This window comes from Vibrio sp. 2092 (genome assembly GCF_033339635.1).
GTDB classification, from domain to species: domain Bacteria; phylum Pseudomonadota; class Gammaproteobacteria; order Enterobacterales; family Vibrionaceae; genus Vibrio; species Vibrio alginolyticus.
Genome location: NZ_JAWOUY010000025.1, coordinates 1 through 56,995, shown reverse-complemented (window position 1 = coordinate 56,995; position 56,995 = coordinate 1). Strand labels below are relative to the sequence as shown.

Here is a 56,995-nt window from a genome sequence, read left to right as displayed (position 1 = left end):
TGCTAAACCACTGGTCGAATCGGTGAATGCATTTTCACGAATACGTTGACGTAATGCAGGAAGAGGAAGTTGTGATACTGACGCTGTCATAATGTCATCCATTGGTAATTAATATGTTAACGCCAAATAACAATACTGCTTATTTAGATAATGTCTATTTGTGATTTTTTGCGTATATTGATAAAAATAATTTATATAGTCATAAATTCATGACTGCTGATACCTTAAAGGAATAAGAGAAGTGTCTGGGATGTTAAACTTAAAGCAGCTTGAAACTTTTGTCTGGATTGCCAACTTAGGTAGCTTTCGCCAAGCTGCTGAGCATTTATGTACAACCCAGCCCGCCATTTCAACCCGTATTACCAACCTAGAGCACACACTTAATACAACGCTGTTTAATCGAGAAAAAGGCGGCGTCACATTGACGGCAAAGGGACGAGAGTTACTCCCTTTGGCGGAAAATATCCTCAATAGTACAGCGCAACTTTGTTATAAAGCCGACGCAGCCAGCGCCCTCTCTGGATTACTCCGCATTGGTGTATCAGAAACACTGATACACACTTGGCTACCTGAATTTCTAACAAGTCTTAATGAAAAATACCCTGATGTTGAAATTGAGTTGATTGTTGATGCAACAGTGAACTTAAGCAAAGAACTGATGGCGCATAATATTGATATCGCCATTCTCCTTGGCCCCATTTCTGAGCCGTCAGTGATCAATAAAGTAATATGTGAGTATCCTCTCTATTGGGTTGCGAGCCCCTCACTTGGTTTAAATGGACCGGCAGAAACACATACCTTTACCCGCTGGCCGATTATCACCTATGCCAGAAATACAGTCCCGTTCCACGAAATAGACCGTCACTTCACAGCCCAAAAAGTCCATCCCGTCCGCTTCTATTCGGCAAGCTCATTATCTGCGAGTGTAAGGCTGGCAGAGAGTGGCGTCGGGGTCGCAACCCTCCCTAAAGAAGTGATCAAAGAGCAGCTTAAAGAGGGGCGACTATCAATCATCGAGACGAATTGGACACCACAGCCACTGACATTTACGGTGTCATACATTACAACCCCCAATAGCTTATTGATCGAAGAAATCGTCAAGCTCGCCTTTGAATGGCTTTGTTGAATCGCTATACTCAACAAATTCGCTATTATAGTAGGCCTATTGAAATAGGTTGGGCAGCCCAACTATTCCAATTATAACCAAGTGATCCGCATCAATCAGACTGGACAGTTAGCCAAGAAATCACAGCTTCAGAATTCTTTGCTGCGCGAATCAACTTCTTCTCGGATCAAACTAAAATTAGATTGTGTCGTATATAATTGACGCATTCTTCCTTAGAGTGGGTTGTTGCTATTGATGATGATTAAGGCCAAATGATTTGTTGGCATCACGTAATCTGTAGTTGGGCAAATTCAGCTAGCCCATGAACGCAACATTTTTGACGAGGCTGATAATGGGACAAAGGTGAGTTTGTCAAAGGAAGCTCAGGCATAGCCCTGGACTTAAGTGGGCATGTATTAGTCTCCTAACTAAGAACGTAGGCTTAGCCTTCAGGCTTTATATCAAAACTCGCAAAATAAAGCCTTAGATACCCACTACAACCCTAATTCACTTTCATTAATGGCTGCACTTACGCCTTTGCTGTGTATCGTAACTGATTTTTTTATCTACGTTCTTTAGTTGCACCCCTACCTTATTAAACGCCTTTTGGATAGTTGTTGAGACATGCTGGCGGCCTTCTCCAACTAAAAAGTTTGCTCTATCTTGATTCGTTTCGAATACGCAGACTATTTCTAAGCTTTGTGGAAAAGAAGAGAATTTGACCGTATGAGTCACCCAAAGAAAACCATCGTAGCCTTTTAACGTATCTTCACAGACTTCGGTTAACACGTCTCTAATTAGATTATCGACCTTCTTATCTGATTTGCGCATGAAGCAAACTTCCTATTTAACACTTTTAAAAAGGCTTCAGTATATATTGTCTTAAACGCTATTGGGCAGTGGAATATAGTCAACAGTCTGTTGACCATATTATTTTTATGAAGTTTTACTGTGTTCTAAACACATTTAGGGGCAGAAGTGCTTCATAGTGATTTTTGCAACAGGCTGTTGCAAAATTGGGGTTGGAGTTTGTCCAACAGCCTGTTGGACATTCGATGAAGCAGGCGATTTCCTAATTGTGCAGCAGCTTGCTGCACAAATAAATCTCATGTTGGTTTCATGCGCTCTAAACACGTCTTGGGGCAAATGTTAGTTTCAATCTTTGTCTTTCGAGACTTGCTCAATAGTATCAATTCAGGAAAACAGTAAAGGTTGTGATATCACAACAGAATGAGGGCCTTTATTCTATCGATAGTGCTCCTGAAAATCAGGCGAGCGACCACTTGGTTTAGAATGAAAAGATTTAAGCAGGATGGACTAAAATATGAGCTTGATTCGATTTAGCATTCCACTCTTTCATCTCAGCGATGAATAGACCATGAGCGTTGATTGCGTTAATCAGTTCTGGGGCTTGTTCTGACTGCATCATTTATTATAACTCGGCCTTACTATCCAATCTGATTGAGAAGTTTGAGCAAGAAGGTAATCAGGACGTGGTGAATCTGATAGCGGGTTTATCTCCAGTCGCATGGCGTCATATCCAACTTGCTGGTAATTACACCTTTAGTATTCAGAAAGAAAATATTGTTCTAGAGAAACTGCTTGAGAACTTAGAGCCTTGGAGAGAGGATAGCATGATCGAACTGGTGGCTTAAGAGAAGTATTTAAAAACAAGCTATATCTGCTAGCCCTTATAAATAAAGGGCTAGCAGCTTACATTGAACTTTTCGCTGAAATGGGCACAAACCCCCTAACAGGGTGTCCAATTTGAACACCCTGATTGCTTTCTTGGTCAGCTTAAAGAGGCACTACAGGAAACTCCCCTGGCTGGTATTTAGACATATCTATCGAGGTCTGAATCAATCCATCGGCTGCGTCTGCTAGTTCGTCATTGGATATTTCTGCCGCTTCGTCAATGATGCCGCGAATTTTTTGCGTTGTGCTAGAGCATCAGACCTATTGTTGCGAGTTGCAGCCATGCTTTCCAAATCATCCAAACTCCCTCATTACTCGGTGATGATTGCCGAATGGTCTTCGACCATTTCTTGTGCTGTTTTTAGTCGTTGACCAAGTTTGATGTAAAGCGCCTCTGCTGCATCGAAAGACAGTTCAAGTTTATGCGTGTGCAAATTTTTAAACTCTGTCTCTGTGTGAGATATAAGCTTGTCGCTGACAATCTCAAGTTCAACGCCTTTAATGTGCTCAACTACATGAGATTCAGTTAATAGCAACACTTCAACTTCTTCTCTAAATGCCATGCTCATTTCCCCGTAATTTCCGTTACTTAGTGTTGTATGCGTTAAACCAGCCGCTAACTGTCTCAAACTCGCTTTCTGTTAGCGCGATGTTCCCACTGCCATTTAAAAACTCAATGCGTTGATTGGTTAGTTCAAACTCATTTTCATTTAGCGTTATTGTGATGCCATTTACGCCAGTGGTGACAACAATATGAAATCGGCTATCAATTGGCTCACGAACTGCCATCAAACTAATTAAAACTTTTCCAGCCGTACAAAGCTGCTCAATCATTGTATTTTTAGCCATAGCTTCGATTTTCCCTCTATTGCTGGCTTGCATTTGATTTATGCATGTGCATTTTCCTTGTATCGAGAAAAAACACACATCACGGATTTTTACCGTGTTGTTTAGCATACCATAAGCACAATGGGAGTTTAGGGGAAACGAGTATGGCACTTATTGGGGTCACTCGACGATTCGGAAAATATTGTACGCTAAGAGTGTAACTCCATATTCCTCTCAAAGATCTTTGGAAATCATTTGTATGTAATAAGTTATTAGCTTATTACATACAAATGGACATTAGCATGAAGATCCAGTCGGAATATAAGAAGGCTTTCGATTTAATTGAAAAGTGGCGCTACCGTTATGATGTGAGCAAGGCGGTACAATTGTTTGTGGCACAGTGGGCGTATGAATGCACTGGACTGTATCAACCTACGGAACGCGAAGTGCAAGAGGATGAGTTTATTGAGGTAGCAAAACCACTTAGTCACATCCTCGCTAACCTTATGTACAGTGGTGTAAGTGATCCGCTGGCGTTCATTCTTTCAGAATTCTGCAAAGGAGATGCGAAACACCAAGGCTACTATCCTACGCCTCCTGAAGTCGGTTATCTCATATCTAGATTACTTCAAAGCGACCAGGATAAACCACATAAAGACGCTTCATTCTCTAAACCTGGCAACCTGAAAATATACGAACCATGCTGCGGTTCGGCAGGGGTCATCATGGAAAAGCTAGAGCAAGTGTTTTACCAAAACATTGAGCTAGATGAACCTCTTGGACATGTTGAGTTAACGGTAGAAGACATCAGCTCTACAGCTCTACATGCGTTCTGCATTCAGGTCATATTCAAGATCAAGTACCTCTCTTTGGTCAGCGGTAAGAAAGCTGAACCCTTCCAGATAGACATAAATCAGATCGATGTACTTCGCAGAAGTCAGGGGAGAACAAGGTATTTGTTTACACGCTGAACCTGCCCTACAGGTGAAATAGCTAAACTTTGTTAAGTGTATTTAGGAAATAGTTGAACGTAAGATACAGTCGAATCAGATACATAAACAACGGAAAAACAGCATGACAGGGATAATGCCGGACAATCATTATAACTACGCTGCTATCTGCGTCGAAAACCTTGGTCAATCTGGCGTTCTTGTAACATGCCAACCACTCGATTTAGAGAGGTTTGGTGCCGAAGGGTATGTTCTGATTCTTTGCTCGAATAAGACTGCCGCTATTAAATGCGTTCAAATAGAACTTCTGCAAAGAAGCCAATGTGAGTGTGCTTTGTTACATTTCGACCACGCCACGAGAACGTGTGATTATGAATTAGCAAAGCTTCTTGAAAACTATGATGCTGTCGCTGATATCAAGGCTGATATTAGGACAATCGAACGCCGAATAAAGGACATAAAACGGGTTAGGGTGATGGATGTACAAGAGTTGGCACTAACTGACCTTCTTCCAATGGAAGAAATATCATTCGAAATGACCAAATCCCTCATAAAAACACCTGTGTATTAATCTGTGATGGCTCTAATCCCGATGGTGCCTTGAGCTGTCTCAGGCATCAATCTGATAAGATTCCCTAATCCCGCCTTTTTTATTAGTGCACCTAACCCTCCGTAACGAACACTCGAAACCCCAAATCAACCGGCATCTCAACCTGTCTCGCGGTCAACTCAAGTTTATCAGCCCGTTTCTTTCTCGGCGGCGTAGCATATATTGAAGGACAATCATCAGGATGAACCACGATTAAACCAAATTTAGACCGGACCGCCTTGCTTTCGCCGCTATCAAAGCTAATTCGGCAAGTGTACTGTGAGCCGGTAAAATGTCTTACATGAACGCGACTATCATCGGAACACTCTAAATACTGCCGTAACTCATCAATAGCAACACGAATAATCATTAGTTCCCCAAATTTGTCATAGGTCGTTTCAACCGAATTAAACCCATGAGCTTTAAATGCAGAATGGACATCTTCATTCAACTCCGCATCCACACTGCCAGAGTACAAGGTAAATTGCCCTTCATCGGGTAGAATCCTGGCACTATACGCATCGTCTTGGCTGTGGTTTATTTGCGCCACACGCTCATAGAACACAGGGAAACGATTAGGGTATCGTGGCTTTTTGCTATCCTCATTCATGAAAGACACCGCTTTATCATAAAGTTCCGTTAGAACGTTGTGCCTCTCTTTGCATTCGTCAAATAGCTCAAGCGCCCTAAACGTTATTATTTTTCTGATAAATCTCGGTGGACGGTAACGAATGCCAACCTTCATAATCTGCATTGAATATCCAAAAGGAACGGGTTGACCTTCAACATCGTACATATCTGAACTTGCGTTGATATCGAGCAGAGTTATTGCGTTCTTACACAGCCAAGCATAAAACTGCTTTTCATCTTCATAAAACGCACTCCACAATTTACTTCTCTGCTTTCGTATGGTGACGGCGTCACTTTTTTGATCCTGTTTCTTCGAATCAAGTAGGTCATTCTCTATTTGGTCAGTCATTTTGGATGTGCGTTTCATAGGTTAATATCTTATTATTCTAGATGAGCAATTAGACGATGTCATACTTAATGTTTCACTAAAACTTTGAAACTTGTGTGCGAAGGGGTAGCAAGGTGAGCCAACCAAAGCGTATTAATCAAAGAATTGATATATCCAGCGACAATTTAGGGCTAACGGTGCAAGGCACTAAAAAGCGTCGAAAGGAGCCAACGAAGCCGCCAAAGAGTGCAGATGAAGCAAGAGCACTTATTGAGGAACTGTATGAACGCAGCCCACTGCTAAGTCTTACCGCCTCAATGAGTGCGCTTACAGGACTGCGATACAGTGATGCTTCTTGGCTAGAGTTTTCGGACTTCTTTGATGAATTTGGTCAGTGGAAAAAACATTTCGATCTGTGCCAACAAAAAGCTTTCAACATGAGGATTGCTCGTGAAGGAACGGATAGAGCCACCGCTTACAATGCCTCACTTGTGCGCGTGTACATCAATGATGGTATCAAAGAGATCGTAGAAGAATGCCGCTACCTAAGTTGTTCTGACGAACTTCTATTCGCCAATTCAAGAAGCAGCTTAAAGCAACCCGATGGCACTATCATTCCTCGCCCTATGTCAGTACAAAGTGCGAACTGGCATCACGCAAAAGTAAAAGAAAAGTTTAAGCTCGGCTATGCGTTTGGTACTCACTCGTGGCGAAAATACTTTGCTAAGAAAATGATTGAAAAGGGCGTAACTGTCGAGAAAATAAGAGACTTTTTAGGTCAATCTAGCCTGAACAGCACCAACCATTACCTAAGCACGTTTGATGAGCAGCTAGCTCCAATTATCAGTGAAATGAGTCTTTTTGAATAAATCACGTTTAGGAAATTTTAACTGTCCTCATATACTCGATATTAGAGAGAAACAAGGGGGCAGTCCTAAATGACAACACTAGATAAAAATAACAAATTCAATGATTTGAACAATCAAATTGGCGAAATCCTAAAGTATTCTAACGAACTAAATATCCCGCTATCTATTGCTTTTGAGTTGAATGACAACGTTGAACTAGTTTCAAACGATCAGTGTTCAGGCAAAGAGCAATTCGAAAACATAAAAACCCTTCACGAATCAAAAGGCGATGTGACTGATTTCTTACTCAGCTTATGCAAGCTACCTGCACAGTCAGATCCGCTTAACAATGTTAAGTCACACAATAATCAAGCTGACTTTACAATGACCAATTCCCAAGTTTTGTCTACCAAGCACTAATCGATCAGGAGCAATATTTAATGGAACAGAAGAAAATCAACCTCGGACTAGGTGGTGTATGCCTAGCATTAATAATTTCGAATGTAACTTTGTACAACTCGCTACAAGAAAAAAGTGAAGTTATAACAAAGCTGTCCGATGCAATGATCAATGTTGAAACCAATATGCTTCAGGCTCCTTCCTCGTTCGCTGCTGAAGACGTTAAAAACTATATTATGGACAACCCTGATGTCGTAGTGAAATCCCTTGCTAAGTATCGCTTTGAGCAAGAGCAAGCAACTAAAGCCCAAGAAGCTAAAAAGGTTGAAACCTCTATGGATGCTTTATACAACGACAAGAACGATCCATTTATTGGCAATCCAAATGGTAAGCATGTAGTGGTTGAGTTTGTTGACTATAACTGTGGGTACTGTAAGCGTTTGGCTCCAACGCTAAAAGAATTTGTTGCTATTGATCCTGAAGCCAAGGTGATCGTGAAGGAATATCCTATCTTCACCAATCAGCCAACATCTGCATATTCCGCGATGGTGGCAACGGCTGTATTCTACTACAAGCCGGAAGTGTATGGAGACATTCACCATGCATTTATGGGCAGCAAACTAACTCGTGAAGGTATTGACCAAATCTTAGTAAACTACGGTATCGACAAAGACAAGCTTCAACCGCACATGGAAACAGCTAGAAAGCAGATTGAGAAGGTCAGAGGCTTGGGTGCACAATTACAAGTGACTGGTACACCAACCGTGTTTATAGGAGCTGAACGTGCTCATGGCGGGTGGTCTGCACAGCAATTAAAAGCCAAGTTTACTAACTAAAGGATCGCGCAATGACGAAATTTGGTTCAACAGTATACCTAACAGCAATTATGATTCTATCTGTGGGGTTCAAGGCGAACGCTTCTGAGTCATACGATATGAAGCTGCAAGCTCTACAATCCTCTTGTCCGAGCTGCGCTGAAATTTCCGAAAGAGCTATGACAATTCGACACGAATCTTGCGGCGAACCAGTGAGTAAAGAGAACTTAGAAAAGCTGATGACAGAATCAAAGATCTACCCATTCATGCTCTCTGTTTACGGTATGCAGACTGAACCTGAAGCTCTAGATGTGTACTGGCGTGGGTTACAAGAATCGGCTAATTGTGAAGATGAGACAGCATGGATAGAAGACTTCAAAGAGCTAATTCTGTCTGAAAAATACTTCAACTTACTTTCTTCTAAAGTCCAATGAATTGATAATTTGGACAAATTTAGCAAGAACAGTAGCGCACCTTTGAGTGCGCTTTTTTTATTTGGAAATTTTTTACTCTATGATATTGTTAACTCAGTTTTAGCCGAGAGTCCTATTTGGACTTTCACTAAATGCTCCAACTTGGAGCAAAACTAAGTCCTCTTTATGAGGCAAAAAAGTGGTTGCCGGTAACGGTACGATGTCGGACGAGAATCGTCATAGATCGCGCAAGCGGCGAAAGCAGCGACACCACAAAATCTGCTTTTAAGACATAACCTAATAGTTCCGCTTAACGTGGAATCCTATCAAACCCCAAGGGTAATCTTTTACCCAAAGTGGGGCATAGATTTACCCTTTTTTATTTAAAATTGGAGTAAATCATGAACTCAACTCAACAAACGCTAACATCTGTACTTGTATGTGCATTCATTATTGCAATGTATAAAGTTTCAGATTCAGCAGCTCAATTCGTAGCAATGGCAATTTTTGTTTTAGTTCCCGTAACTATTGCATATGCCGCTATTCGAATTGGCAAACTGCTCCTTAACCGTTCTTCATCTCAAATCAAACGTAACGTTCGTATGACTAAAGACGAAGTAGAACAGCGGATCGCAAATGCTAACCAGGCAAAAGCAATCTCTGGCGCAGAACTAATGAATATCCCTGCTTACGCTCGTAAACAGAAAGGTATCCATTACCCAATGACAACAGACGTTCTAAATGGTCACGTTGTCGTAGCACGAGGCTAATTTTTGGTTAGCTTTCTTTAAATCAAACCCGATGGGGCTATGTCCCTATGGGTGTAGCTCCGTCTTTGGAGTTACAAATGACACATCCTCAAACAAGTAATCAAACTCAAAGTACACAAAAGGAAGATGCTAACAAAAAGAAGTTGGTCGGGAAAATTGCTGAGAAGTTTGGTGTAGATCCAAGAGGTTTTTGGGACACACTGAAATCTACAGCCTTTAAGCAACGCAACGGCGATGCACCTACCAATGAACAAATGATGGCTCTTTTGATTGTGGCAGACCAATACGGTTTGAACCCTTTCACTAAAGAGATCTACGCTTTCCCCGACCAAAACAATGGAATAATTCCAATTGTTGGTGTTGATGGATGGTCACGGATCATAAACACTCATCCTCAGTTTGATGGGTTAGAATTTAGGTTTTCATCTGAAAAGGTGTCAATGCCTAATGCCAAAGAGTGTCCTGAGTGGTGTGAATGCATCGTTTACCGCAAGGATAGAACTCGTCCAACGATAGTGCGGGAATACCTCGATGAAGTATTCCGAAGCTTAAACTATAACAACCCTTGGAAAAGCCATACAAAGCGCATGTTGCGCCATAAGGCAATGATCCAAACTGCTCGTATAGCATTAGGTTACGTGGGTATTTATGACGAAGACGAAGCAAGTCGAATCATAGAGAGCCAAAGCCAAGCAACCACAAAGCAGTCCATCGAGTTCGAAGAACAAACTCAGCCTTTACCAAAACCTCAAGCACAATCAGAACTGATGAGTGACTTGAATCAAGCTGATTTTGATACCTTTGAAGATGCTCAATACGTCCCTGTTGATGAAGAAAACACACCGACTCAACAAGCCAATGCAACTAGCCATTTTCAATCTAGTGAAGATGACATTGTAAAAACACAATTTGGCATGTTGGCATCTAAGGATGTCAATATGATTGACCAGATGGTGTCATTTACTGTGGATACCGGCGCATGGGACACAACAAAAGATAGTTTCAAAGAACGCTATGATGGCGCAACGTTAGAGTATGCATTAAGCACTCTTAACGAAGCGTTCAACAAAGAGTTTGCTGAATAAATTTATCCAACCCAATAAGGGCGTATCCTGCCCTTATAGGCGTGATGCACCCTTATATTTTTAAAATTTAAGGAGGGCATTATGCCTGTAGTAGATATCGTTCAACGTAGTGAAAAGTGGTTTGAGTGGCGGAAGCAAGGCATTACAGCCTCAATGATTCCGGTGATCATGGGGTTATCTCCATATCAAACACCTTACCAACTTTGGGCAGAATTGGTCGGCTTGAAAGAGCCGGATGATTTGTCCAAAAACTACCATGTGCAAAGGGGTGTAGAACAAGAACCCGAAGCGCGTGAAGCCGTTGAAAACGAATATGGTAAGCCTTACATGCCAGTGTGTGTTGAAGCTGACCATGAGCACCTTTTCCGAGCATCTTTAGATGGCCTATACATACTAGGCTCAGATAAAGAAGTATTGGAAATCAAATGTCCTTGCGAAAAAATCTACAACGAGATTTTAGCAATGCAAGGACAAGCACCAACGTTTCAAATGTACGCTGCGCAAGTGCAGTGGCAATTGAACTGTTCGGGAGCTGACATTGGTAGATTGTACTTCTACTTGCGGGGTAAACGCCCTATTTCAACTCGCATTCGTCGCAATGACGCTTTTATTAAAAAAGCAGAAAAAGCAGCGATTGATTTCTGGAAACGAGTTCAGTCGAACACACCTCCAGAGATGATCGAGGGTCGAGATAAGGTTGTCTATGACACTCCAATTTCTAATCAGGATAACTCTTGGCAAGAAAGAGTAGAACAGTACAAAGAAAAGTCAGCGCGTCATGCTGAACTCGTTCGTCAATGCGATGCGGTAAAAGCTGATCTTAAACAGCTTGAATCGTATTTCACCGAACAAATACCAAGTGACGTTCAAACCTTCAATAAAGATGGTATTCGCGCAACCCGTGTCGATAAGACCGGTAATGTGAACTACCAAAACTTGCTAGCGGAAATTGAAGATACGATGAATGTGGTTATTCCATCTTCACTTATCGAAAAACACCGTAACAAAGGCTCTACTTACTTCCGTGTGACCATTCAAGAAGAATCAAGCAATCAAGCTGACGTTCCAATTGAACAATATCAACCGAAAGTTGAAGCAGAACAGCCGAAGCAAGAAGCAACACCACTTTCAGTGACTCCGGCAGAACAAGCTGTTCCGTCCTCGCTTGTAAGTGACGTTGAAACTCATACCGAACCTGAAGAACCTACACCTATAACAGCACCAATTAAGCCGCTGGCACCAGGTAACTTCTTCGAAAAATCAGCTCAAAACCACTACTTCTAAGGAGGGTGTATGTTTAACTTCGGTGAAACATATCTTGCCGTTGATCGGCTTATTGATAGCGTTTGGACAGTAAAATTCGAGTTCCAACCTGACGGTGTAAAAATTCTCTCGTTTTCGAGTGACACCCCTGATGGTTACAAACTAGAACAAACTCTGCCAAAGGTTCGCATTATCGAAAACGACAAACGCATTGTACATGCCATAAAGGTTTATAACCCTGACATGCCATCGTTTGAACGTGACCAAGATAATTACTTGATTGGAGAGTACAAGGTTGCTAATCCGCAATACGTTTTCAGCTACACAGAAAGCGAGGTGGAATAATGGCGATCAAAGTACCTTTCAAACCCAAAGTACCTCAAATCACACTAGATTTGCGGGGTGAACAAGGAAATGTTTTTCAACTAATAAGTCTTGCTAGAAAGCTATCAGCTCAGCTTGGTTTAGATGGAGAAAAAATTCAAAAACGTATGATGACTGGTGACTATTATTGTGCAGTTAACATCTTCGATGCTTACTTTGGTGATTATGTCACTTTGTTAGTATCAGAAGAAATCAGAGAAGAGCTATCAGTCGAGAAATATCTGATGTCTTAATCTGACATTATCCAACCCAATACGGGCAACACAGCCCGTAGGGGAGCTGTAGTTGCCCTTTTTATTATTTGAAGGAAAGCAGCTATGGCTAAATTAATTGAAAAAACTTACCCACTCGAAATTTTTGGTTTTCAAGGTACAGGTATGGACGTTAAAGGTTTTGAACCATGTAACCACCCTAATGTACCGATGCTAAAAAAAGAGTATGTGTTTCGTCGGGAAACGTTAAGAGATGTCGTGAACTTTATTGATTGTTCTTTTGGTGATGGGTTACTGATTGTCGGTCCAACCGGCTGCGGCAAAACATCATTGGCAGAACAAGTTTGCGCTCGGCTACATTACCCTGTTCAAAACTACACTTGTGGTGGCTCAACCGAATTTATGGATTTGGTAGGGCAATGGACACTTCAAAATGGTTCAACCGTCTGGATGGATGGTGTGTTAACCAAAGCGATGCGTGAAGGTCACATTCTCATTCTTAATGAAATTGACCTTGTCGATCCGGCTGAATTAGCAAACCTAAATGGAGTGCTAGAAGGTTCACCATTAGTGTTATCGCAAAAGAACGGCGAAATAGTGTATCCACACGAAAATTTCCGTTTGATTGCTACTTCAAATTCAAATGGCTCAGGTAGCGATGGGATGTATGCTGGCGTCCAGCGTCAGAATCTCGCGTTCCTAGACCGATTTATCGTTATTGAAGTTGACTATGCAGATGCAGATGTTGAGAAGGATATCTTGGGCAAAATTGCTCCGAATATCCCGAACACCATTCGTGAACGTATGGTCGCATTAGCGAATAAAGTAAGAACCGTGTTTAAAGGAGAGGAAGATACTAGCATTGAGCTAAGTGTCACTTTTTCCACTCGAACACTAATTCGTTGGGCTATTCAAATCCAACGAAACATGGGAGCACCTTGCGCTTTAAGCTATGCACTTGATCGTGCATTACTGAATCGTTGCTCTAACGCTGAAGAAAAGGAAGCTATTAATACTTGGGCGATTGCCCTATTTGGTAGCAGCTTTGATCCTGAAGCGTAATTAAATCAATCCCAACGGGGTATGTGTCCCGTTGGTACATATGCCTCTTGTTGGTACAAAAAACTTAAAGAGGTATAAATGTTTGATTTTTATTTAATCTATTACTTGTTTATCAAGTATCTAAAAGCTGTTGTGCACTTCGCACATAAGCGGAAAAAAGAGGTAGCTGTTCAACTAAAACTGCTTGGCACTGCATCCTATACTGCTGCATTCGTGTACGCTATCGAGAAAGGTTTAGACTTCAACGTGTTGAAGCTAACTGTAATCGGTGTACTCGTTGTAGCATTAGCAGAAAAGCTTAATCGGTAGTAACATAAACTTAGGTTCACTTAATCAAGGAGAACTGCAATGACAGCTATCTACATAATTAGTGGTATTGCTATCGCTATTGGGTTGCTAACAATGTATGCACCCAATATCGAGAAATGGTGCGATAAGCAGCTAGCAAAAAAGCACTAAGAAACAACGATAAGAAGTAGCGTAAGCACTCTTATCTAAATTTGAAAACCGCCAAAGGGCATATCAATTAGCCCTGTGGCGAATGGTATGTCCTTTTTTTATACATAAAATTGGAGATACCATTATGACTACACAACCTACCTCTGTTCTGAATGACATTGTTGCTGTTCAACTGAACGTTAACCAATGGACAGGACGGAAAAAACTGGCAGAAAATGACCTCTCACTACAAGGTGAAGCTCCACCAAAAGAGATCATTAACCTCGGCAGTAAACACACTACAGATCCCAAGGCTCTAAAAGTATTCAATACTTTGAAACGTCAAATGGAACGAGCTTGCCTGACCATCGGCATCCCGTTCCTTGGTGGATATGCAGTACCTTCAGATAAGGCAGATGAACTAGCCAAACGACTAACAAAAATCGTTGGTCAGTTTGAGCTAGAGAAAACTGCTTATCTTCAAAAGCATGAGTCAATTCAACAAGACTGGATCAAGAATTTCCCTCAATACGAGCGTATTCTTGTGAAAGCGTTGACTCCTACTTCAGATGTTGAGAAACGTATTAATGCCTCTTTCTCAATGTTTAAAGTTCAATCCGCACAGTCTGCCGTCACTGTCGATGCTGGACTATCAAATCAAGTTGATAGTTTGGGAGAGACATTGGATGCAGACATCTTGAAAAGCTCCAATAAGCTACTTGATAGCTTAACGGGTGCAATTCAACCGAACCAAACCAATGTAGCTTCATTGCGGAAACTCCGCGAGAAAGTACAAGGTTTGGCTTTCCTTAATGGTCGCTTTTTGAAGCTAGTCAATAAGATTAAGCAAGTAGAAAGTGCCATGCCTATTACTGGTAAGCTCAACACTGATGAAGTACATAGACTGTCTGGTTTACTGTATCAAATGAGTGATGAAGATAGGTTGCAAGCGTTAATGAGCAACTTAGAAAACGAACCAGTACCGGTTGCCGCTACTCAACTAGCCGTTGAGCAGCCACAACCTGCAAGCTTAGAGTCAACCTTAGAACCTGCAAGTGTCGATTTTGAATCAGACGATGTGTTTGGGTTGGGTGATGCAGACTTTAGTTTCGGTGAACCTGATTCTGATGAGTCAGATTTGGGACTAAGCGAGGCAGATTTTAGTTTTGAGTTCAGCGATATTTCAACGTCGAGCACACAACAATCTGCAACGAAAGCTACATTCTTCTAAGTTCAAAACAAACCCTAGACGGGAGCAATTCCCGTCAGGGGGTTGCTCCATTTTTAATATATGGAGTTCTACTATGTTTCATCAAATCACTTTCGAATCTCGATCCCCGTATCGCTACGTTGCTCATTTCAGAAAGCCATCCTCTAACCTTCATGATATGGACTCTTACTTCTCCGTTGAAGTCCACGTATCTCAGAAGGAATGGGGAACGTTAATGGATGAGAATATTCGATATTCAATTGAAATTTGTAAGATAGAACGTCCTGATATCATGGCATTTTATACGTACAAATCACGTAGATTCACTGTCTCCGGCGACCAATTTGTTACTGATATTGGTAAGCTTTTAGTTAAGTACGGTGTTGTAGCTGAAGGAGTACCTTTTCAGGTCAACATTGAACTAAACAGAAAGGTCCATTCGTTCATGCAAATGAACGCCGGATGCGTATACGCAAAAGAATCTACACATTTACAAACAGTACAAGATCTGTTTTCAGAGTTCGCGGATATACCTGTAAACAATGAAGATCAGATCGAGCAAAGCTGGGCGCATTTTGATAAAGGAAATGACCGCTTTGAAGTTTTGAAGTGGTTTGAAGAATCATTCGGTTATCCGGTGGACTTCTTACTCACTCTAGAACAATGCTCATAGTTTGGAGGGAGATTGCATGTCTTGCCCTGCTTGTACTGCTAACCAAATAACCTACGAATATTTCTGTGTTTTAGCGTCACACTCATGGAGTCGGCACAAAGTACAGCGAGTTCTCAGGCAAAATGGTTCACATAGCTACTTCACTTACCATTTAGTAGCTTAACAATCCCTGTATAGACGACAGAGAGCGTCAAATACAGATTTAACCCCTATGGGCGTACTTTGCCCAACAGGGGGCATAGTGCGCTTCATACTTTCATTTGGAGTTTCAACTATGTTATTTCGTTATAACCCTCAAGCTAGATCAATCGTATTTTGGTCAGTGCTTACTCTTGGTGTTCTAATTGTGCTGTTTCCGGTAATTACCGCATTCACGTATGAGTGGAAATCATTCTTCGAAGAACCGAGCGCGTTTGTACAGGATGTAAGGCAATTCATTGTCTTACTTGGATATTGCCTACTAGGTAGTTCCCCGTTCCTAGCGATGGCGCTTGCGATGAAAAAAGAATGGTTCTAACACCGATAACTGAGGCTTGATTTAGCCTCTATCAAAACTACCCCAAAGGGCGTACTTTGCCCGTAGGGGCATAGTGCGCCTTTTCTGATTAAGGAAGCACTATGAATCCTAGAGATGTTAGCTTTCAAGAATACAAGTCACAATGGACTCTTACCTATGAGCACGAAGACTTTTTTCTTGATGTCGAACAGTACGGTTGTCACGAAACCACTTTTGAACGCTGGCTGAAGCGCCAACGCATGTTCATTAAGCGGTACGGTGAGAATTGCACTATCAAACTATGTGACCTCGAATTACCAGAACGAACTTGGCAGTTTTTTACTCGCCATTTTGAGCGTGTAACTCGAACACAATATCTTGTAGATAAATACCCCGATGGCTTTTTTGAAGCGATAACTGAAGATGGGCAAGTGGCAGCGTTCTTACCGGATACGTATGGCAAGAAACCCTATCGGTTGTCCTTCTATGGAGAAAACGGGGCGCGTTATCATGAAACCTATGACTCAAGATCAGAAGCACTCACCGTCCTTGCTCACAGAAAATATTCTGCGAAAGAAGGGGTGTTAGATGCTCTGGTTGGTACTGATTCATGGAATCGAGGGGTCTATATCTGCAATTGGATAGCAGAGGGAATATTGCCCCATGACGGTCTAAAACGCGATAAACACATACCCGAAGTCGCTCAGCTCTTTGCTGAAAGACTTCAAGCGGCTTAATAAGCCATTCAATTAAACCCAATGGGGCTATTTCCCCATTGGGAGTAGTCCCTTCGTTTTAGGAGACTACTTATGTCTGAAGTAAAAAAACTCACTCACGTTGTTTCGTTCTCAGGTGGACGCACAAGTGCCTACTTGGTGTATTTAATGGAACGCGCACGTAGAGAGTTCAATTGGGATGTACGATACATTTTCTGTGACACTGGTGTTGAAGCACCCGCCACATATAAATTTATACGCGACATCATCAAATTTTGGGGTATTGACCTCATTATCTTACGCGCAAAAGTTAGTCCTAAATTGGGCGTAGGCAACACATATGAAGTCTTCGAACCTACAGACCTCATGAATACTGTAAAAATGCCTCCATTCGAGCCAATGATGTCCATGATGGTGAAATATGGGACTCCTACCGCAATGGGAGCTTATTGCAGTGAGAGAATGAAGAAAGACGTAGCGGAACGATACTGCAAAGATCACTTTGGTAAAAACAACTATGTGACTTGGCTTGGTATCCGTGTCGATGAGCCGAAACGTCTAAAGCCTAAACCTGGTATTAAGTATCTTGCTGACCTTGTACCAATGGTTGATAAACAAGACATATTGGAGTGGTGGTCACACCAACCATTTGACCTTGAACTTAATGGGGAGCATGAAGGTAATTGTCTGTTTTGCTGTAAAAAAAGCACCTCAAAACTTGCACTTGCCATCAAGCAAAACCCACATTTCTATCGGATGTGGAAATACCACCTTGAAAGTAAAAAAATCCGAGTCAAAGAGAGCTACGATCCTTTAATAATGTATCGTGGTCATCTTTCTCTCACTGGCATCGCAGAGATGTATGCCGATTCTACTGAAGAAGAAATTCGCTCAACGATGCGTAGCCAGAAACGTTATGAATCTGGTAACTGCACCGAGTCGTGTGAAGCCTTTAAAGCTGAAGACGAAGTGAATTTTGAAGTTGTGGAAACAAAGATCTACAAACAATTCGAACTTCAACTAGGTCAACTGCAACTAGCATTTGCTTAATCAACCCCTATGGGCGTACCAATCCCATAGAGGGTACGTGCGCCTCTCTTTTTGGAATATGCACCTAATGAATACAAAAAATGCTGTAAAAGCCACTTATCACTTTTACCTAACTCAAGCAGTGTTGAATAACATCACTGAGTCTGGTCAAAGTGTCGGAGATATTTTCGGTATAGGCGAAGATACATTCGTTACTGCGCTTTATCCGTATTCAAACTTACTGTATCGCTGTGTATCCGAGCATGAAGCTAACCCCGATTGTAACTGGAAAGAAAGCGATATCTTTGAAACTGTAAATGAACTAGCTGAACTATTCATGGCGATTGTGGAGCGCGACACTGCTTCACCATTAGAGGCACATATGCCTGATATAGTCGAGTTCGAGTTGGACATTAAACGCATTCTATAAGTCATTATGACAAAGCTATGGTGATCCTATACATCGAGTGATCATCAAATATTAAACCCAACGGGGCTACTTCCCGTTGGGAGTAGTCCCTCTTTAGGAAACTACTCATGACAAAACTAAAAAGTGAACAATTTTATCAGTTACACGCAATCTTCTCAGAAAGCCTTGACCAACTCGCAAGTATGGGGTCACTGCCGATTGAGTTGGGACGGATAAAAATCGTGCACAAATCGGGGCGAGACTACCTTCTGGACACCCAAGCATACTTTTGGAGTGATCATAAGGTCGTGGCATGGTTCAAGACGTTTGAAGAAACGTTCAGCAACCAACCTTACGAGTTCCATTACAACATCACTGAAGAAGACATCATCAATGGTGATGTGATTGTTGAAGTGTACACCGGCGAAAACAACGAGGTGATACAGCCCAAGTCGTTACAGTTAGATATCGCTATCGACGGAAAGCTATACACACTTGATGCTAAGCCGAGTTCAAACAATATTGACTATTTTAAGACAATTAAAGTAGTCGAAAGTGATGACCAGGGGGAGTTTGTAAAGCTCCATTTTTGGACAGTCACAGACATCATCAAACACATCAACGCTGATCGAAATGAGGATTGGCAAGATTACGATGAGTTTGATTGGCATGAAGGCTGGAAAGAGTGGTGCGCTCACCAAGAGAACTTTAAGATTGCCGATGGCAACTTAAACGCATCATATTTCCAAAAGATATAGAGATATAAACACATAAACCCTTAACGGGCGCAACATCCCGTTAAGGGGATAGTTGCGCCTTTTTTTTATTAAAAGGAAAACCAAATGGCAACTATTGTAAATACAAAAATCGGTGTAAATCGTGGGCGCAAGCGCGTCTTCCTCGAAGGTAGAAAGCTCTCTTGCGCTGGTTATAAACCTGGCATGATGTACAACTTGAGCGTCACTGACAATCAACTGCACATCGAGCTTTCTGAAGCCGGTAAATACAAAATTAGTCGGCGCAAAAATCGAACAAGTGGTGACGAACTGCCAGTAATTGATATTACTGCTAACGCTCTAGCTGAACTGTTCGAAGAAAGCGAAACTGTCAGAGTTCTGATTAAACAGGGAAAGATTGTTGTTTCAAAACATCACTTAACTGAGAACGCGAACAGGCGTGAACAGAGGCTTTTGGACAAATTAGAGTCTGGTAAGCCACTAGATGTTTGTTCGGTGTTTCATGGTGGGGGAATCTTAGATGCCGCGATGCATCATGGATTTAAACGCAACAATGTAAAAACCAAAGTGGCTATCGCAGTAGAACGTGAAAGCCGTTATTTGGAAAGCTCATTACGAAACAACCCTGAGCTATGGAATAGCGATTCAATTGTTATTGAATCACCAATAGAACTGATAAACGTACAACGCAGTAAACAAGCGCACGAATGCGATTTTCTTTACGCTTCAACTCCTTGTACCGGCGCATCGTTAAGTGGTCGTACTAAGAACAAACTCAAGCAAGCTGAAGATCACTCGGAAGCTGGCAGTATGTTCTTTTACACTCTAGAAATGATTGTGCAGTTGAATCCTAGTGCAGTTCTAATTGAAAACGTACCCCAATACTCTTCCAGCGCATCTATGTCTGTAATTCGTAGCGTACTGGATAGCCTCGGCTACACAGTCCAAGAGCGAATCTTCTCAGGTCTAGAATTTGGAGCTTTGGAAAGTAGGGATCGGTTAGTTGTGGTCGCGTTATCAAACGGGATAGATACGTTTGATATAGATAAGGTGATTAAAGGTCAACTTTATCCTAAGCCGGACTCAATTAATGACATATTGGAAGATGTTGAACCTGATTCACCTCGCTGGAAAACGTTTAGTTATTTAGCGGATAAGGAAAAGAGAGACAAAGCCGCTGGCAAAGGATTCGCTCGTCAAATTCTTACGGGTTACGAAAGTTGTTTAGGAACAATAGGTAGAGGCTACGCTAAGTGTCGCAGTACCGAACCATTCCTACAACACTCGACCAATAGTGAATTGAGCCGGATCTTGACAAAAAATGAACATGCACGAGTTAAGAATATTCCAGAAGCAAAGGTTTCCGGTTTGTCTGAAACTGTCGCTCATGAAATTTTAGGTCAGTCAGTCATTTACTCTGTCTTTGATATATTGGGAATGCAGCTTTCCTCTGACTTGCTAACGTGGCAGTCCAAAAGGAATAGACAAAACCAAAACTTAAATGTAATACCAATCAAGAAATGTGCTTAGCACAGTAACCTACCCCTAACGGGCGCAATTGCCCGTTTTGGGGCGATTGCGTTCCGTTTATCAACAATGAAATCGGAGAGCAATCATGGGTTTTTTCTCTTGGAAAACAGCAGATACATCAGAATCAATTGCAAACATCAGTTCTGGCGAGCATCGAGGCGTTAGCGTCTTTATGCTGATGCCGGACGGAAACCACATCGAGGAACCGGCATATGAGGGTTATTGTCGATTTGGTGGTGTTGACGCATTCGCTTGGCTTGCGAAGACAAATCTTGGAAGCGATGTCGAACACCTTTGTTTGTATGATGATGCAAACGAGCTGAGAGCGTTAGGAATAGAGCTACAATATGAGGCACATAGCCGAATTACGTTGCCGCTAAAATTCTCATTTAATAAAGATGCTATCTATGATGGATTACCGGAAAGTGAGGTATGCCCACTCCAAGGTTTTTTCGGGTATACGGATTTAATGGTTGATGGGGCACCTTCACCCCATCAATCTGATACCACCCTCAGATGGTTGATAGATCGACTCCGTAGTTGAGTTCCTCTGCGAAGTCCGGCAGTCCGTAACCGATGGTTTTCTTGTAGAAAGGAGAGACCTTCGCAGTCGGTGCCTTCTTCTTGTGCTTCGTGGTGTAGAGCATTCGTGCCCGCATCACCTCGAAGGAGTAACCGCGCCCTTCACGGTTCTTGTCCTTGGCCAGTCGGTTGATGGACTCCGTGTAAGCGTTGGTGACGGGCATGTCCGTCTCGAAGTAGGTCATGGTCTCTTCGCGCCAGTTTCCCACTGCCCTGACCAGATCGCTCCAGACTTCCTTTTGGCCCTTCGGGATGGTGGCTATCCACTCGTCCAGGGCGGCTTCTGCATGGAGCCGTGTGGTGGCGTCCCAGATGCCGTAGAAGCGCTCCTTGTGCTCGTAGGCGGCCAGCAGTTGCGGGAACGCGCCTGTCCAGGTCTCCATGATGAGGCGCTCCCGGTCTGAGACTTCGTGAGCGCGTTTCAGCAGGATTTTCCGGTCTCCCTTGAGAGTCCGACTCTGGGACGGTTTCAGCTCCTTTCTGAGGCCCTTGCGCACTCTCTCTAGGGCATCGTTGGCCATGCGCACCACATGGAACTTATCGACCACGATACGGGCCTGGGGCAGCACAGCCTTGACCGCTGCCCGGTAGGGGTTCCACATGTCCATGCTGACGATCTCGACCTTCTGCCGGTCTTTCAGCTTCATCAGGTAGTTGGTCACCACGTCCTGGCGGCGGGTGGCCAGCAGGTCGAGCAGGGTTCGCTCCTCAATGTTGGTCAGAATGCAGCGGTAGCGCTTGTTCAGGTATAGCTCGTCAATGCCCAGGATGCGGGGCGTCTCGAAGCGGTGCCAGCGCCCCAGGAACTCGGCGCGGGCGTTGAAGATGTCGCGCACCGTCTTCTCGTCCAGGCCGGTCTGTGCCGCCACAAAGGTGTAGGGGTGGTTGAAGGATTCCTTCTCCACGTACTCATGCAGCCGCAGTGTCATACGGAATCCGTCCACCATCTCCGGTAGCTGGGGCCTGAATGTTGTCTTGCAGGCCCGGCAGGTGTATCGGCGGCGGACCACCCAGAGAGTGACCCGCTTGCCGTGGATGGGCAGATCACGATAGGGAACGTCACGCTTGCCGAACCGTACGAACTCACCCTGCACGCCGCATTCCTCGCAGGCGATGGGATCGGGCACGTCCACCTGGAAGTGCATTTCGTCGTCGGTTGATTTGCAGCCCAGTACTTGGTATTGCGGCAGGTGAAGGATGTTGTCGGGAAGTTCGGTCATGGTGTTGTATAGGCGTAGGTGTCAGTCAGATCCATCCGGCTCGGCATTGGTGTTTGCTTTTTTACCCAACAAGCTGCTGGAAACGAAAAGTAAGGCACCGAGGACAATTGCAATATCAGCCAGGTTGAAGGCCGGCCAATGCCAGTCTCGCCAATAGAAATCAAAGGAATCCACAACATAGCCGCGAAAGACCCGGTCAATCAGGTTGCCCATGGCGCCACCGAGGATAAGACTGTAAGCGATGGCTTCTCCTTTATGACGATTTTCAAGGATCAGCTTGATCAGAAAAATCGAGACCACTACCGCGATTCCGATAAAAAAGTAGCGCTGCCAGCCTCCACCATTCGCAAAAAGACTGAATGCGGCACCGGTGTTCCATAGGTGCACCCAGTTAAAGAACGGGGTCACCGAAACATACTCGCCATAGGCCATTGATTGCTGCACCAGCCACTTTACAGCCTGATCAGACGCTGCCAGCAGGCCCGATATGGACAATAGGGCATACGGCGAGAGCTTTTTGCCAATAATGAGCATTATTTAACCCTTCAACGCCAAAATGCGTCTGGCACCGTTAAGTACAATGCCCCCCGCGATGGTGCCGATAATCAGATCCGGATAATTGGAACCGGTCCACGCGACCAGGGCGCCGGCGGTGATGACCCCCAGGTTGATCACCACGTCGTTGGCCGAGAATATCCAGCTTGCCTTCATGTGCGCCCCGCCTTCCCGATGTTTGGATATGAGCAGCAGACAACTGGTATTGGCAATCAATGCGACGAATGCGATAGCCATCATCACCAGCGATTCAGGCTCACTACCGAATACAAAGCGTCTCACCACCTCTACGAGCACGCCCACAGCCAAGATCAGTTGCAGTACACCAGCAAGATGCGCGGCACGTACCTGCATTTTCACGCTATGTCCAACCGCATAAAGGGCAAGCCCGTACACCGCCGCATCGGCAAAATTGTCCAGGGATTCTCCAATCAGGCCGGTGGACCGGGCGATCAGACCGGCAGTCATTTCCACCACGAACAGAAGTGCATTGATGCCGAGCAACCAGCGCAGGGTCCCGGATTCTTGCTTAGCAGAAGCTGCCGAAAACTCGGCGGCCTTGATGGTCTCCGGATTTGCAGCGACGGTTTCCTGAAGCGAGGCGCCTAGCCCCAAGGTCTTCAGTTTCGAGGTGACGGGCTCGACCTCGCCGTCATGCACGACCTTCAGCCGGCGGTTCGACAAGTCGAAGGACAGCGCCCGAATCTCCTCAAAGCCGTTCAGGGCTAGGCGAATCATTCGTTCTTCTGATGGACAGTCCATCTTCGGCACGGCATAAACACTGACCCATCTCCCTGGCGCCTCGGAGGAGGCCTGTATATCGGTATCCGCTGCGGACGTTGCATCAGCGCCACAGGCGCCACCACAGGATTTGCTCATAATACGACTCCACTTGAACAATGTTGTGGTACCATTTTAAACTATAAAGCTACTATAAGGTCAATAGAGTAAAGAATCCGTTGGGGAGGAGGCTGATGCGCATTGGTCAGTTGGCGCAGTTGGTAGGGGTCGACACACAGACGATCCGCTTCTATGAACAGCAGGGCTTGTTGCCGCCGCCTGATCGGCAGGACAACGGTTACCGTGTCTATACCGAGAAGCATGGTGAGGGGCTGGCCTTCATCCGTCGCTGCAGAATCCTGGGCCTGTCACTGGCTGAGATTCACGAACTACAGAGCTATCAGGACGACCCTCATCAGCCTTGTACCGCCGTCAACGCCTTGCTCGATGATCACATCTCTCATGTGCGGTCGCAGATAACCGCTCTGCAAGCGCTTGAGAAACAACTCGTTTCACTGAGAGCGAGTTGCAACGATGACCGGGAAGTTGAGGCGTGTGGGGTTCTTGCTGGAATTAGCGAAGGAAACATGCACCAGCAGTAGGTGAAGCATCAACCAGATAATCCGATGAGATGCCGGTCTGTCTCACTCTCATGCAAAGGTAAGATCAACCATTAAATCCGTATACCCAAATTTATTTAAAAAGTGGAGTAAAAGATGAAAACTAACAAATTGACAACAGCAGCCTTAACCCTCGGTCTTACTTTTGGAGCCGCCTCATTAGCACTGGCACATGGCAATATGCAGGGCAACATGATGCAAGGTTGCAGGGGGATGAATGGCAACATGATGGGTGGCAACATGATGGGAATGTTCTTCCAGCTGGATCTAAGCACTAAGCAACAGCAAGAGATCCAGGCTATTATGACCCAAGCAATGGCGGGCAGGCAAGTGATGATGGCCAATATGCCAGCATATATGGCGGAATGTCAGGCATTAACCACGGCACCCACCTTTGATGAAGCTAAAGCCAGAGCAATGCTCGCAAAGCGCCAAGGGGTGATGAGCGAAAATATGCTTACTATGTTAAAAGCCCGTCACCAGGCCTATCAGCTATTAACACCGGCACAACAGGAGCAATACTTGATATTGATGCAACAAATGTCTGCCAATATGCAAAATATGATGGGTAGCCAATCACAACATTATTAAGGTGAATAATATGAACGCTATGCACTCTTCTGGCTATTGGGGCAATGGTTGGTGTGATTTTGGGCTTTTTTTTCCGGGACCGTTTGGCATGATATTTTCGTTATTACTATGGACTGTCATCATATTAGCCTTGGTTAAATTAGTTCAGTTGTTACTGAAAAATAAATCCCAACAAATCAACAGTAATAAACCAGTTAACAGCCTTGAGCTTTTAAAGGAGCGTTACGCCAGAGGCGATATTGACGAAGAAACATATCAAAAAATAAAACAAGAGTTGCTCTCACGCTCTTAAACCAAAACGTTCTCTCATTGCTCTGGCGGTGAGGGAATTCATATCAAGGAGATAATTGTGGGAAACAACCTGGGAATTTGTACTGAATGTCGCAAAGTCAAGCTAAAAATAGCCAAGGCCAAAGCGTCAATTGCAGCAGAAACAGACTTAATGCAAGCAACTGAATTATTCAAATTACTGGGTAACCATTCTAGGTTGAAAATAATTTTGAGTGTGCAACAGGTTGAATTATGTGTAAACGAAATTGCAGAGCTACTACAGCTGTCTATGTCTTCTACCAGTCAGCATTTAAAAATATTTCTATTAGACTAAGCACGATACACACTAACCCTACGTTAGTGTGTATCTCAATGCTGACTTTGGACGCATTGAGATACACATTATTTTGAAAACTAAACAGAGTGTTATAGAATCAAAGCAAGTTAGATTTTAGCCGAGAGTCCTATTTGGACTTTCACTAAATGCTCCACTTGGAGCAAAACCAAGTCCTCTTGATGAGGCAAAAAAGTGGTTGCCGGTAACGGTATGATGTCGGACGAGAATCGTCATAGATCGCGCAAGCGGCGAAAGCAGCGACACCACAAAATCTGCTTTTAAAACATAACCTAATAGTTCCGCTTAACGTGGAATCCTATCAAACCTACGGGTGCAACCATCCGTAGGGTAGTTGTACCCATTTTATTTTAATGAGGTACATCATGCTTACTCTTAAACAAACCCTACCGATTACTGTTCCAAACGAACTTATTGAGTTTGTTTCTGAACATGTACAACGGGACGGTATATCAATCATTAGCTTCAACGACACAAAGTACCACCCAAGTACAGGTGGCTTCCGTCCTGTTGAAATCATGGTTGAAAAGCTCGGCAACTATGTTGCTTTGCACTACTACACTGAATTTGCTTATGAGGGACAAGGCAGCTATGCCCAACTTTGTAAGTCAAATGACTTCGATTTATCGCTGAATACCTACTATTCAGAGTTCATGGGTCTAATTCCACTGAACGACGAAGTAGGCGAAACGTTTGAGATGTTTGTAAAGAACACTCTCTCATACGCTAGCTTAGGTATGTATGACGAACTTAAAGTTAGCTTTATCGGCGGTCACTTACTGCTGCATAAAGACATGGTGGAGGCGTAATAATGGAACTAAATTTCTTCATTATCGCCAACGTAAATAACATGGTTCGAGATTGGATAGATGAACTCCGTCTATTCAAGTACACCAACGACTCCTGCTCAGATTTTTTGGTCGATGTAATAGCGACAAAAGAAATGAATGGCGAGTTGGACGAACTACTTACACTTATCAATGCAAACTGCACTGAGAGTTACACTTTGAACGAACTGGATAATTGCCAATACGTTCATGTGCATGTAATCAACTAATCCACTTTAAATACTCCCACTAGGGCAAATACTGCCCTTGGGGTCTAGTGTTTGCCCGTAAAGGAAAACACTATGAACAAGCAAAATCAGCTTATACACAATTCCCTACCATTAATCGCAGCCGGACTTGGAGACAAGTTAGGTGTTCGTATAACGGTATCGGGTAATCAGGCGTGGACCGATGGTAAAACCATCAACATTCCAGATTTCAATATCAAATCGAAAGAACACAAAGATGCGGTACTTGGCTTTGTGTCTCATGAAGCTGCACACCTCAAATTTGATTCTTTCAACCTGCAAGGTGACTTCAGTTCCGCAGCGTTGCAAAACTATTGGAATATCTTCGAAGACTTGCGAATTGAGAATGCAATGATTGAAAGCATGGTAGGTACTAAGAACTGGATTAACCAAATCTGGATCAACCGTCAAAATGACGGTAGCCGACCACCAATCCAAACTGACGCAGAACCGGCAAGCTGTATTTGTGAATTATTACTGATGACTTGTCGTGTTAATCATCGGGGGCAAACGCACTTACAGCCTTACTTAGATGCTGCTGAAGACGCATTTTGTCTCAACCTTGGGTTCAAGCTTTATATGCAAGTCAATAACTTGTTAAGCAATGAACTTCCTAACCTATCTTCATCTAAAGATGCTTACGACTTAGCGGTAAAGGTAAATACCCTTATCAATGAGTTTGATCCTGATGAAGATGAACCGGATGAGCCAGATGAGCCTAGTCCAGACAGTTCGAGCCAAACACCGGAGGAAAGTAATCCAGGTGACTCGGCATCTCCTGATGAATCAAATGAACCTGACAGTTCAGATGAAACAGATGAGGGAGCAGGGCAAGCTAATGATGCTGAAAGTGAAGAATCCAACTCGCAAGGGTCGGACAATTCACAATCTAGCAGTGTAGATCCTGAACAGTCGATGGAGAGCGAAGGAAATAACTCTAGCTCAAATTCGACAAGTTCTGGTCAGCACGACTTAAATCAACCAACGTCAGAGCAAATCAGAGCAGCAATACAAGCAGCAAATGATTCAACTGAAACGTTTGACGATATGAGTAGTTTCGCTCAATCGCTCGAAGTATTGGCAGAAGCCAATCCAGAGCAATCCAGAGTGTCGCTACCAGAAGTCATCAACGTTGATCCCATAAGCGGAATACGTTGGGGGATTGAGTCAAATGTGAATAGCACTTCATCGCAGATTACAGCAAAACTGCAATCCATCGTTGAACATGAAATGAGAGTGCGCTGTAGAACGAAGTCTTCAGGTTTAAAACTGAATTCTAAAACTTTACACCGTTACGCTGTAAATGATGCTCGGCTTTTCAAACAGAAAAGCAAAAAGCTTCAGATCGATACAGTTGTTGAAGTCTGTGTAGATAACTCAGGCTCGATGACATCTCGTAATCTGATGAGCACAGCAAGAGAAGCACAGCTCGCTCTTGCAAAGGCTCTATCTCGAATCAATGGGGTAGGCATCGGTGCATCTGCGTTTCCTGACTCCGATTGCGATAGCAACATACTTAACTTGTTAGACGAAGGTGAAAGCGTCAGCAAACTAGCCATGCGTTACCACAAAGTAGATGGTAGGGGAGATTCAACCCCAACCGCTTCTGCATTGTGGCATTGCATACGCAAAGTATGTAGCAGCAGAAAACATCACAAGGTCATCATCATTATCACTGATGGTTATCCGAATGGTGGTCAAAGAGAAGAACTTGCTCGTTTGGTCAGTAAAGCTACCCAAAGTGGCATTACTGTTATAGGCGTTGCCATTGGCACCATTTCTAGTAACAAACAAGCGTTCTACCAGTACTTCCCTAACGCACTGTTCATTCAGGACATTAGAGAACTCAAATCAGAGTTATTCAAAGTAGCTAAAGATATTTTAGTGACTCGGTAACTTATTAATATCAAACCCAAGAGGGCAATTACTTTTGCCCCTGGGCGCAGTGTTTGTCCTCTAACTATTTAAAGGAAAACACTATGAGTACAAAAAAGAGTCAAATCCGTTTTGCTTTTCGGTTACGAAAGCTAAATGGCGGCTCGGATAAGTATGGCAATTGTGAGGTTTGCAATAGGCACTTTGACACCGGATACCTTCTGGTCAAACAACGTGTTTATTACAGCGCACTAAAAAAAGCAGAATCTTTAACTCATCATGGGTGCAATGACACTTTTGGTCACAAAGACTGCGTAGCCAAGCTTACTGAAAATTAATCCAACCCAATCGGGCAATACTGCCCGTAGGGAATGGTGTTGCCCTTTTTTAAGGAACAACATCATGGAACAGCTATTAATTCCACTAGAGGTTCAGAGCCAAACCGAGTTTTATGGTGTATGGACTGAAAGCGAAATCGTTATGATGCAAGAGGGCATGTTAATTCAAGCTCTTAATGAAATTAATGACGGACGCAAATCTAGCACAATGCGGAAAGAAGCAATCGAATGGTTAATGAACGAAAGTGATGAACCATTTAGTGCCGATATCTGCGCATTAAGTTGTGGCTATGACATAAACACCTTACGTGCTTATCTACGCCCAATTGTTCGGAAATACTACTCTTAACAATCCACTTCTAATTTGATACCCGCCCACACCAAACTCAATTTAAGCCTTGTGCTTAAAGGTCATGATTTGGTGATAGGGCATAAATTTGCGTCTAACTATTGGGCACAAATTTATGGGTTATCACTCATACACCCAAACGGGGCTATTTCCCCGTATGGGGATAGTCCCTGTTAATCAGGAGGCTACATGAGCATTTCTATCCCTCTCGCTATTGTTATTGCTATCAAGGTATCTGTTATCGCTTATGCGTTGCAGGTATATGGCACTCCGATACCTGAGAGTTCAGACAAGTAATTCTATCGACTTCTTCTACTTGGGGCTTTTCAAAGCCTTGCCTGTCCCTTGCGGGCTTCGAAAAGCCTCAAGGACTATAGGAGAAGCATCATGATAGGCATTACTACACAACCAACCAATCAAAAACATCATTTACAGGCACAGCAAAATCACAGCCTTGTAGATGACATTTCAAATCCAACTTGGACTGACCAAATGATTGAAGATCTTCAATACGGCATGATCAAAAGTGCTATTGACGATATTCGGGATGGTCGGAAATCCAAGTTAATGCGGCAAGAAGCAACCAAATGGCTACTAGAAGATGACTATGTTCATCCTCTGTCATTTTGCAATTGTTGCCGTTCATTAGGTTTAGACGCTGAGCTTTTACGTTCAATGCTTAGCCGTCTACTACAAGGGAGATTCCACTATGAATCAATCTAAAGTAGCTGTAGTAAAAGCAGCGGCAAAGGGTCGCTGGTTAGAGGTTCTTGAGGCTGTCGCGCCAAGTCTTTCCGAAGCAACAAAAAACGTTGAGAACCACGTACCTTGTCCAATAAATGGTGGTACTGATGGATTTAGACTTTTTAAAGATGCAAAGGAAACTGGCGGTGGGGTTTCAAACCAACACGGCGTATTTCGCAATGGTTTTGACCTACTTATGTGGGTTTTAGATCGAGATTTTCAGTACGTTCTAAATGAAGTTGCAGACTATCTTGGTCTTAGTGGCAAAGAGTGGAAGGGTGCTAGTATCCAAACACAACAAACACAGCCACAACCAAAAGTGGATGCCAGTCATCTCAAAAAATGTCGGTATTCATTGCGAAAAGCATGGCAAACCGCATATGACTTGACTGCACCGGAAGCCAAGCTAGCTCGGATTTACTTGTCTCGTAGAGGCTTAGACTTAAAAAAGCTAAACCTCTATGGTTTGAGTAAAACTATGCGCTTTAACCCTGCAATGCCCTTGTATGAAACACGTAAAGTCAACGGCATTAAGAAGAACCTTTTCATTGGCAAGTTTCCAGCTCTCGTTTCGCTGGTCACTTATCCCGATGGTAAGGCAGCAACAATTCATCGAACCTTCTTGGATCATCAAGGCAATAAGCTAAAGATGGTTGTAGAAGGTATCGAGGTTAATGCTAAAAAACTGATGTCTCGATGTGAGTCTCGTCCTTTAACGGGAAGCGCAATACACTTGGCAGAAATCAATGGAGAAATCCTGCACGTAACTGAAGGTATAGAAACAGCATTGTCAGTAAAGCAAATGCTTGCTGACAGAGGTTGTCAAAATGAACCCGTATGGGCGTGTATATCATCAACTATCTTGGAAAACTTTCAGCCACCTAAAGGGGTCAAGTACATCTTTGTTTGGGCTGATAAAGACACTAAACGTGTTGTTCATGGCAAAACCGTAGAAGCTGGATTAGATGCTGCTATGGGGCTTGCAGAACGCCTAGAAGATAGCGATGAATGGGTCGTGATTATGTATCCGACCTGGGATATCCCAACCGGAGTTAAATCTATTGATTGGAATGATGTCTTAGTTGAACACGGCACAAGCAAATTTCCTCATCACCATACACAAATATGGAAGGGGGCTTGCTAATGATTCGTTTCATTACAGATATTCAATCTCAGCAAGAGCCTGATATTCTCACGCCGAACCGGTTCAACCGGTTGTTAATTGTGAGCTTAGAGGGTCAACTGTTAGCTAGCTATAATGCGCCAATGAGTGGCTGGACACACGATGTTCTAGTCAGCCTATCGCAGCTATTCCCTCAGCAGTGGGAGTATTGCGGGGCAGATGCTCTACTTGGTGATCAATTTGTTGGTTCAACAGAAATTTAATTGAGATAACCCACACGCCAAAGGCGTGTGGGATGTCTTTAACTTATACCTAAACACACTTACTCCTTTGATACATTTCCCTCTGAACACCTAATACCCGACATCCAACACCAAACGTCTTAACATTGTTAAGTTGTTCGCTTATCACACTGTTCTAATAATACCCGCAACGCAATCTAGCCTCATTTCTCGCTGACTTTGGAAATTCGAAAAGTGTGAGTCAATAAGAGATGAAACACATTCCGTCGAATTAAGACTAAGGGATTATTAAATGAACAAACTCTTACTACCTATAGCTGTAGGTGTAGTCATTTCCAGTTTTGCTCACGCGCAAAACCAACCAACGCAAACCAAGAAACAAACCTTAGCTAACGAAAGTGGCAGCGATAACAAATACTTCGCAGATAGTGAAAGAGGTTGGTATTGGTATGAACAACTACCGCAAGATGAGAAAGAAAAGTTCCTAGAAAAACTAAAGCAAGAACAACCGCAACCTACACCCAAGCCAGCCAAAACCAAGCCAGAAGAACAGCCACTATCAAGCGCATGGTTTAGAGAGAATTTTCAAAAATATGCTGATGCCGCGATGAACAATCCATATGACCAGGAGGCAATGCGAACTTATCTGTATTTAGAAAAGTTTATGCGTGATCGCGCCGTTGCGTTTGGTATGGAACGACAAAAAGCGGTAATGGCTGAACCGTTCCTTGACCAAACCTCATCTCGCCCAATCGCTAACTTTGGGATGAAGACTATGAATGTACAAGCATCTCAAAATAAGCATGCGCTACTAGAGGAAATGGGTAACGAGTCCGGCTTATATTTCTTCTACCGTAGTGAAGATGTATTCAGTGAACAGCAAGCAGAGCTAGTGGCACAGTTACAGTCGGAATTTGGCTTCACTGTATTCCCTGTTTCAATGGATGGCACACCTCCACCAACCGTTCTTGGTGAAGCCTTTGAAGTCAACACAACACAAGCCCAATCACTAGGTATTCAAGTCCTACCCGCTACGTACCTGTTCAACCCAAAAACCAGAGCAATTGAACTAGTAGGTCAGGGGATGCACTCCATAACCGACCTAAAGGATCGCATTTTGTTTGCTGCATTGCGTTCAGGTCTGATTGACGAACAACAGTACCAATTAACCAAACCAAGCGGTCTGTATGTTGATCCAAATGGCTACGTAACCGGTGGACTTCAAGTTCCTGAGAATGCCCCACAAGAATTTCAAAAACTTTATCAACAAAGCTTATCAGCGCAATAAACAAGGAGATTACTGCAATGAAACTAAATCTATTAACGGGCAGCTTGTTTATGGTCAGCTTATTAAATACACCACTTGCTACTGCAAGCTTAGATGACCAAATGCGCGATACCTTCAATATGCTAACCAACACAACAGATCCTAATGCCTATAACACTGCTCGTCGAGGCGTGATATCCGGTGGTAGCTTGTTTATGAAAGCCCCTATCAAACGCTCAAACTTAGTATCTGCAACCGCGCCATCAGTATCCGCAGGGTGTGGTGGGATAAATCTGTATGGCGGTAGCTTCTCGTTCATTAACAAAGATGAATTTATTCAAACATTTCAGGCAATTGGCGCAAATGCTCTTGGATATGGTGTAAAACTGGCTTTGCAATCAGCGTGTCCAACCTGTGAACAGATCATGACTTCTCTGGAAAAAACAGCGCAGTTTGTCAACGACATGAATATTGATAGCTGCCAAGCGGCGCAAGGCATTGTTAATGCGGGAATAGACTTTGCGACAACGGCAAAAGCCGATACATCAGCGAAGACTCTCGGTGTCAACAGCGGTCAATGGGAAGACCTAAACGAAGCATGGGGATGGGCTAATGAAGCTGGTCGCTCTCCATCTAAAGTTTTGGCTACAGCTGATCCTACAACCACGAAAGAAAAAATCACTATCAATGCGACATGGAAAGCGATGAAGGAAAGCGAAGTTCATAGCCTATACGGTGGAGATGACGAGTTCCTAGAGTTACTTATGACCATGATTGGTACAGTAGTAATCAAAAACGGAAGTAGCGATCCAGAATCAGATCCTAAGCCTACGGTGTACCAGGGACGTACCATTAGACTAATCGACTTAATAGACGGTGGCACATTCAAAATTTATGACTGTGATACATCGGATAAAAACGGCTGTCTAAATGCACCGCTTGCACCATCTAAATCTGTCACTATCAAAGGGTTACGTGAGCGTGTATATGATGCCTTGCTTGGAAGCGATGGTGTCATTGTTGCCTACCAAAATGACACTGAGTGGAGTACTAACGCAAAACAAACTCTCAAGTTCCCAACGATGATTGGTCAGCTTTGTAATCAAAAAATCTACCAAGCCGCGGTTAACGGCACTGTGGCTACGGTTGGTACTTACATAGCCAATACCTGTGCGGAGCGTTTGGCTCTTGATCTCGCATACATGCAAGTAACGTCCTACATCCAAGTTACACAAGCTGCTCTTAAAAACCTTTTCACTACTGACAGTCAAGAATCAGCGAAAACGCAAGCTGAAAAGGTGCTCCTAGATAGCTCTAAGTACTATCTGGAAGAATATAACCTTCTATCTAAAGACTCTGATTTCCAAGATATCAAAGCGAAGCTTGATAGTGTCAACTTTGGTGAAGGTGAAACCAATACACTGACAGGTAAGTAATTATGGTTTGGAACATTGTAAGCTTTGGGGATGTGGTAACACTTCAAACCGTTTTTAACGCTGTTGGTGCAATATCGGCTAACTCAACTTACAAAGCAGCAGCGGCGGCTGTTGCTTTGTTAGTGTTCGTTATCGCTATGCTTTCTTCAGTGTCAGATGGAAAGCAGGAGTTACCCATACCACGACTACTAGCGGCGTTTTTCATATACGTGGCTGGATTCAATACATTAGGTACAGTCGGCATTGAGAATAGATATGATGGCACTACCACCACCATAGACAATATTCCTATTGCCATCGCTGTACCAGCTTCGCTAATCAGTAATATTGGGTTAGAGCTGGCTGAACTGACTGAAACCGCATTCGGCAGTACCAACCCGCAGGAACGTGTTACGGAGAGGGGCTATCTAAGCCCCTTAAAAGCATTGGCTGCATATAGAGATATCGCGTATAAGTCCTGTCCGGCAGGGGATGGTAACTCTGTATTATCCGGCTATAGATTTTGTCCTAGTTTCCACAATTACATGCGTGACTGTGCGATGGTTAAAGCAAAGCGAGATGGTTTGACTCGAACCATGAAAGAAGGGGACTTTTTTACCAACATTCAGTTCAATTCATCGTCATTCGCAACATTTCTAGTGCGCTCAAGCGGAGTTATAGAAGAACAATCCTGTAAGGACGCATATTCGAAAATTATCACTATGATCAACTCTGGTGATTTCGTCACCATGTATTCCCACTTCAACGAGAGAATGGGGGTACGTACTGGCGAGGACGTAGAGAGTGTGACTAGTGATGTCCTCGCTTCAATTGGCGCTGATGCTGCTATGAATCGTAATCTGATGAAAACGATGATGGCAAGCAAACTCGCTGAAGAAGGTGAGCTATCGTTCTACTACAAAAACAACGCTTCCGACTACGCAGAAAACCTACAAAGCTCCGTAGAACAGAGAAACTACGGCTGGATCATCCAAGGAGAGATGTGGGTACAAATCGTAAACAAGTTCATTGCCATAATGGAATGTTTGCTATACGCCCTCACACCGTTCATTGGATTGATGGCGCTATGTGGCTCTGTAGGCTCCAAGACGCTACTTCTATTCCTACAGATGCTTGCGGTCATTCAATTAATCCCGATGCTACTGGTTGTCGCTCAGAGTGTTGTTATGGGACAGATGGCTAGAGCAGTGACAGAGATAGGATTGCAATATGAAACTGGCTCAATTGAATGGATACAAGCAATATTTGAGCAAGCAAAAGATCTCTTAGGTTTAGGGGGAATGATTGCGGCTACTATCGTACCGGCTATGGCTATGTCGCTCGTTACCGGCTCTGGCATGGCGATGATGGGAGCAATGAAAGGTGCAGCAGCAACCGCTAAAGACACAGATGCCACACCAGAAATATCGAAACAGGGCGGCGCTATTGAAGATTGGGGATCATTAAACAGCGGTACTCGTGATGCGTATGGAAACACCATGACTCAGAGCGCGGAATCGCGTGTCGGCAACATTTCAAGAAATTTGGCGAACTCAAGTTCTGTATCAGATGCCCAAACTAGGATGCAAACAGCACAAGCGAATTACCAGCAAGCAGTCGAGAATGCCCTAACCAATTCGAACGGTAATGCTTTCAGCACTAACGAGATACTAAAGGCAGGTCAGTCTATTAATTCCGGCTCAAGCACCATGCAAAACTTCGCTGAGAAACACCTCACATCTCTTGCTGACTCATATGGTCTACAAGGACAAGAAAAGAATGACTTCATTCAGGCTATGTCTGCCGGACTCCAACTAGTTGGCACTGGTGGGAAAGCGGCTGAGCAATTTGCAGAATCTCTATCGTCAAATGTAGCCAAAGCATATCAAGACGCGACATCAGGTGAAAAGGGTATTGCCCTACAAGCTAAGTTCGATGAAGCGAAAAATGCAGCCTACGAAAATGGCGAGTCTGTTACCACAAATAACAGTGAAATGGACTCACGAGCAGAGAGAGTATCGCAAGCTAGACAAGAGGTAGAAGCCAGCACTGACCAATACCAAAATGCAGTGAGTGCTACAGATACAGCGTCAATCATGAACGACGACGTAAGAATGGGACTAGCCATGATTGGACAAGACGAGAATGCTCAACGTAGCCTCGATAAACAGATCAACGAAAACAGAGATAACCCTGAGTGGTTAAGAAGATTTTCTCAGAACTATCAGGAAATGGATGGTGGCGTAAATGGTACAGATTTAGACTCTGACAGCGCCAAACTAGCAGCGTTTATGGTAACGAATAACGAACTAGGAAATATGGAAGATAACCAAGCTGTTCTTAGTCAATATCACGGACAACAACCATCTACACCAGAAGAAATCAGAACTAATGGAGTCAATCCAAATATATCTGAAGGACTACCGAATAACCCAAAATATGGTGATTTGGATAGGCAACCAATTGTTGCTCCAACGCAAGGTGTAGTACCAGATAGTCTTAATGTCGATGAAAATGATCCGCTATCAGGAAATAGAGCTAACTTGATGGGTAATTTCACCAAGAATGCTAATGACGTTGAACAATTTGGGGATGACTTTTTCAACAGTGACCAATTTAAACAGTATCAAGGCAAAGTCGATGATATGAAGCAAAGGCTAGGAATTGACGATGATACCAATATTGTTCCTCTAGAACATACACAAGAGAATATAAAGGACTCAATTGCTAGCATGCTATCTGACGGTTTATTTGACGATATTTCACAGAAAGTTGGACGCGTTGCAAACCCAATATCTGAACAGGTAGATAATGCAAAAGAAGCCGTATCGAATGCATATAACACAATGAGAGCTGCCTTTTATGAATCACCAGTAGGACAAGCAGAGACAGAAGCGACTGAGGTTATTTCTGAAAAGTTCAATGCACTAAATGAATATTTGGACAGCAGTGAAGCGTTAGATAACCCACAGCAATTAAATGAAACAGTTAGTGGGTTTATTGATGATGTTAGTGGAGAAATGGCTAATCTATTCACATACGAAAATGAATCTAATACGCCAATTGTACCTAAAGAACCTGAACAATCTGAAGATGATAATCACACCTCAACATCACAGACTAGCGATAACGAAATTATTTCCCCTCTAGTTGATGAGAATGGAAACCAATCGGAGGAAAGTACTATAGGCGAAAATAGTTCACCTATAGTGAGTGATAATTTAAACTCTAACAACGAACCGTTTAGACAGGGCAATGATAGTGCGCCTGAATACAGTACCAATTATCCCCACTACGAAAAAATAGCAAATGACAGACAGGAAGAAATAGAAAAAGAAGAAAGGAGAGATGAAAATAGTAGAAATGAACTTGAAAGATTACAGTCAATAGATGACAACTATAATCCAGTAGGGGTCGATGACATACCTCGATAGAAAAGAAAAAACCTCGGATATTTCCGAGGTTTTTTTATAAGCTTTCATCATATTTGTTTTTAATAGTGTTAAAACCATCCTTATCTATAGTTGCATCACCTTTGAATTTCACATCAGGATAACTAGGACTAGAATTACCTAAGACTGAACCATAAACACATTGAATATCACCTTTAATGAGCTTATATATAATGTAGACAAAAAACGATATAGCAATACACGAAAACATAAACTAACTCCTAACGTCGAATTTTAATTGGCGCATCATCATAAGTGCCAACACTCTTATTAACAACCACACTCTTATCTACTTCAACAAAATATGCTCTATAAACAAGGTAACAACAAATACCTATAAAAGCGTCAAACAAACCAAATCCATAATTTATATATCCAAAAGAAAGAATTGCGAATATAATTATGAAAACGGTAATGTCCCCAATTTTCCATAATATGTTGATTGACCTGTCTTTCATAACCACCTCCATTTACTGATATAGTAACAAATAAATATAACTTCCAAAACATAGAGCGCATAAGAAAAAATAGAACAGCACCATAGTACAGTATTCATAATTAGAAATCACAAGATCGTTCACATAGAGCCAAAAACCTCCATAAAAGTCTTCACTTTGGCAAGCGATTTACCCTAGAGCCAAAAACCAGCTTTTTTGGCTCTGTATCTTATAGTGCCAAAAACCTACCTTTTTGGTTACTACATTTGTTATGGTATGATTTGATGAAATCAACTTATATCATAATCACTGGTATTGGAGATTACATGCAAGCGATAGTCGATGCTATCTACGAAGAAATAGATGGCTTGTATAAAAAGACAGAAGCGATTCAAGGTGTTTGGCGAAGGGCTATAGCAGAGAGAGAGTTCAATAGGGACTATTCAGATAAGAGAAACATTGAGTCAACAAATTATGAAATGCGAGTCGAGTTTGTAGGGTTTAGTTTCCGTGTTCGTTGGCATGAAGTTCGGTTTGTTAAGAATGGAAATAAAACTGTACGGTTAATAAAGTCTATTGCTGTACCTGAAAGCGGTAAATATAAGGCATCACAATTTGGTAAGGCTCAAGAATGGGAGCTTCTTCTTATAACAAGAATGGAAGATGCTCTATCAGAAATCCGTTACCAATTAAAGCATTTAGGCAAAGCTCATAATGCAGTCGTTTGGGCTTCCAAACGTTCTAAGCAAAAAATCAAGACAATAGAAATTAAACATCGTGTTGAGAAAACAAATCGTTCTATCAAAGCGATTAAAGAGTCATTGAAAAAATAGGATGTAGTTGATGGAAATAAAAGTGAGAACAATTGGCGAACATGATTTAACAGATGAAATGAATGCTTTAATGGATGCAATTGAAGCGAAAGAAGATGTTAAGGGATTCGCTTATGCTGGCTCAGGGAAAAGTACATTCCTAAGAGCTGTCGAGAAATATCAAAAAAATAAGATGGGCATTTACCTTTGCTATAACAAATCTCTTGAGCGTGAAGCTAGAAGTTTGTTTGTTGGCACTCATGTTCACATATATACATCTCACTCTTATGCTTTATCAACGTTCAGTAAGGAAGTAAAAACAGGCTTTTTAAGAAAAGTTAATTTGAAACCTAACATGAAAATGGTACTAGACCATTCAGAGTTCAATTTGGACAATCCATTATTCAATGCACTCGACATGAAAAAGAATTGGCGTGTATTAATTGATATCTGCGATTGTTTTATTCAGACCGCATCACTTGAACTAACAGAACTACATCTTACTGAGAAAGCTAAAAAACTAATCACCAGTAAAGTTAACAGCAAGGCAATAAAATCGAACCAAAAGCAAGTAGCTTTATTGTACTTGGTTAATCACGCTAACTTATTGCTAAAGTCAATGTTTGATACGAGCAATGAGTGTTATTGCTCACATGATGGATACGTTAAATATTGGCAGCTTTCAAAGCCAGTTATTAACTATGACTATGTTATGTTTGATGAGACACAGGATGCACCGCCAGTTCTTGTTAACGTAATAATGTCTCAAAAGATTCAGAAAATATTTGTCGGTGATAAATACCAAAATATCTATCAGTTCAAAGGCGGCGTTAATGCAATGACTGTGGTTCCGTGTGAGTCATTTCCATTATCTGTTTCATTTCGATATGGACAAGATTTAGCAGACTTAGCCAGCAAGATATTAAAACACTACGATACTAGCGTAAAAATTACGGGTCGAGGGTTTGACACGGAGATTATAAAAGGCTCCGACTATGATGACTCTGACAATATGTTGTACATTGCACACACCAATATTCACTTATTGGATATTCTGATTGATTGCTATAAATCTAAGATTCCAACGGTGTTTGTTACGGACAACAAAGCCAGCTTTACATTAATGAAAGCAGAGTCCATTTTGAACATTTCACAAAATGGTGAAGGTATAGGCTTTTATAAAAAGTACGACAACATTGACAAGCTAATTGCCGAACAGCGCGATTTGGAAACAAAGGTAATTATCGAGTGGTTTAAAGAAGACCGTGAAAAGTTCATGGATCTAATAATGGCATTAAGATGGACGCTAGATATTATTCCTGACAAAGCGTTTGTGAAATTATGCACCGCACATGGAAGTAAAGGCTTGGAATCTGATGTGGTGATGTTGGCTGATGACTTTAGTGCCGTTGAAGCTGCGTTCGGTGATGGACAGCCACTTGCTGAAGATGAATTGAATCTGATTTATGTTGCTGTGACCAGGGCGAAGAAGAAGCTCATTTTGTCTGATACGCTTTACGATGCTTTGAATAAGAACCTAGCATTCACACTCAAGCGCCATAAACCCGCGAAGTGTATGTCTGACAACCTCATTCCAGAGTCTTACCAAGTGAAGGGCAAAAAAGCCAAATCAAAACCTAAGCAGCCAGTCAAACCGGCACAGTCAGCAGAAAGTAACCTCGCTGCAGAAACTCACAGCGTCCAACCGGAACAATCAAATTCAAACCTCGCAGCTTCTAACAATCCAGCTTCGGATAGCGAGAACCAGGCTAAGAGCACTAAGCCTGAAAAGTCCTCTCCTTTGGTCAGCTCATCAAAGAGTGCGCCGAGCAAGGAAATGGCTATCGTGGTGGGGCAATCAAAGGAAACTGGTGAAGATATGCTTTGGTGTCCAACGGATACCAGTTTGTACTTAAACCCTAACCTTGCTGTCGCCGGTACAATGGGAACCGGTAAGACGCAGACGGTGAAAAGTATCGTCACACAGCTTCGAAGACAGAAAGAGCTCAACACCGGTGGCGAGTCACTTGGCATCCTTATCTTTGATTACAAGTCTGACTACGTTGATGATGAGTTCGTTAACGCAACAGGTGCAACCGTGTTAGAGGCGAACAATCTACCGATTAACCCGTTTGCTTTACACTCAGACCACCGCTTAGCGTTAATGAACAATGCGAAGGTCTTCATCTCCACATTGAGCAAAGTTTTCCGTTTGGGAGTAAAGCAGGAGCAAATGCTAAAGAACTGCATCCTCGCTGCCTACGAGAACAAAAACATAGACAATGGTGATGTAAGTACCTATAGCCACACTCCACCGACTCTGAGGGACGTCATCGCAGTCTATAATGGTCAGCGTAAGATTCCTCAAGACTCCCTTACCTCTGCGCTTTCTGACTTGTATGACTTCGAGATATTTGAGAGCAACGGAAGAAAGTGTAAAACGCTCTATGATCTCCTTGATGGGAATGTTGTGGTCGTGACATTGGGTGGTATTGATCCAAACTTACAAAATCTCATCGTTGCGGTACTTTTAGACCAGTTCTACACACAAATGCATCTAGCCCCAAAACCAAGCCCAATTGGTCAGAATCGAGCGTTGAAAAAACTAGTGCTCGTAGACGAGGCGGACAACTTCATGGCGAATAATTTTCCGAGCTTGCGAAAAATACTCAAAGAAGGGCGTGAGTTTGGGGTAGGGTGCCTATTGTCAACTCAGGGACTGGACCACTTCCAAACTAGTGAGAATAGCTATAGCGATTACATGACAGCGTGGATAGCTCACCGCCTCAACAACCCAAAGAGCAAAGATGTTGAGCAACTTCTAAACACCAAAACGAAACAGGAGCTTGAAAACCAGTTAAACATGGTTCGAGAGTTAGAGAAACACCACTCTCTTTTCGTTGATGGCAAAAAACATGTTACTCATCAACGTTCAACAATGTTTTGGAAATTGATTCAAAATTGTTAAGCTTATCAACGAGGAGTATCCAATCAGGGACACTCCTCTTTTTTAAAAGGAATAAAAATTTGAAGAAAGTAAAACTTTCCGTAGCTGCTAGCATTCTAGCAGTGAGCCTATCAGGTTGCAGTACGCAACTGCCCGTAAAACCAGTCACACAGCACTATTCATTTGGTCCCGAGCAAAGTGCAAAGCACACTGTGACGTTTGAGTATCAAAACCTCGCTAGTGCTCCAGAATACCAGAACTACGAGATCACGCTAAATCTTGACTCTCTGCCACAGCAAGTTGAGTTTGACTTGTGCCAATTCGTCGAAGCATCAAACAACTGCAAGAGCACTATCAAGGTTTGGGAAGAGAGCGATAGTAGAGTGTGGATTGACTATCAGATGATCGTTCCTACGGAACTCAAACAACTAAAAGGAACTGATATTTTAGCGGTTGATACCAAAGGACTCGTTGGACGTAGTGCCGGAGAGTGGGGTGAGGAATTACCATCTGGTAAAACAACGGTTTATCAAGATGGTGAGCAAAATGTTACTTATCACCTGACTATTCTAACGAACTAACCTGGTAATAAAAACGAAGGGAGCTGATTGGCTCCCTTTTTTAATGCCAGTTATTGGCTAACCTATATCACTCCGATTCAGTTAGTCTCTGAAGCACTCAAATAGGTATATTAAGCCTTTGATAACAAAGGATGGGTTCAATTTAAAAACTAAGACCACGTTTTTTAACACCTTGCCGAGCAAGGCTTTTACATTGTCAAAATCCATCGAATATTCCTTCTAAATTTCGATTTTCGATTTGCCAATCCGGTCACTGGTGATCTATAGTCTCGATTGTTCGGTGTCGAGATATGATACCAGTAGTTAGTTTCGAGTAGCTCCAACTACTCTAGATTGACTCCTATTATAAACCCTGCTTTTTTGCGGGGTTTATTCGTTTTAGGCTCAAATATACAGTGCAACCAAAACCCGTAATTGGTGTTTCTATTGCCACTACATCTAGTAGCCCTTAACCTTGCGATTTACAAGATAGTGCGATTGAAAAGATTGTTCAAGGTACATATTTGGGTTGACTTGTGGATAAGTAACCAAATGAAAAATATCAGTAAGTGACTACTTACTGATTGCGAAAGGACGGACTTGACTAGGTAAAATCACAGGTTTGAGTTCGGTTTAGAAATAACCGTACAGAAAAAAATTTTCCTTGATCTTTGGGCATTTTCCTTTGCGAACAAATGGATTTGCCAAAATGTCACTCAGACCACGAAAAATAACGCATTAGGTACTTTACACGACAGACTTGTTATTCAAGAGAATTGGGGGGAAGTACACAGGGATTCTATATTTTGTTTCGGTAACACACTTCCCATGAGCGATTTAGCTTAAGAAATTACAATGCTCAAGTAATGTGAAGCTCTTGCCAATGACAAAGCCACAAACAAAGTCATAGGACCAGAAATGCCTGCTAGTTCGAACTGAACAATATCGGGTGTCCATCCTTTAACAGAACATAAATTCCTCCGTTCAACCATGCGCCCACAACATAATGGTCGCTAGGAATTTGATTCCAGTCTCGCAGACCGTCTTCATCAAATGTATAGCCTGTCAAGTTAACTATTTTAACTCGTTTCAAATTACCAATTGGGACAATATTGGCAGCACCTAAATAGGGATAGTAAGCAAGCTCCCCATTCTTGAGCTTTACGGCAACATTGTTACCAATAACTGATTGTCCAAAGAGAACGCCATGCTCACTAAGCACTATCGAACCATAGTGGTATCGGTGTCGGATAACTAACATTTCCATCATAAAAAACTGTACAAAAATACAGTATATAGATTAGCCAATAGGCTGTGCAACCTCAGTATGCCTACGAAACAAGGAGCTTTTATCACAAACACTCATTTAGGAAACCAAGAGCACAACCGTATTCTTCTAGTGATTGGGACAATAAGCCCATACCGAAAAAACAGAACTCCATCACAAGGAATCCAACATGTTAGAAACGCTAATCATTGGTCAGCCCTATCCAAATACGATACCGGTTTATGACGGAGCCATAGCTGAGTTCCTGCGTCCAACCTACAACAGATTGTTCATAGGTCTACCATCTATGACGAATGAAGAATGGGTAACTCTGTCTGAAGGGCGTGTGAGCGCCAAAATATATGTAGATAGAGACTCATCTGCGATGATGCTCGTATTCTCATTTGAGCGCGGCGGCTTTCAATTAAATTTCGACTGTCCGTATGACGCATCAATAGTTGGTGACATACAACTGCCTGAAGTCCTTAACAACTCAAAACGACTTGCCATTGAAATTGTGATAGTTGATACCGAAACACTTGTCCTTAAAAGTCTGAGGTTCATCACAATGTCTGAAGAACTTACCTCAGCGTTTCTTGGTCAAGTAGAAAAGCAATTATCTAGGGAATTTAATGCTTCAGAAGCAAATCATTGGATTGATAAACAACGTATGTTGTTTTCAGCGAATGAACTCGCAGCGTTACCCTTTCCCAAGTTTAGGTTAGCCTGAAACCTAGTTAAACCGGCTAACGCTCAAATGAAAATCTAGACAATATGAGAACCAAAAAGACATTAAAACTTGCCAGCTATTTAGTTGGAGCTTGCTGCTGTCTAACCATCAGTGCAGGGCTAACATTTGATATTGTGTGTGTTCCATACGCTTCGCTTGATGAATCATTAATGATATTTTTTGTATTCGTAGTTTCGTTGATACTCATGGTGAAACAAAAACAATAGTGAACCCAAAAAAAGGTGCAGTGATGGATGAGTATGACTTGTTTGATGTAACAGGCGAGACAAGGTTCTGAGTCCCCATTAAAGTCGGGAGACATTGACCAAAACAGAAATGATATCCGTATCCCCTTCAAACACCACCTGATAGTTTGGAAAGCGAGAATGGCTGATATCGTTTAAGTATCTAAATTAGTCAGTGGTAAAACAACATGAATTACGACAACGATGAGAACATATTTGGAAAAGCTTTGACGGTATATCCTGGCAAAGAGTCAACGCAAGATGCTCTCCAAGAACTGCATAGCAAGCTTGTTAAATCTGGTTTGACAAATACTGAGGCTGACCAAAAAGTTAAGGTAGTATCCACGGCATTGAAAGACAACGCGATTATAGCTCAGCTTCTAGCAATATCCGTAGATTCGAAATCAGTGTCACCGCTTGGTGACTTAACACAGCTAGCATTCGAGTTAGCTCATCAAATACGAAACCGTTTACCGTTAGAGAAACAAGAAGAACTCGACTCACACTTGAATACACTCAAAAGCTCATAACGGCAGTTATTATAAAAAAAGCGTCCATTGGACGCTTTTTTTATGCCGCTAGCAGCTCTAATTGACAGACTACTACACCAAGTTCATTTTTAATCAGCCAACTCTTGTTGCTCAGCAGAGAAACATAAACACTCGAACATGCCCACGTTCTATCACTACTTCTTCTTTCGTAATACTCCATTGCAAGCTCACACCTATAAAGCTCAGTAAGCTCAAAGCTGTCAAACTTCAATGTAACGTCTTCCGATTTCAACAATCTATGACCGTCAACATCCTCAATCAAAATTGCCCAAAACTCTCTCACTTATAACTAATAAGCTAACTGCTTATTCCCAATGAATTAATATAGATCCCAAACAACATCGTTGCAGATTCAGTGGTAGTGTCACTTAAACTCAAGTACATAACTGTAATCACTGCAATTGATGTAGTTATACCGCAATGATTCAATCATACCTCGCTCACTTTCCTAAACGGACATTAGGTACACTTAACATTGTTAAGTTAAGAAAAATAGAAAAGTATTTTATTGTTTATTTTATAACCCTATGATCTTACCTTTGTTTACCTTTAGAGACTTATGATCACCTCTAAGATCTTCTATATACCTATAAGGCACGAAAAATAAGCGCAAGATTATGATTATCAATGGTTTTTTCGGTTGTTCGTGTATTTCTTTTTGGTGTTTTTGTATTTGATTTTGTGCGGAATGATCATTTTTTTGTGTTGAACGATCATTTTTTTGTGATAGGTAGATTTAATTTTGTGATCTTTCGACTTTTTTTTGTGGCTACTTGAATTTATTTTTGTGGCAAATCACAGGTTAATAACAATTTATACACAGGTTGTTGTATATGGTCATGAGGTACAAGCTTCACTAAAAGCATACATATATTTGTACAGCTTAACTTTTTTTTGTGTTTGAGTGCTTAAAATTTGTGAAGCTATGCTGGTTTTTAGGTGGTTTTAACTTATTTTTGTGCTGTTTGTATTTAATTTTGTGGTGATTGAACTGAGTTTTGTGGTCGTGTACTTTGTTTTGTGGTCATGTACTTTATTTTGTGGCGGGTCTATTCGGAGAGTTCATTTACAACTTGAGGTTTAGGAAATCCAAAGGCAAATGGTATAATGCATTAAAATGTTTAAAATCAACACTTTATATTACTTGTTGCATAGAAGGGTATGTTCTTTACGAGAATGCTGCTACTAACAACTCGTGATATGCCCCCCATTGTAAACTGAGTTTTGTGCTAGTTTTTACTTAGCCTTGTGCTAGTATGAACTGAGTTTTGTGTCTATTGGACCGAGTGTTGTGGTGAAACAACAAATTTAAGTACACGTATGACGGAAATGAATATAGAGCTGGTTACTGAAGACCACTTAGATTATCACTTTAAAACGCATGGGTTAATTTATGCGTCAACTAGTCTTACATGCCGAATGATGGACATGTTCGCTTTAATGCTAACCCATATGAAAGAAAGTGACTGGAACAAGAATAACGACCAACATTTTGTTCCTGAATACAGGTTCAACACGAGTCAGTTAACTCAATGGTTTGATATTGATGTTAAGTACCTGGCTACTGCCCTGAAGAACCCCGCGAAGTCTCTTGGCGAGAAACAAATAGGGATTGAAGATGACAAGGGTTCGTTCGCGTACTATCCGCTTTTAGCTAAAGTCACTTATGCTGATGGAACGCTTACAATTAAACCTAACGGCGAACTTAGACAGCTATACATCATCAACTCTCACAAAAACGGTCACGCCAAAATTGATAACAAGATATTTAAGAAGCTTACAAACCCTAACACCAAAAGAGTTTTTGAGTTTTTGTGCCGTTACCGTTCCAATCAGACTGAAATGTATTTCATTTCGGTGGATAAGCTTCAGGTACTATTTGGTGTTAAAACCGACAAGGGCAAAGTGCTCAAGAAAACATACATGAGGCATAGTGCCTTTATTAGTCGGATTATTGCCCCTGCACTTGCGGATATTGCTACGAATCCAATCGCTAAAGATAAGTTAGAAATCATCACTAAGGACGGACTACAAGGGTATGAGGTTGAGCCAACCAGTGATGGCGGTTGTAAAATTCGATTTTTGGTCAAGTGGAAGAACCAACTCAGCATTAAGGAAGCTGAAGCTTGTTACAGCAAAATATCTTCTTTGATGAAACAGAAGCAAGATATTGAATCTGAAGGTGGTGATGTTTTACCAACACTGCGTGAGATTCATAGTTTGTTTTTACGACTTGGCAATGAAGGACATGCTGAAGTTCTGGAAGATGAAATAAATAAACTTGTTGAGAGCAATAGGATTCCAGATGAACCTAATGAAGAAGAACTGAAGCTAGCTGAAAAACGCCGTGAGGTAGACAACCTGTTTGAACAAATGTTCTTAAAGAAATAACTTAGCCAAACCAAGCAAGGCTCCCCTACCTTGCTTGGTTGATAAACTTTTCATAGTCACTATGCTGGCTGAAGATATGTATGCTTTCACCGGTCTTTACCAACCTTTCGTACTTGCCCAAGCTCAGAGTTTTATAGCCGTACCGACTTGATACACGAAACCTTACTGCTCCTTCGCTAAGCATTCTTAGTGCTTTCTCTGTCTTCTTTCTCAGTTTGTCGGGTGCGTTCTTAGGATAAATAATGTTCATGCCGGTCAAATCCTCTGTTTAATTCATAACCTTATAGTTTCAAAGTATCACCCCATTAGATCTTTCCTAAACTCATAATTTTTATTCAATAAGAAAATAGCTTATTACATATTGTTTTTGATTCTTGTAGGAAAATGAACCAAAAAATGCAAAATGAACTTGTTAAAGGTTCAATTTGCATGTAGTCTGGTTTTAACTTAAAGGACATACTCAACAGGATTAATAACGAATGAACTTCAAAGAAAAAGCTACCGACCTGGGAACCAGAATGTTTCATGAAAACGTATCGCTTAAAGAAGAACTGTTAGAACAGTCAGCGATTCGTTTTAAAGATGACCTTTTGGAAAATGGTGTAACGCGCCTAGTCCATAACCATGCTGTCAACAAAACTACTCTAGGTGTCGATATTCTTGGTTTATCGAAAAACACGTATAACAAACGAATTGCACAGTTGATTGAAGAAGGTGTTATTGATGAACCCTACTTCTACAATAGAAGCCACATGTTTACACTAGAGCAAGTGCATGCCGTAATGAACCACTTTGGCTTTGAAAAGTTCTCTGATAATCATGATTCAACAGTTGTGTTAGTCAGCAACTACAAAGGTGGTACGGGTAAAACCACGACGAACACATCACTTGCTGTTAAAACGGCGCTAGACCTTAATCTGAATGCTCGTGTTCTTATTATTGACCTCGATCCTCAAGGCAGTGCGCGAGGTATCATTAACGTAGAGGATGAGAGTGAGGAAGTTTTCATCACACTATCTGACTTGCTTCGCTCACTATTTAAAGAGTTTGATTCTCAAGAGTTTGTAAATGAAGCAACTGAATTCCAAGAAGCAGGACATAGCTTTGAGGATGTGGTTCTAGCGGCACCATTCTCGACACATTTACCAAACCTCGATGTCATGACAGCTTTCCCAACAGACGAGCAGTTTACAAAACTTTACTGGTCACTGGACAAAGAAAAGCGTGTTGAATTGCTAACAGCGTTTGCCAACAAAGTTGTGCCAATTCTGAAATCACAATACGACATCATTTATTTAGACCTACCACCTCAAAATAGCCCTATTACTTGGTCAGCTATTGAAGCTGCCGATATGATCCTGTCTCCTGTAACGCCAAGAACTTACGACTACGTTAGTACAATGTCTTACCTTCTAACTATGTCTGAGCAATTAGAGGATTTGCCATCTCAAGGTGACAACGTGAAGTGGTTCAAAATCTTGCCGGTAAACTACAATGAGGCGAATAAGCAAGAGCGTAAGACTTATGACCGACTTCTAAGAACGGTGGGAAGCGATATGATCACAAAGGCGATTAAGCATAGCCCGTTCTTCCATGAAGCTGCTGACAAGAATCGTACTATCTATGACATCATTCGTTCTGAAAGTACATGTACTGATATTCAATACTATGATGCAATCAATTCTGTGAACGAGGTATACAATACGTTTATCTCTGATTTGAAAGCGTTAACAAGTAAGAACAATAAGTAGGTAAATCAATGATGAAAAAAGGCAAGAGCTTGTTGACTGGCAGCGCCAAGTCACGCACTAGTAGCCTAACCAGCTCTCAGACTCGAACATATTTAAATGGGGCGGTAACGGCTAAGCGTGTTGTCATCCCTGCATCTGAAGTTGAGTCCAAAACAGATATTCACCCTCTCAACCCACGTAACCAGGAAGCACTTACGTTAGACGCTGTCAGAGACATTTTTCCGTCTATCTGTGAGAACGGCGTTAACCAGGAGGGTGTTGCTGTTAGATGCCCTACCACTGGCAAGCTATTGCTTCTAGATGCAAGTCGTCGTCGTTTTTCGTGTATCAATGGTGGTGTTGATTTACCACTGTGGGAGTTACAGGAAGATGTTAGGGACGATCAAATGCTTGGTATCATCAATGATAGCCAAGAGGTTAAGCGTTGGTCTTACCCTGAACATGCAAGGTATCTTTTGACCATAGCGGAACGTAAAGGTATTGATGTTGAAAATACTAAGGTTGAAGACTTAGCAGCAGCACTTTCAATCGGTAGGGAGTCACTACGTAAGCGACTCGAAGCGAATAATGTTGAGCTTTCAATGCGCAAAGTATTTGTGGATTTTGAGGGTATACCAAATAGTTTCTACAGCAAGCTTGCTAAATACCAAAGAGCACTAATTAAAGCGGGTAAAGAAATTGACAAATCAATGGCAGAGTTCAAAAAGAACCTGACTGATTTAAGCTATGACGTTTCTGAAAGCCAAAGGGAAACCTTAGATCTACTAGAATCGTTCGTCGTAGAAAATACTACCGGTAAGCCTAAAAAAGCTACATGGGAGACAAATAAGCTGGCTGAGTTTGAGGACAAAAACGCTTACGCAAAAGTAAGTCGCAGTGCTGATAGAAACATGGTGAAATTCGAGTTCTCTCGCATTGGTTCTGAAAAGATGAACAAGATTGATGCATACATCAAACGTGTTTTATCTGGTGATGAGTAAAAACAACCTTTCATCACAGTGATACTTGAGGCTATATATAACAAGGGGTTGGGCGATTATTTTAAGTAAAACAATGGGGGTTGTCACAGCAAAACAATGGGGGTTGTCACAGCAATAGTGTTGACGGATAGGTGATTAGCTTAGAGCAAGTGAAAGACCAAATCCCGTAACAACAAACGCGACAATAATCCCTACCTCCAACATTATGCTATTGATAATCGCTGACCAAGTAATCGCTTGTTTAAATACTCTGTTCAGCATCAGTTTATAAAGGAATAGGTAGAGCCAAGCTAATAGCAGATATATTGAGAGTGAAAGTAGCACCCAATGAATTGCATTCGTAATAACACCCACTCTGAATATTTCTATGAGCAGTATGGCAAGGAAGCCAAAGATTAAGCCAAATGGAAATTTCAACAATCCCCGACTCGCAACTACTTTGATTCGGGTTGTCCATGACGCTTTAGGTAGCAGGTAGCAAACGGAAGCGAAAGCGGGTATGGCTCCGAAAAAAATAAAGTAGAAAAACCACTCCATCCTATGCCTTTTTCTTTGGAACTAAAACGTTAATGATAGTCTGGATATAGTTAGCAACCAAATCAATGCGAACACTATGAGAGCAACGTTATACAAAAACTCAGGCTTGGAGCAGCAAGTAGAACGATTTACAGATGAGTGTGACCTTGAGCTTGCACTTGAAAATGTTATGGGGCGATTTCCAAAAGCAAAATTGATTGTCGATGGGAATCATTTTAAATGGGTTCAGGTGGGAGATAACCGCATTTTGATTAGTCGGTAACAATTGAAATGAAAAGGCTCTTGAAGGTGCGAACTTCAAGAGCCGGATGGTTAAACCATCGAGCCAGAACTATTAATGGGATTAGTAATAATGGCTGAGAAAATAATAACAGCTTTTCAAACCGGAAAGCCAGTCAAAATTGAGAGCATGAGTTGGGCTGACTTTCTTTCTATGCTTGACCAAATAGGAAGTTCACATCAAACAACACTACGGGAGCAATAAGCCGATGCAAGAAAGAATCACTAAGTTTCTAAGTGTCTATGCGATGACTGGTTTAATTGGGGTTGCCTTCTTTGAACCGACACTCAAACACTATGCATCAATTATACTCAACATTACTGGCTAGACGTACTGGTAAAAACAATAAGGGCAAGCTGAAATTGGCTTGCCCTTTCTTTATCTTAACTTTGTTAAGGTGACTTCCCTACTCCACCTCTCCGATAATCTCTGACATTGCATCATGAGGAATAATGTCAACTGCTTCATAGTGAACCTGATTTCCATAGCATGAGCGAACAAACGCAGCAGGAGCCATTCTGTACCCCAATCGGGACAGAATGAAAGAATAAAAGCTTAACTGCAATTGATCTGAAAATGTTGGGGATGCATGGGACTTGGTATCTACGAGAAAGTACGTTCCATCGTACTGATACATCTGGTCTATGCGTCCATATAGATTTAAGTCTCTGAACAAGCACGCAATGTTTTCTTCTGACTTTGCCAAGGTAGCCAAGCGCACAACAGAGGGCATGTTTTCATTGGTTAGCCAAGAATCTACGTTTTGTGGTTGTGGAACTGACTGAAGTTGATATTTGCTTACGGCAATATGGTGAGCGTAATGCTCAATAATGCCCTTAATTCGTGGTGAGATAGAACGGTGCGTACCCCAAGTTACGAATTGACTAGCAGAAAATGGATAAGTCGTTGTTGCAGTACGCATATCACTCTCTTGGATTTAGGAAACTTATACCGCCAATGTACCATTTAGAAGTGATTTCCAAAGTTTAGAGGTCTATGAAAATATGGTTGTTCTAAGAAAAATAGGTGGTATCTCGCCTTGCTTTTGGAGTGTATGAAAACATGCTTAAACGTTGGTTCAAGAAGCTAGTTTGGCAAGCTGATAAGCAAGCATTTGTAGACTCAAAGCGCGAGATGTATGGTTTAAGTAACCTCGATGACGATGCCATAGGATATCCTCCAAATCCAATAGGCATTCCGGTGGTTCAGCCTCATGTGTTACTTGAGCGTATGCAGGGGCAAATTAACGCGATCAGAAACGAAATCGGCGTTAGTAAAGAAGTCTTTAACGAATATATCTATCCGGTATTTGAAAGCTTCATTCGTTATGCAGACTTACTTCCCGCTTCGGAGTACAAACATCACGCCACTGGCGGCGGTTTAGTCTCGCATTCACTAGACGTTGCGCACCGTTCTATGAGAGCTGCGCAGATGACACATTTTCCAGTTACCGTTGGTAGTTTGACTGAAACACAGCAAAGTAATATCCAGTGGCGCACAGGGACAATACTTGCGGGGCTTTTGCATGATGCCGGTAAGATACTAGCAGATGTACAAGTTCACGATGGTAATGCGAAAACTTCAGAACGAGTTATTTGGGATGCTCAAAGCGGTACGACGATCCATGCTTGGGCTGCTGAACATCAGATAGAACGGTACTTCATTACATGGAACCGCGATAGGCATATGAAGCATCAAAATGCTTCATTGGTGATGATGGAGCGTTTGATTCCTGCCAAAACGTGGTCATGGTTAGAGAAGTGCTATGACGGTAAGCATATTCACTCAATGATGTTGGCAAGTGTCGGCAAAACAAACATGTCTCATCCGATGCCGCAAATTATTGCCGAAGCGGATAGCGCCTCCACGAAAGCTGATATGTTCTCTCGCAACTCTCACATTACAAAAGAGATCAAGCGAGTCCCGCTTTCAGAATTACTTTGCGACCTGATTCGTCATTACATCCTCATTGGAAAATGGAAGGTAAATGAGAAGTCGGCGTACCTGTGGTTTGTTGAAGAACAATTGTATGTAATTTGGAATAACGCTGTCCCTGAATTGGTCGAAGAAATGGTAAATGCAGGGTATAACATTCCGTCCGTCCCTGAAGTTCTAGCCCGAATCATGGTTGAAGAAGGACAAGTTACGAGTAATGGTGATGAACTGTATTTTGACATCTACCCTGAAATACTCGGTGATGCTAAGAAACCGGTGAAGGTTAAGGGTCTGAAGTTTCGTAATGTCCAACGTTTAGTTCTTGAGCCGGAAAAGCTCTACTCACTCAAGGAACACTCAAAGCGCCCGAAAGTAGCGAAGCCTGTACAAGAAAAGGTTGATGAGCCACAACCAAAAGAGCAAGTTGTACCGGATAGCGAGATTATTGAAGAAATATTTGATGAGCCAACTGATTACACTGTTAGTGGCAATATGCATAAACAAAAGACGCATGAAACCAGTAAAGAAACATTGGGGCGTGTGCTCAAAAATATTAGTAAATCTCTCACTCTAAAGGCTGTTGAAAGAAAACCGTCAGCACCGGTATCGAAACAGAAGCATGATGCACCAAAGGAAATTGAAGTTCCGAGTTATACCAAACAACACGAATCTGAATTTGTAGATGCAGATAGTTCAAGTAATACACCGGATGAAGCGACCGATAATGTGTCAACTGAACACTCCGAGTTAAACGAACAACCTGAACTATCCACTAACGAGAGTCCATCTATCGTTAGTTTTACTACTCCAATAGCCCAATTCATTGCCAAGCACTACGACTATGAAGTTCAAGAACAGCGTATTCAAGTTCCAAATGACGCAGTGATGGATATTGTCATGAAAGCAGAGTTAGAGCTTAAAAATGTCTCGATGCTTGATCTGTTTGATTCACCGGAGATTGTAATCAATGACTGATAGTACGAACCCGACCAAATACAACTTCCCTTACAGAACGAACTACGAAGCTTACTTGATCGCTACGTGGCTGATTGCCGCAATGGTTCTATTTTGTCTGCCTTATGTTTTTGAAGTACCCAAGCAAACGTATTGGTATGCGGCACTTGCTTGTATTGTCATTGGTGTTGTCACCGGTCATAAAGCTTTCGAAATTCATATTAGAAAGAAAAGACTAAAAGGGTATCCATTGGAGTTTATAGATCCAAGTAGCACTAAAACACTGAAGATGTTTGGTATAGATGGAGAGGTGATCGAGCGTGTCCAACGAAACAGTAAAAAATAGCTTATTCCTGGGGTGGGGATCTTCTGTAGGTTACAACGAGGCTCAATTAATCTACGACATTACCAAACGTGAAATGGATGACATCATTGGTAAGCAAAATGTCACGGAAGGAAGTGGATATATACATGGTATCTTGGAAAAAGAAGAAGATATCCGATTTATGTTCAAGTGGGCTGATTTACACACTCTTATCACGGGAGCTTCTGGCTCTGGTAAAACCCGCTTCTTCGATCTTGTCCTTACTCAGCTTATCTTGAGGAAAGAATGCTGTATTTTTCTAGATCCGAAGGGTGATAAGGACATTAGAGCTATTGCTGAACGAACATGTGCAGCGATGGGGGAGCCTGATAGATACCTCATGTGGCATCCTGCCTATCCAAGAGACACAATTAGGCTTAACCCTCTAAAGAATTTTTCTCGTTCTTCTGAGTTGGCTGCAAGGGTAACAGCACTTATACCGGAAGATGGAGACTCATTCTATCGAGATATTGCCAACACCGTATTGCAGTATTTGATCGACGCCATGCACTTAATTAACGAACAAGTTACGCTCACGGCAATTCGTTACTACTACGAACACTTTGGCTTACTTATTGAAAAGGCGGTAGTTGCGTGGTGTGAAGCTAATCGAGTCGATTGGAAAGATAAGCTTTACTCGAAATTGGAATCGTCAACGAACGAAGAAGTGAGAGCGTTACTTTGTGTTGATTACTACCGAAACAGAGTTGCTTCCAAGTTCACAAATGCAACCATTGAATCAATGGCGAGTATGTACATCGACAAGCGAAGAACGTTGGAGCAATCAACGGGCAACCTGTTGGCTAACCTTTCTAAAGTCACTAATGGTGAGCTGGCAGAAATGCTATCTCCAACCAACCTAGATGATTCTCGCGGAGTATTCGACATGAAAAATATCATCGCTGACAACAAGGTGCTGATCATTGGTACGGATTCACTTTCGGATAGATTGGTTTCGAGCGCAATAGGGAAAATGATTCTTGCTGATGCGGCTGCTGTAGCTTCGGATCGCTACAACTACGGTGATGAAGATGACAAAGTCATTAATCTATTTGTAGATGAAGCGAGTGAAATGCTGTGTGAACCGTTAATACAAATGGTCAACAAAGCTCGTGGCGCAAGGTTCCGTTTATGGATAGCGACACAGACTGTCTCTGATTTTGAAGCTGAATTGGGTAGTAAGGCAAAGGCTGATCAAATAATTGCATCAACGAATAATTTCATAAGCTTTCGATGTGCTGACGTTCCTACTCAAGAGCGAGTCTTAGCACAGGTTCCAAAAACAAGAGTTCGATATGTGATGCGAACACAGGGCTTTAATGCTTCCAACGATGAGTTGGATGGGTTAGGAGCGAACATTGGTGAGCGTTTAATGGAAGAAGAAGCTGACATGTTTCCAATGCAACTAATGGGACAGCTCCCTAACTTGGAGTATGTTGCCTCGTTTGTTGGGGGGAACCTCAAAAAAGGTCGTGTACCTATTCTAGCGAAACCAAGGAAGTAATATGGCAAAGGACAAGAAAGATACAGGGCTTATTATTACGCTAATTTTTACTCTGGTAATGCCGATATTATTAATTGCGACACTCTTTTTACCTTCTGTTGTTGAGTCCAGTATGCAGCAAGAGTTGGAAAATATGTCTCTTTTTGTCGGTACTGATGAGGCAATTGAAATTTATGAATCTGTGTCATATCTGTCGGACTCGCTACTAGTGGATTCGGGCTTTATACAATGGTGCCGAGAAGTGCTGCTGCCAGTCGAGTATTTGAAAGGACAAGATATCAATGACAGGCTGTTCTTCAATACTGGATTTTGGAAAAGTGTAGATCAGGCTATTTGGGGCTTGGCGCTCAACTTGGATTTCGTTCTACTCAGACTGTGGGGGTTGAAAATCTGGATCGCGGCAATGATTGTCTTTACCGTTGCATCAATGATGAGTGGATATTGGATACGAGAGATTAAGAAGCATGGCTTTGAATACTCATCACCAATGAGGCATGGCATTAGTAGGCGAGTTCTGTACTCATTACCGCTGGTTGCACTGTTCTACATTACAGTTCCCCTGGCACTTCCAGTTTATTTTGTACCGATAGCTTGCGCTGTCTACTCAATGTCGGTCATGACAATTGTAGCGAACACAATCAAGCGAGTGTAGCAGTAGTTAATTAAGGGGTCGGAGAGTGTAAGTTTGATGCCTCCGATCCCCTGTTTTCCCTATGCTTTATTCAATATTCAACTCTTAGTCTATTCTTGATCTGTAGAGTACCGCTTTTCGAAGTGTAGATGGCGTGGAAATGAAGTGACTAGCTCTACTCACTCCACACATGAGGGGCATACTCTTACAATGTGCAATTCCGCCGAATAGGCGGCGTGTGGCTTCATGGCTTAGTTGCTTGCAGCGCTAGGAGTCACATTATGTGATCTGTCAGAACCTCCGCCGAATAGGCGGCTAAACCACTGCCGAATAGGTAGCTGACAATAGTAAAACACGATCACATGTTCCAACTACTGCCGAATAGGCAGAGAAACAATAGAAGCCCGTCTATTATTGGCGGGCTTTCTATATCTAAATCTACTTTTTCGCTTTCCCATAAAGCTAACAACACCAATATCCTGATCACTGATTTCTTTCCTTATTGCTGTTAGCGTGTGTGTTTAATCTATTCAGAGGCAAAAATACATGAGTTGTCGGTGGACAACAAAGATCGATACCATGAGGGGTTAGTGTAGGAAAAGCATCTTACACACGTAAAGAAATCTGGAAAATAATCAATCACTGTCCATAC

64 protein-coding genes and 1 pseudogene (1 of these 65 cut by a window edge) are annotated in these 56,995 nt (G+C 42.2%); 52 read left to right on the top strand and 13 right to left on the bottom strand.

Annotated features, from left to right (window positions below; all coding sequences use genetic code 11):
• Positions 1–90 carry the 5' end (the start) of a putative hydro-lyase gene (locus R7P80_RS26875; RefSeq protein ID WP_406707489.1) on the bottom strand. Its footprint begins 705 nt before the window's first position, so 90 of the gene's 795 nt are visible here — the first part of the coding sequence; its start codon is at positions 88–90; the stop codon falls past the left edge of the window.
• 160 nt (positions 91–250) lie between these two features.
• On the opposite strand from R7P80_RS26875, the gene R7P80_RS26870 reads away from it, so the two are divergent.
• Positions 251–1,126, top strand: coding sequence for a LysR family transcriptional regulator (locus R7P80_RS26870; protein WP_225492093.1), 876 nt, complete (start codon positions 251–253; stop codon positions 1,124–1,126).
• A 495-nt stretch (positions 1,127–1,621) separates the two neighbouring features.
• On the opposite strand, the gene R7P80_RS26865 is transcribed toward R7P80_RS26870, so the two are convergent.
• Both R7P80_RS26865 and R7P80_RS26860 read right to left on the bottom strand, forming a co-directional pair.
• Complete coding sequence (locus tag R7P80_RS26865; protein WP_225492073.1) at positions 1,622–1,936, bottom strand: Fis family transcriptional regulator; 315 nt, start codon at positions 1,934–1,936, stop codon at positions 1,622–1,624.
• A 472-nt stretch (positions 1,937–2,408) separates the two neighbouring features.
• Positions 2,409–2,534, bottom strand: a pseudogene (locus R7P80_RS26860) (hypothetical protein); the annotation flags it as partial.
• Here R7P80_RS26860 and R7P80_RS26855 point away from each other — a divergent pair.
• The gene (locus tag R7P80_RS26855; RefSeq protein ID WP_225492075.1) at positions 2,491–2,760 is read left to right on the top strand and encodes a transposase; all 270 of its coding nucleotides are present in this window, start codon (positions 2,491–2,493) and stop codon (positions 2,758–2,760) included. The pseudogene R7P80_RS26860 and the gene R7P80_RS26855 overlap by 44 nt on opposite strands.
• Positions 2,761–3,111: 351 nt before the next feature.
• Here R7P80_RS26855 and R7P80_RS26850 read toward each other — a convergent pair whose 3' ends face one another.
• Both R7P80_RS26850 and R7P80_RS26845 read right to left on the bottom strand, forming a co-directional pair.
• Positions 3,112–3,363, bottom strand: coding sequence for a hypothetical protein (locus R7P80_RS26850; protein ID WP_140134584.1), 252 nt, complete (start codon positions 3,361–3,363; stop codon positions 3,112–3,114).
• A gap of 22 nt (positions 3,364–3,385) precedes the next feature.
• Positions 3,386–3,649, bottom strand: a complete 264-nt coding sequence (locus R7P80_RS26845) for a hypothetical protein (RefSeq protein ID WP_140134582.1) — start codon at positions 3,647–3,649, stop codon at positions 3,386–3,388.
• Positions 3,650–3,930: 281 nt separating this feature from the next.
• On the opposite strand from R7P80_RS26845, the gene R7P80_RS26840 reads away from it, so the two are divergent.
• Together R7P80_RS26840 and R7P80_RS26835 are read left to right on the top strand one after the other, a co-directional pair.
• Positions 3,931–4,599 carry an N-6 DNA methylase gene (locus R7P80_RS26840; RefSeq protein WP_180766957.1) on the top strand — a complete coding sequence of 223 codons (669 nt, stop codon included), beginning with the start codon at positions 3,931–3,933 and terminating at the stop codon, positions 4,597–4,599.
• Positions 4,600–4,702: 103 nt separating this feature from the next.
• Positions 4,703–5,149, top strand: a complete 447-nt coding sequence (locus R7P80_RS26835) for a hypothetical protein (RefSeq protein WP_140134578.1) — start codon at positions 4,703–4,705, stop codon at positions 5,147–5,149.
• Between the two features lie 91 nt (positions 5,150–5,240).
• Here R7P80_RS26835 and R7P80_RS26830 read toward each other — a convergent pair whose 3' ends face one another.
• Positions 5,241–6,164: a hypothetical protein gene (locus R7P80_RS26830; RefSeq protein WP_140134577.1), complete on the bottom strand. Its 924-nt coding sequence runs from the start codon at positions 6,162–6,164 to the stop codon at positions 5,241–5,243.
• A gap of 95 nt (positions 6,165–6,259) precedes the next feature.
• Between R7P80_RS26830 and R7P80_RS26825 the strand changes: the two genes are divergently transcribed.
• From R7P80_RS26825 to R7P80_RS26730, 20 genes are all read left to right on the top strand, one after another.
• Entirely contained in the window at positions 6,260–6,994 is a 735-nt protein-coding gene (locus R7P80_RS26825; RefSeq protein ID WP_162889790.1) for a tyrosine-type recombinase/integrase, read from the top strand.
• A 69-nt stretch (positions 6,995–7,063) separates the two neighbouring features.
• Complete coding sequence (locus R7P80_RS26820) at positions 7,064–7,393, top strand: hypothetical protein (protein ID WP_118121269.1); 330 nt, start codon at positions 7,064–7,066, stop codon at positions 7,391–7,393.
• 20 nt (positions 7,394–7,413) lie between these two features.
• Positions 7,414–8,208, top strand: coding sequence for a DsbA family protein (locus tag R7P80_RS26815; protein WP_140134575.1), 795 nt, complete (start codon positions 7,414–7,416; stop codon positions 8,206–8,208).
• An 11-nt stretch (positions 8,209–8,219) separates the two neighbouring features.
• Positions 8,220–8,621, top strand: a complete 402-nt coding sequence (locus R7P80_RS26810; protein ID WP_140134572.1) for a hypothetical protein — start codon at positions 8,220–8,222, stop codon at positions 8,619–8,621.
• Positions 8,622–9,001: 380 nt separating this feature from the next.
• Entirely contained in the window at positions 9,002–9,370 is a 369-nt protein-coding gene (locus R7P80_RS26805) for a hypothetical protein (protein WP_025624714.1), read from the top strand.
• Positions 9,371–9,447: 77 nt separating this feature from the next.
• Positions 9,448–10,455 carry a phage recombination protein Bet gene (bet, locus tag R7P80_RS26800; RefSeq protein ID WP_140134600.1) on the top strand — a complete coding sequence of 336 codons (1,008 nt, stop codon included), beginning with the start codon at positions 9,448–9,450 and terminating at the stop codon, positions 10,453–10,455.
• 81 nt (positions 10,456–10,536) lie between these two features.
• Positions 10,537–11,739 carry a YqaJ viral recombinase family protein gene (locus R7P80_RS26795; RefSeq protein ID WP_025624716.1) on the top strand — a complete coding sequence of 401 codons (1,203 nt, stop codon included), beginning with the start codon at positions 10,537–10,539 and terminating at the stop codon, positions 11,737–11,739.
• A 9-nt stretch (positions 11,740–11,748) separates the two neighbouring features.
• A complete protein-coding gene (locus R7P80_RS26790; protein ID WP_025624717.1) occupies positions 11,749–12,063 on the top strand; it encodes a hypothetical protein in 315 nt (104 codons plus the stop codon).
• Positions 12,063–12,335: a hypothetical protein gene (locus tag R7P80_RS26785; RefSeq protein ID WP_025624718.1), complete on the top strand. Its 273-nt coding sequence runs from the start codon at positions 12,063–12,065 to the stop codon at positions 12,333–12,335. The genes R7P80_RS26790 and R7P80_RS26785 overlap by 1 nt, the downstream gene beginning before the upstream one ends.
• A gap of 84 nt (positions 12,336–12,419) precedes the next feature.
• Positions 12,420–13,376, top strand: a complete 957-nt coding sequence (locus R7P80_RS26780) for an AAA family ATPase (protein ID WP_025624720.1) — start codon at positions 12,420–12,422, stop codon at positions 13,374–13,376.
• A 78-nt stretch (positions 13,377–13,454) separates the two neighbouring features.
• Positions 13,455–13,685: a hypothetical protein gene (locus R7P80_RS26775; protein WP_025624721.1), complete on the top strand. Its 231-nt coding sequence runs from the start codon at positions 13,455–13,457 to the stop codon at positions 13,683–13,685.
• Between the two features lie 274 nt (positions 13,686–13,959).
• Positions 13,960–15,045, top strand: coding sequence for a DUF3150 domain-containing protein (locus R7P80_RS26770; RefSeq protein WP_225492076.1), 1,086 nt, complete (start codon positions 13,960–13,962; stop codon positions 15,043–15,045).
• A 73-nt stretch (positions 15,046–15,118) separates the two neighbouring features.
• Positions 15,119–15,697: a hypothetical protein gene (locus R7P80_RS26765; protein WP_118121279.1), complete on the top strand. Its 579-nt coding sequence runs from the start codon at positions 15,119–15,121 to the stop codon at positions 15,695–15,697.
• 274 nt (positions 15,698–15,971) lie between these two features.
• Entirely contained in the window at positions 15,972–16,214 is a 243-nt protein-coding gene (locus R7P80_RS26760; protein WP_118121280.1) for a hypothetical protein, read from the top strand.
• 101 nt (positions 16,215–16,315) lie between these two features.
• Positions 16,316–16,930, top strand: a complete 615-nt coding sequence (locus R7P80_RS26755; RefSeq protein WP_118121281.1) for a hypothetical protein — start codon at positions 16,316–16,318, stop codon at positions 16,928–16,930.
• A gap of 72 nt (positions 16,931–17,002) precedes the next feature.
• On the top strand, positions 17,003–17,959 hold the full coding sequence (locus tag R7P80_RS26750) for a phosphoadenosine phosphosulfate reductase family protein (protein ID WP_118121282.1): 957 nt from the start codon (positions 17,003–17,005) through the stop codon (positions 17,957–17,959).
• A gap of 67 nt (positions 17,960–18,026) precedes the next feature.
• Positions 18,027–18,368 carry a hypothetical protein gene (locus R7P80_RS26745; protein WP_118121283.1) on the top strand — a complete coding sequence of 114 codons (342 nt, stop codon included), beginning with the start codon at positions 18,027–18,029 and terminating at the stop codon, positions 18,366–18,368.
• Positions 18,369–18,475: 107 nt separating this feature from the next.
• Positions 18,476–19,105, top strand: a complete 630-nt coding sequence (locus tag R7P80_RS26740; RefSeq protein ID WP_118121284.1) for a hypothetical protein — start codon at positions 18,476–18,478, stop codon at positions 19,103–19,105.
• Between the two features lie 84 nt (positions 19,106–19,189).
• Positions 19,190–20,614: a DNA cytosine methyltransferase gene (locus R7P80_RS26735; RefSeq protein ID WP_118121285.1), complete on the top strand. Its 1,425-nt coding sequence runs from the start codon at positions 19,190–19,192 to the stop codon at positions 20,612–20,614.
• Positions 20,615–20,699: 85 nt separating this feature from the next.
• Positions 20,700–21,158, top strand: coding sequence for a hypothetical protein (locus tag R7P80_RS26730; protein ID WP_225492078.1), 459 nt, complete (start codon positions 20,700–20,702; stop codon positions 21,156–21,158).
• On the opposite strand, the gene R7P80_RS26725 is transcribed toward R7P80_RS26730, so the two are convergent.
• Genes R7P80_RS26725 through R7P80_RS26715 form a run of 3 tightly spaced genes read right to left on the bottom strand, consistent with a single transcriptional unit; the run spans position 21,127 to position 23,850 of the window.
• The gene (locus R7P80_RS26725; protein WP_225477729.1) at positions 21,127–22,416 is read right to left on the bottom strand and encodes an ISL3-like element ISPpu12 family transposase; all 1,290 of its coding nucleotides are present in this window, start codon (positions 22,414–22,416) and stop codon (positions 21,127–21,129) included. The two genes, R7P80_RS26730 and R7P80_RS26725, sit on opposite strands and share 32 nt — an antisense overlap.
• Before the next feature lie 21 nt (positions 22,417–22,437).
• Positions 22,438–22,950 carry a signal peptidase II gene (gene lspA / locus R7P80_RS26720; protein WP_004863699.1) on the bottom strand — a complete coding sequence of 171 codons (513 nt, stop codon included), beginning with the start codon at positions 22,948–22,950 and terminating at the stop codon, positions 22,438–22,440.
• Positions 22,951–22,953: 3 nt separating this feature from the next.
• The gene (locus tag R7P80_RS26715) at positions 22,954–23,850 is read right to left on the bottom strand and encodes a cation transporter (protein ID WP_020744994.1); all 897 of its coding nucleotides are present in this window, start codon (positions 23,848–23,850) and stop codon (positions 22,954–22,956) included.
• 95 nt (positions 23,851–23,945) lie between these two features.
• Between R7P80_RS26715 and cadR the strand changes: the two genes are divergently transcribed.
• From cadR to R7P80_RS26640, 15 genes are all read left to right on the top strand, one after another.
• Positions 23,946–24,353, top strand: coding sequence for a Cd(II)/Pb(II)-responsive transcriptional regulator (gene cadR, locus R7P80_RS26710; protein WP_048608525.1), 408 nt, complete (start codon positions 23,946–23,948; stop codon positions 24,351–24,353).
• 114 nt (positions 24,354–24,467) lie between these two features.
• A complete protein-coding gene (locus tag R7P80_RS26705) occupies positions 24,468–24,962 on the top strand; it encodes a Spy/CpxP family protein refolding chaperone (protein ID WP_225492080.1) in 495 nt (164 codons plus the stop codon).
• A 10-nt stretch (positions 24,963–24,972) separates the two neighbouring features.
• Entirely contained in the window at positions 24,973–25,254 is a 282-nt protein-coding gene (locus R7P80_RS26700) for an SHOCT domain-containing protein (RefSeq protein ID WP_105935177.1), read from the top strand.
• A 57-nt stretch (positions 25,255–25,311) separates the two neighbouring features.
• On the top strand, positions 25,312–25,566 hold the full coding sequence (locus R7P80_RS26695) for an ArsR/SmtB family transcription factor (RefSeq protein WP_225492082.1): 255 nt from the start codon (positions 25,312–25,314) through the stop codon (positions 25,564–25,566).
• A gap of 386 nt (positions 25,567–25,952) precedes the next feature.
• Positions 25,953–26,396: a DUF2787 family protein gene (locus R7P80_RS26690; protein WP_162889792.1), complete on the top strand. Its 444-nt coding sequence runs from the start codon at positions 25,953–25,955 to the stop codon at positions 26,394–26,396.
• A 2-nt stretch (positions 26,397–26,398) separates the two neighbouring features.
• On the top strand, positions 26,399–26,644 hold the full coding sequence (locus tag R7P80_RS26685; protein WP_025624734.1) for a hypothetical protein: 246 nt from the start codon (positions 26,399–26,401) through the stop codon (positions 26,642–26,644).
• 72 nt (positions 26,645–26,716) lie between these two features.
• Complete coding sequence (locus tag R7P80_RS26680; RefSeq protein ID WP_118121288.1) at positions 26,717–28,558, top strand: VWA domain-containing protein; 1,842 nt, start codon at positions 26,717–26,719, stop codon at positions 28,556–28,558.
• Positions 28,559–28,641: 83 nt separating this feature from the next.
• Complete coding sequence (locus tag R7P80_RS26675; protein WP_118121289.1) at positions 28,642–28,875, top strand: hypothetical protein; 234 nt, start codon at positions 28,642–28,644, stop codon at positions 28,873–28,875.
• A gap of 64 nt (positions 28,876–28,939) precedes the next feature.
• Positions 28,940–29,224, top strand: coding sequence for a hypothetical protein (locus R7P80_RS26670; RefSeq protein ID WP_025624996.1), 285 nt, complete (start codon positions 28,940–28,942; stop codon positions 29,222–29,224).
• A gap of 387 nt (positions 29,225–29,611) precedes the next feature.
• Positions 29,612–29,947 (top strand): hypothetical protein, encoded by a 336-nt coding sequence (locus tag R7P80_RS26665; protein WP_118121290.1) that lies wholly within the window; start codon positions 29,612–29,614, stop codon positions 29,945–29,947.
• Positions 29,934–31,112 (top strand): toprim domain-containing protein, encoded by a 1,179-nt coding sequence (locus tag R7P80_RS26660; RefSeq protein ID WP_140134551.1) that lies wholly within the window; start codon positions 29,934–29,936, stop codon positions 31,110–31,112. The genes R7P80_RS26665 and R7P80_RS26660 overlap by 14 nt, the downstream gene beginning before the upstream one ends.
• The gene (locus R7P80_RS26655; RefSeq protein ID WP_025624993.1) at positions 31,112–31,354 is read left to right on the top strand and encodes a hypothetical protein; all 243 of its coding nucleotides are present in this window, start codon (positions 31,112–31,114) and stop codon (positions 31,352–31,354) included. The genes R7P80_RS26660 and R7P80_RS26655 overlap by 1 nt, the downstream gene beginning before the upstream one ends.
• 271 nt (positions 31,355–31,625) lie before the next feature.
• Positions 31,626–32,621 carry a conjugal transfer protein TraF gene (traF, locus tag R7P80_RS26650; protein ID WP_225492084.1) on the top strand — a complete coding sequence of 332 codons (996 nt, stop codon included), beginning with the start codon at positions 31,626–31,628 and terminating at the stop codon, positions 32,619–32,621.
• Positions 32,622–32,638: 17 nt separating this feature from the next.
• Positions 32,639–34,036 (top strand): conjugal transfer protein TraH, encoded by a 1,398-nt coding sequence (locus R7P80_RS26645; protein WP_118121293.1) that lies wholly within the window; start codon positions 32,639–32,641, stop codon positions 34,034–34,036.
• A gap of 2 nt (positions 34,037–34,038) precedes the next feature.
• The gene (locus R7P80_RS26640; RefSeq protein ID WP_225492087.1) at positions 34,039–37,449 is read left to right on the top strand and encodes a conjugal transfer protein TraG N-terminal domain-containing protein; all 3,411 of its coding nucleotides are present in this window, start codon (positions 34,039–34,041) and stop codon (positions 37,447–37,449) included.
• Positions 37,450–37,688: 239 nt separating this feature from the next.
• On the opposite strand, the gene R7P80_RS26635 is transcribed toward R7P80_RS26640, so the two are convergent.
• On the bottom strand, positions 37,689–37,925 hold the full coding sequence (locus R7P80_RS26635; RefSeq protein ID WP_140134545.1) for a hypothetical protein: 237 nt from the start codon (positions 37,923–37,925) through the stop codon (positions 37,689–37,691).
• 305 nt (positions 37,926–38,230) lie between these two features.
• Between R7P80_RS26635 and mobI the strand changes: the two genes are divergently transcribed.
• The 3 genes from mobI to R7P80_RS26620 are packed head-to-tail and all read left to right on the top strand — an operon-like array spanning position 38,231 to position 42,244.
• Complete coding sequence (gene mobI, locus R7P80_RS26630; RefSeq protein ID WP_140134543.1) at positions 38,231–38,737, top strand: conjugative transfer protein MobI(A/C); 507 nt, start codon at positions 38,231–38,233, stop codon at positions 38,735–38,737.
• A gap of 10 nt (positions 38,738–38,747) precedes the next feature.
• Complete coding sequence (locus tag R7P80_RS26625) at positions 38,748–41,684, top strand: helicase HerA domain-containing protein (RefSeq protein WP_225492089.1); 2,937 nt, start codon at positions 38,748–38,750, stop codon at positions 41,682–41,684.
• A gap of 59 nt (positions 41,685–41,743) precedes the next feature.
• On the top strand, positions 41,744–42,244 hold the full coding sequence (locus R7P80_RS26620; RefSeq protein WP_140134539.1) for a hypothetical protein: 501 nt from the start codon (positions 41,744–41,746) through the stop codon (positions 42,242–42,244).
• A 904-nt stretch (positions 42,245–43,148) separates the two neighbouring features.
• Here R7P80_RS26620 and R7P80_RS26615 read toward each other — a convergent pair.
• Positions 43,149–43,493, bottom strand: a complete 345-nt coding sequence (locus R7P80_RS26615; RefSeq protein WP_225492091.1) for a hypothetical protein — start codon at positions 43,491–43,493, stop codon at positions 43,149–43,151.
• Positions 43,494–43,680: 187 nt separating this feature from the next.
• Here R7P80_RS26615 and R7P80_RS26610 point away from each other — a divergent pair, with 187 nt between their 5' ends.
• From R7P80_RS26610 to R7P80_RS26600, 3 genes are all read left to right on the top strand, one after another.
• Complete coding sequence (locus R7P80_RS26610) at positions 43,681–44,220, top strand: hypothetical protein (protein ID WP_140134537.1); 540 nt, start codon at positions 43,681–43,683, stop codon at positions 44,218–44,220.
• A gap of 433 nt (positions 44,221–44,653) precedes the next feature.
• Complete coding sequence (locus tag R7P80_RS26605; protein ID WP_118121310.1) at positions 44,654–44,995, top strand: hypothetical protein; 342 nt, start codon at positions 44,654–44,656, stop codon at positions 44,993–44,995.
• A gap of 1,341 nt (positions 44,996–46,336) precedes the next feature.
• Positions 46,337–47,407 carry a replication initiation protein gene (locus R7P80_RS26600; RefSeq protein ID WP_025624500.1) on the top strand — a complete coding sequence of 357 codons (1,071 nt, stop codon included), beginning with the start codon at positions 46,337–46,339 and terminating at the stop codon, positions 47,405–47,407.
• Positions 47,408–47,432: 25 nt separating this feature from the next.
• On the opposite strand, the gene R7P80_RS26595 is transcribed toward R7P80_RS26600, so the two are convergent.
• A complete protein-coding gene (locus R7P80_RS26595) occupies positions 47,433–47,657 on the bottom strand; it encodes a hypothetical protein (RefSeq protein WP_025624501.1) in 225 nt (74 codons plus the stop codon).
• 268 nt (positions 47,658–47,925) lie between these two features.
• Between R7P80_RS26595 and R7P80_RS26590 the strand changes: the two genes are divergently transcribed.
• The 3 genes from R7P80_RS26590 (at position 47,926) to R7P80_RS26580 (ending at position 50,937) form a co-directional block, all read left to right on the top strand.
• The gene (locus tag R7P80_RS26590; RefSeq protein ID WP_158297105.1) at positions 47,926–49,158 is read left to right on the top strand and encodes a ParA family protein; all 1,233 of its coding nucleotides are present in this window, start codon (positions 47,926–47,928) and stop codon (positions 49,156–49,158) included.
• A gap of 8 nt (positions 49,159–49,166) precedes the next feature.
• Complete coding sequence (locus R7P80_RS26585; protein ID WP_140134535.1) at positions 49,167–50,138, top strand: ParB family protein; 972 nt, start codon at positions 49,167–49,169, stop codon at positions 50,136–50,138.
• 613 nt (positions 50,139–50,751) lie between these two features.
• Positions 50,752–50,937 carry a hypothetical protein gene (locus R7P80_RS26580; protein ID WP_118121315.1) on the top strand — a complete coding sequence of 62 codons (186 nt, stop codon included), beginning with the start codon at positions 50,752–50,754 and terminating at the stop codon, positions 50,935–50,937.
• Between the two features lie 424 nt (positions 50,938–51,361).
• Here the strand turns inward: R7P80_RS26580 and R7P80_RS26575 are convergent, their stop codons facing one another.
• Entirely contained in the window at positions 51,362–51,877 is a 516-nt protein-coding gene (locus R7P80_RS26575; protein WP_140134533.1) for a hypothetical protein, read from the bottom strand.
• 140 nt (positions 51,878–52,017) lie between these two features.
• On the opposite strand from R7P80_RS26575, the gene mobH reads away from it, so the two are divergent.
• The 4 genes from mobH to R7P80_RS26555 are packed head-to-tail and all read left to right on the top strand — an operon-like array spanning position 52,018 to position 56,364.
• Complete coding sequence (mobH, locus tag R7P80_RS26570; protein WP_140134531.1) at positions 52,018–53,865, top strand: MobH family relaxase; 1,848 nt, start codon at positions 52,018–52,020, stop codon at positions 53,863–53,865.
• Positions 53,858–54,190, top strand: coding sequence for a hypothetical protein (locus R7P80_RS26565; protein WP_140134529.1), 333 nt, complete (start codon positions 53,858–53,860; stop codon positions 54,188–54,190). Before mobH ends, R7P80_RS26565 begins: the two co-directional genes overlap by 8 nt.
• Complete coding sequence (traD, locus tag R7P80_RS26560; protein WP_025624834.1) at positions 54,165–55,712, top strand: conjugative transfer system coupling protein TraD; 1,548 nt, start codon at positions 54,165–54,167, stop codon at positions 55,710–55,712. The genes R7P80_RS26565 and traD overlap by 26 nt, the downstream gene beginning before the upstream one ends.
• A gap of 1 nt (position 55,713) precedes the next feature.
• Positions 55,714–56,364, top strand: coding sequence for a DUF4400 domain-containing protein (locus tag R7P80_RS26555; protein WP_140134527.1), 651 nt, complete (start codon positions 55,714–55,716; stop codon positions 56,362–56,364).
• Positions 56,365–56,995 lie beyond the last annotated feature (631 nt).

Excerpts from the sequence above, each read along its gene's own strand:
- R7P80_RS26870 (WP_225492093.1), top strand. The coding sequence starts at position 251 with ATGTTAAACTTAAAGCAGCTTGAAACTTTTGTCTGGATTGCCAACTTA.
- R7P80_RS26865 (WP_225492073.1), bottom strand. The coding sequence starts at position 1,936 with ATGCGCAAATCAGATAAGAAGGTCGATAATCTAATTAGAGACGTGTTA.
- R7P80_RS26850 (WP_140134584.1), bottom strand. The coding sequence starts at position 3,363 with ATGGCATTTAGAGAAGAAGTTGAAGTGTTGCTATTAACTGAATCTCAT.
- R7P80_RS26845 (WP_140134582.1), bottom strand. The coding sequence starts at position 3,649 with ATGGCTAAAAATACAATGATTGAGCAGCTTTGTACGGCTGGAAAAGTT.
- R7P80_RS26840 (WP_180766957.1), top strand. The coding sequence starts at position 3,931 with ATGAAGATCCAGTCGGAATATAAGAAGGCTTTCGATTTAATTGAAAAG.
- R7P80_RS26835 (WP_140134578.1), top strand. The coding sequence starts at position 4,703 with ATGACAGGGATAATGCCGGACAATCATTATAACTACGCTGCTATCTGC.
- R7P80_RS26830 (WP_140134577.1), bottom strand. The coding sequence starts at position 6,164 with ATGAAACGCACATCCAAAATGACTGACCAAATAGAGAATGACCTACTT.
- R7P80_RS26820 (WP_118121269.1), top strand. The coding sequence starts at position 7,064 with ATGACAACACTAGATAAAAATAACAAATTCAATGATTTGAACAATCAA.
- R7P80_RS26815 (WP_140134575.1), top strand. The coding sequence starts at position 7,414 with ATGGAACAGAAGAAAATCAACCTCGGACTAGGTGGTGTATGCCTAGCA.
- R7P80_RS26810 (WP_140134572.1), top strand. The coding sequence starts at position 8,220 with ATGACGAAATTTGGTTCAACAGTATACCTAACAGCAATTATGATTCTA.
- R7P80_RS26805 (WP_025624714.1), top strand. The coding sequence starts at position 9,002 with ATGAACTCAACTCAACAAACGCTAACATCTGTACTTGTATGTGCATTC.
- bet (WP_140134600.1), top strand. The coding sequence starts at position 9,448 with ATGACACATCCTCAAACAAGTAATCAAACTCAAAGTACACAAAAGGAA.
- R7P80_RS26795 (WP_025624716.1), top strand. The coding sequence starts at position 10,537 with ATGCCTGTAGTAGATATCGTTCAACGTAGTGAAAAGTGGTTTGAGTGG.
- R7P80_RS26790 (WP_025624717.1), top strand. The coding sequence starts at position 11,749 with ATGTTTAACTTCGGTGAAACATATCTTGCCGTTGATCGGCTTATTGAT.
- R7P80_RS26785 (WP_025624718.1), top strand. The coding sequence starts at position 12,063 with ATGGCGATCAAAGTACCTTTCAAACCCAAAGTACCTCAAATCACACTA.
- R7P80_RS26780 (WP_025624720.1), top strand. The coding sequence starts at position 12,420 with ATGGCTAAATTAATTGAAAAAACTTACCCACTCGAAATTTTTGGTTTT.
- R7P80_RS26775 (WP_025624721.1), top strand. The coding sequence starts at position 13,455 with ATGTTTGATTTTTATTTAATCTATTACTTGTTTATCAAGTATCTAAAA.
- R7P80_RS26770 (WP_225492076.1), top strand. The coding sequence starts at position 13,960 with ATGACTACACAACCTACCTCTGTTCTGAATGACATTGTTGCTGTTCAA.
- R7P80_RS26765 (WP_118121279.1), top strand. The coding sequence starts at position 15,119 with ATGTTTCATCAAATCACTTTCGAATCTCGATCCCCGTATCGCTACGTT.
- R7P80_RS26760 (WP_118121280.1), top strand. The coding sequence starts at position 15,972 with ATGTTATTTCGTTATAACCCTCAAGCTAGATCAATCGTATTTTGGTCA.
- R7P80_RS26755 (WP_118121281.1), top strand. The coding sequence starts at position 16,316 with ATGAATCCTAGAGATGTTAGCTTTCAAGAATACAAGTCACAATGGACT.
- R7P80_RS26750 (WP_118121282.1), top strand. The coding sequence starts at position 17,003 with ATGTCTGAAGTAAAAAAACTCACTCACGTTGTTTCGTTCTCAGGTGGA.
- R7P80_RS26745 (WP_118121283.1), top strand. The coding sequence starts at position 18,027 with ATGAATACAAAAAATGCTGTAAAAGCCACTTATCACTTTTACCTAACT.
- R7P80_RS26740 (WP_118121284.1), top strand. The coding sequence starts at position 18,476 with ATGACAAAACTAAAAAGTGAACAATTTTATCAGTTACACGCAATCTTC.
- R7P80_RS26735 (WP_118121285.1), top strand. The coding sequence starts at position 19,190 with ATGGCAACTATTGTAAATACAAAAATCGGTGTAAATCGTGGGCGCAAG.
- R7P80_RS26730 (WP_225492078.1), top strand. The coding sequence starts at position 20,700 with ATGGGTTTTTTCTCTTGGAAAACAGCAGATACATCAGAATCAATTGCA.
- R7P80_RS26725 (WP_225477729.1), bottom strand. The coding sequence starts at position 22,416 with ATGACCGAACTTCCCGACAACATCCTTCACCTGCCGCAATACCAAGTA.
- lspA (WP_004863699.1), bottom strand. The coding sequence starts at position 22,950 with ATGCTCATTATTGGCAAAAAGCTCTCGCCGTATGCCCTATTGTCCATA.
- R7P80_RS26715 (WP_020744994.1), bottom strand. The coding sequence starts at position 23,850 with ATGAGCAAATCCTGTGGTGGCGCCTGTGGCGCTGATGCAACGTCCGCA.
- cadR (WP_048608525.1), top strand. The coding sequence starts at position 23,946 with ATGCGCATTGGTCAGTTGGCGCAGTTGGTAGGGGTCGACACACAGACG.
- R7P80_RS26705 (WP_225492080.1), top strand. The coding sequence starts at position 24,468 with ATGAAAACTAACAAATTGACAACAGCAGCCTTAACCCTCGGTCTTACT.
- R7P80_RS26700 (WP_105935177.1), top strand. The coding sequence starts at position 24,973 with ATGAACGCTATGCACTCTTCTGGCTATTGGGGCAATGGTTGGTGTGAT.
- R7P80_RS26690 (WP_162889792.1), top strand. The coding sequence starts at position 25,953 with ATGCTTACTCTTAAACAAACCCTACCGATTACTGTTCCAAACGAACTT.
- R7P80_RS26685 (WP_025624734.1), top strand. The coding sequence starts at position 26,399 with ATGGAACTAAATTTCTTCATTATCGCCAACGTAAATAACATGGTTCGA.
- R7P80_RS26680 (WP_118121288.1), top strand. The coding sequence starts at position 26,717 with ATGAACAAGCAAAATCAGCTTATACACAATTCCCTACCATTAATCGCA.
- R7P80_RS26675 (WP_118121289.1), top strand. The coding sequence starts at position 28,642 with ATGAGTACAAAAAAGAGTCAAATCCGTTTTGCTTTTCGGTTACGAAAG.
- R7P80_RS26670 (WP_025624996.1), top strand. The coding sequence starts at position 28,940 with ATGGAACAGCTATTAATTCCACTAGAGGTTCAGAGCCAAACCGAGTTT.
- R7P80_RS26665 (WP_118121290.1), top strand. The coding sequence starts at position 29,612 with ATGATAGGCATTACTACACAACCAACCAATCAAAAACATCATTTACAG.
- R7P80_RS26660 (WP_140134551.1), top strand. The coding sequence starts at position 29,934 with ATGAATCAATCTAAAGTAGCTGTAGTAAAAGCAGCGGCAAAGGGTCGC.
- R7P80_RS26655 (WP_025624993.1), top strand. The coding sequence starts at position 31,112 with ATGATTCGTTTCATTACAGATATTCAATCTCAGCAAGAGCCTGATATT.
- traF (WP_225492084.1), top strand. The coding sequence starts at position 31,626 with ATGAACAAACTCTTACTACCTATAGCTGTAGGTGTAGTCATTTCCAGT.
- R7P80_RS26645 (WP_118121293.1), top strand. The coding sequence starts at position 32,639 with ATGAAACTAAATCTATTAACGGGCAGCTTGTTTATGGTCAGCTTATTA.
- R7P80_RS26640 (WP_225492087.1), top strand. The coding sequence starts at position 34,039 with ATGGTTTGGAACATTGTAAGCTTTGGGGATGTGGTAACACTTCAAACC.
- R7P80_RS26635 (WP_140134545.1), bottom strand. The coding sequence starts at position 37,925 with ATGAAAGACAGGTCAATCAACATATTATGGAAAATTGGGGACATTACC.
- mobI (WP_140134543.1), top strand. The coding sequence starts at position 38,231 with ATGCAAGCGATAGTCGATGCTATCTACGAAGAAATAGATGGCTTGTAT.
- R7P80_RS26625 (WP_225492089.1), top strand. The coding sequence starts at position 38,748 with ATGGAAATAAAAGTGAGAACAATTGGCGAACATGATTTAACAGATGAA.
- R7P80_RS26615 (WP_225492091.1), bottom strand. The coding sequence starts at position 43,493 with ATGATGGAAATGTTAGTTATCCGACACCGATACCACTATGGTTCGATA.
- R7P80_RS26610 (WP_140134537.1), top strand. The coding sequence starts at position 43,681 with ATGTTAGAAACGCTAATCATTGGTCAGCCCTATCCAAATACGATACCG.
- R7P80_RS26605 (WP_118121310.1), top strand. The coding sequence starts at position 44,654 with ATGAATTACGACAACGATGAGAACATATTTGGAAAAGCTTTGACGGTA.
- R7P80_RS26600 (WP_025624500.1), top strand. The coding sequence starts at position 46,337 with ATGACGGAAATGAATATAGAGCTGGTTACTGAAGACCACTTAGATTAT.
- R7P80_RS26595 (WP_025624501.1), bottom strand. The coding sequence starts at position 47,657 with ATGAACATTATTTATCCTAAGAACGCACCCGACAAACTGAGAAAGAAG.
- R7P80_RS26590 (WP_158297105.1), top strand. The coding sequence starts at position 47,926 with ATGTTTCATGAAAACGTATCGCTTAAAGAAGAACTGTTAGAACAGTCA.
- R7P80_RS26585 (WP_140134535.1), top strand. The coding sequence starts at position 49,167 with ATGATGAAAAAAGGCAAGAGCTTGTTGACTGGCAGCGCCAAGTCACGC.
- R7P80_RS26580 (WP_118121315.1), top strand. The coding sequence starts at position 50,752 with ATGAGAGCAACGTTATACAAAAACTCAGGCTTGGAGCAGCAAGTAGAA.
- R7P80_RS26575 (WP_140134533.1), bottom strand. The coding sequence starts at position 51,877 with ATGCGTACTGCAACAACGACTTATCCATTTTCTGCTAGTCAATTCGTA.
- mobH (WP_140134531.1), top strand. The coding sequence starts at position 52,018 with ATGCTTAAACGTTGGTTCAAGAAGCTAGTTTGGCAAGCTGATAAGCAA.
- R7P80_RS26565 (WP_140134529.1), top strand. The coding sequence starts at position 53,858 with ATGACTGATAGTACGAACCCGACCAAATACAACTTCCCTTACAGAACG.
- R7P80_RS26555 (WP_140134527.1), top strand. The coding sequence starts at position 55,714 with ATGGCAAAGGACAAGAAAGATACAGGGCTTATTATTACGCTAATTTTT.